Raw genomic sequence first — 57671 nt, 5'->3', positions numbered from 1 at the left:
AAGAATAAGGTGGCTAGAATCGCAGAGCAGATTGCGGTATTAACAAAGGGAGAGATTCAACAAGTATCTCCTCAGACTTCGGCCGATTTGTTAGCGTCGGTTCCTGGAATAAAGGTGCAGAAATCTCAATTTGGAGGAGGAAGCCCTGTCTTAAGAGGAATGGAGTCGAACCGAGTACTACTTGTGGTAGATGGTGTTAGAATGAACAATGCGATCTATAGAAAGGGACATTTGCAAAACTCCATAACGATTTCGCCAAACCAGTTAGACAGAACAGAAATTGTATTTGGACCGTCTTCCGTGATTTACGGTTCTGATGCATTAGGTGGAGTGATTCACTATTATACAAAAACACCTAGTCTTTCTGAGGAAGAAGAGGTGAAAAGCAGTTTTTTCTCGAGGTTTTCATCTGTGAACAATGAAATAACAACGAATGTTTCTGCAGAATTGAGCTTCGAAAAATGGGCTTCTTTTACCAGTATTACGTATAGCGATTTTGGAGACCTAAAAATGGGAAAGAATAGATCACATGGTTTTGCAAACTGGGGTAAAGTATTTGAGTACTCTGAAAATACCAGCAGCTTTTATAGTGCAAATCCAGCAGTAAATTCTGATTTTGATCTGCAAAGGAATACGGGGTATAATCAAACAGATGTATTGCAAAAATTCTATGTTCCTTTAAGCAAAAAAACAGATCTGAAATTGAATTTTCAGTATTCAACGTCTTCAGATGTTCCGAGGTTTGATCGATTAACAGAACTTTCTTCTGGTACTTTGAAGTTCGCTGAGTGGTATTATGGTCCTCAGCAACGTTTGTTACTTTCTTCACAATTAGATGTGAACACGAATAAAAGCTGGATGAAAAAAGCCACTTTTACAGCAGCGTATCAAAATATAAAAGAATCGAGAATACAAAGAAGGTTTAATAGTTTAGATAGGAGCTATAGAGAAGAAGAAGTAGATGTGTTTAGCTTGAACGGAGATTTTCTGGTTCCATTAACTGAAGATAATAGACGTCATTTAACCTACGGTTTTGAGTTCGCATATAACGATGTGCACTCAAATGCTTTTGGAAGAACATTAGCTGTTTCTGGAAATAGTGTTGTAGGGTCTTTAAATGATTTTACGGTGCAATCGCGTTATCCCGATGGTGGAAGTAGTTATACAAGTACTGCACTATATGCGGGATACAGACAAGATATAAGTGATTTCTCTACGCTGAATTTTGGTGCAAGATTTACGCATACACATTTAGAGGCCAAATGGATCGATCAAACATTTATCACTTTACCACAAACAGACATTACACTGGATAACTCAGCTGCGACTGCAACCGTTGGATATGTATATAAGCCAAATAAGAACTGGCAAATAAATAGTGTAATTTCATCCGGTTTTAGGTCACCAAATATTGATGATGTAGGAAGAGTAAGAGAGAAAAGCGGAAATGTGACCGTGCCAAACATGAATGTAAAGCCAGAATTTGCATATAACGCGGAGGTAGGTGTTCAGAAATACTTTAATGACAGAAAATTTAAAGTGAGCGGAGTGGTATACTATACTTTGTTGGATAATTATATTATCCGAGATCATTTTACTGTTAACGGTAGTTCAACCATATTATATGATGGAGAACTTGGGAATGTAGTAGCAAACCAAAATCGGAACACAGCTTATATAACAGGGTTTACAGCAAGCTATCAAGGAAAAATTTCAAATAGATTCAGTACTTCGGGGTCTATCACTTTTACTGAAGGAAAAGCATACGATACTGGCGAGCCTTTATCATCTATTCCTCCATTATTTGGACAGTTTGATGTACGCTACAAATATGATAGTAAAATAGAGATTGGTGCAAACTTGAGATTTAATGCTAAAAAAGATATTACAGACTTTAATATTACAGAAGGAATAGACAATCATGATCTTACGCCGATTGTAGATGAAAATGCGACCAATGAGCTAGATAAGTATTTTGGATCCCCTTCATGGGTTACTCTTGGTGTAAATGGAAGATATATTGCTAATAATAATTGGACTTTTCAAGGTAGTATTGATAATATTTTTGATCAGCATTATAGAGAGTTTGCTTCAGGAATCTCTGCTCCCGGTAGAAACTTTTCGTTCTCGGTAATTGCTAATTTTTAAAAGTTACTTTCGTTTCCCTTCATCATCAAAATGCTGTTTGATTTCTTGTTCTGTTTTGTAGATACATACAATTACAGTAAAGAATAGCAATGCCATAGGAACCCAACTCGTCATCATCTCAGGATTCAAATATGCAAGTAGCAAGGCTACTATAAAACTAGCCAGGGCATAAGAAATAAGCGTTTTATTGAAAACACGATTAGCAGAATCCCAAATATCCTGATTCAACATTGATTTATGGGTTCTGTAACCATAAAAACGATTGATCTTCTTTGGTGGAAAGTAGTTAAAAATAATACTGATTAATAACAGCAATCCGTTTACGGATAGTACATATAAATAGTGTTCTGGCATCTTATAATTTTTTGGGTCTCATGAGTCCTTCTTGCGCAACGGAGGCTACCAATTTTCCGTCACGGGTAAATATATTTCCTGTGGCTAATCCTCTTGCTCCGGAAGTACTGGGAGAAGCGGCAGAAAACAGCATCCAGTCATCAAAATTGAAATCTCTCGAAAACCACATAGAATGATCCAGGCTAGCCATTTGCGTATTTCCATAATTGGCTTTACTGGCATTTGGTTTTAAAGCGGCATTTAAAATGTTATAATCAGAAATATAGGTTAATATTTGTTGCTTTAGGGGCAGATCTAAAGTACCTGCGTTCCCTTTTAATTTAAACCAAACATCTTCTGTTGCGGGAAGATCTTTCTGATTTAAAGGATCTACCATTTCTACTGGTTTAAAATAAACGGGTCGTTCAATACTTAAGAAATCTTTCATTTGCCTTGGCAATAAATGATGAAACTTTTCTAGCATATCATTCCAGCTTAATAACTCTTCAGGCTGCTTAATATTCCTTTTAATGGCTACTTGATGTTCATGTCCATTTTCAATTTTATGAAAAGACGCGGCCATAATAAATATGGTAATATTATCCTGTACAGCTGTTACTCGACGTGTAGAAAAACTGCCTCCGTTTCGCATTTCTCTCACTTGATATGAAATAGGTTTAGATAAGTTGCCCGGTTCTAAAAAATAAGAATGCAAAGAATGTACGATACGATCGTTAGAAATGCTTTTGTAAGCTGCATGAAGCGCTTGAGCAAGCACTTGACCTCCAAAAACATTAGGGCTACCGATGGTTTTACTTACTCCACTAAAAACATTATCTCCTTTATCTTCTAGTGTAAGGATATCTATAAGATCATGAATTGTTTTCATTGGCAATGACTACTTTTTTGAATGGATATTTTTGATTAAACCTCGTAGGTTGAATATTCATCAAAAATAACTTTAAAAGTTTATTCGTAATAGATTTTTTGTGACGAATATAAACTGTTAAGTCTTGAGGTGTTGCACCCACAGAGCTTTTTATTTCACTTGCTGTTCTTGCAAAGTTCAAAACACTTAATTTTTTGTCAATGGCAATAGTTATATAATCATAGAGCATCCTTTGATATACAGCATATTTTCTATTATACTGATAATCTATTCCTACAAAATGAGCATCTAAGGAGTCATTATTTATAATTCCAGACATGAACCCCACCATTTTATCATCCAAGCAGTACGCTTTTAAAATATAGCTACCATTAAACCTTGTAATAAAATCTCGATAGGTGTTTAGATTAAAGTCACCCAGAGTAAAATCTGCTCTAGACACCACTTTTTTATACAGCGCAGTCATTTTAGGTAGTAGTTCTTCAATATTTTCTTGGGTAATATCCTCAATACGAATACTACTACTTTGTTTAAATGCCTTTCGAGCTTTTACACGAAACTTTGTTTTAAGAGCAGCCAAATAATCATCGAAAGTTTGCCAATCTTCTTTTAACGAAAGCATCATGTTGGGTTCGACTTGAATAGGATAATAGTTAAAATCTAAGAGTTCATCAGTAATAAAAAGAGATTCTTTGATGAAATCTTTTAAAATAAAAACCGCAATTTCTTTATCTGAATTATCATTGGCGAAATGCTGAATGGCCTTTCCGAGTTGCTTAATTGTTTTGTTTTTGTCAATTCCTTTTCTGATAAATATGCCATGCTCTCCACTCACAAAAACGTTTCCACTCATGAGAAATTTCAAAGGCTTTTCCTTAGGGAGAATTCGTATTTTACGAGCAACAGCGGTCACTTTCCGCAATAATTTTTCAAGGTCGTTCTTTATAGAATCGACGTCAAAATCTATAATCTGAAGCATGGAGAAAGCAATGGCTTCCTCGGTTTCATTCAATAAAACAATATAGGAGAACTCTATTTGAGGATTGTTTGTCTCTAAAGATAGAAGGTAATCTCTATGAAAATAGATATTGTCTTCACATCCTAATTGCTGCCATATCTCGTCAGTAATTTCAGTGATGCTTGAGAAGGTCAGCGTATTATGATGGCTTTTGCAGATCAAAAAATAAGTTTGGTTTAAAGATAAGGAAATGTATAGATAGAAGTATGTTAAAAATAAATTAAGCTTATTTTTATTTATTCTAAATAAATGATTATTTTTGCATCGAAAATCTAGTTAAGTGATTGTTTTCTATCAACAAAAGAGTAAGGTTAAGACACTACCAGTAACAATTAAAAATTGTTGTGATACACCTTGTATAGTGCCTAAATCCAAATGTTGTCAGAAGTACAAAAAGAAAGGTGTCAATTGCAAGAGGTGTCCTAAACTAGTAGAAGAACTCTCCTTTCAAAAAGTATCCTAATTATTTTAAAGAGGTTGATAATTATCATATTTCAATCCAACGCATATTTATAATTTTACGTTGAATAATTTAAAGAGCAATAATTATGCATGTACCCTTAGTTTCATGGATCAACGGAACCATTATGATAGGTGTTTTTGCACTAGTTGTTATAGGACTAGTGGTTGCAGTATTCCTTCTAATGAATAGCGATAAAAAAGCTTAAAAGTAAACTACTATTTAAAAGCGTTTAAACCAGTAACGTCTAATCCCGTAATGAGTAGATGAATGTCATGCGTACCTTCGTAGGTGATCACACTTTCAAGGTTCATAGAATGACGCATGATTGAATATTCACCGGTAATACCCATACCTCCTAGCATTTGTCTTGCTTCACGAGCGATATTGATAGCCATATCAACATTATTTCTCTTGGCCATAGAAATCTGTGCAGAGGTAGCTCTACCTTCATTTCGTAAAACACCTAAACGCCAAGTTAGCAATTGTGCCTTGGTAATTTCCGTGATCATTTCGGCTAACTTCTTTTGTTGTAATTGGAATTGACCAATAGGTTTTCCAAACTGTAAGCGCTCTTTACTATAGCGTAATGCTGTATCATAACAATCCATGGCAGCACCAATAGCTCCCCAGGCAATACCATATCTTGCAGAATCTAAACAACCTAATGGAGCGCCTAACCCTGATTTATTAGGTAATAAATTCTCTTTAGGAACCTTTACATTATCAAAAATTAACTCACCCGTAGCAGAAGCTCTTAAGGACCACTTATTATGTGTTTCAGGTGTAGAGAATCCTTCCATACCTCTTTCTACGATCAAGCCATGAATTCTACCTTCTTCATTTTTTGCCCATACCACGGCCACTTGTGCAAAAGGAGCATTAGAGATCCACATCTTAGCACCATTCAAAAGGTAATGGTCGCCCATATCTTTAAAATTAGTTACCATTCCGCTTGGGTTAGATCCGTGATCTGGTTCTGTCAATCCGAAACAACCCATCCACTCGCCACTAGCTAATTTTGGCAAGTATTTATTGCGTTGTTCTTCATTCCCATATTTCCAAATAGGATACATTACCAAAGAAGATTGTACGGACGCAGTAGAACGGACTCCAGAGTCGCCACGTTCTATTTCTTGCATGATCAAACCATATGAAATTTGATCTAATCCAGCACCACCATATTCTTCAGGGATGTAAGGGCCAAAAGCACCAATTTCTGCAAGACCTCCAATAATTTGTGTTGGAAATTCTGCTTTTTGCGCATAATCTTCAATAATTGGAGAAACTTCTCTTTTTACCCACTCTCTTGAAGCATCTCTTACGAGTTTGTGTTCTTCGGTAAGTAATTCATCTATTTGGTAATAATCAGGAGCTTGAAATAAATCTGGTTTCATTAATTTATGGTATAAATTTTCGTCAAAAATAATAATTAATATGATTAATAAGCACTACTTTTCAGTAAGTTTGTAAGTATGAAGTTTACGCTGGGTAAAGCAGAGCGATTAAAAAGCAAAAAATTAATAGAGCGATTATTTGAAGAAGGGTCTTCTTTAAAAGTATACCCTTTTAAACTAGTCTACTTAAAAACCCCTCACACATCAGACTTTCCTGTCCAAGCTGCATTTTCTGTTCCTAAAAGAAGGTTTAAGAAAGCAGTAGATAGAAATAGAATTAAAAGATTATTAAGAGAAGCGTATAGGCTGGAAAAACAAATTGTTTATGAAGGGGTTAACGATTCTTTTGTTTTTATGATTACCTTTATTGGTAAGGAAGAACCTACGTTTGTGAATGTTAAAAAAGACATACACAAGCTATTAAATGTATTTGTTGAAGAGTTAAAAAGCGAGACATGAAAAAAAGCATAAAAAAATATTCGATATTAGTTGTTCTACTAGTATCCATCGGAATCTCATTTTCTTTTAGATCTGATTTTTTCGAAGTTGCAAAACAAATAGAGATTTATAATACACTTTTCAAAGAATTGAATATGTATTATGTAGACGAGATTAATCCAGCTGAATTTACCAATAAAGCCATTAAAAATACGCTTAAAGATTTGGACCCATATACAAATTACTATAACGAACAAGATGTAGAAGAGGCAAAAATCAAAAGAGAAGGAGAGTATGCAGGTGTCGGAGTTGCTGTGTATTATGATAAAACCGGGATTACACTAGCAGAAATCTACAAAGGGTATTCGGCGGACAAAGCGGGATTGAAAGCTGGAGATATTATTACAAAAGTAGATGGAGAGCCTTTGCAGAATATGGAAAGAGAACAGCTCTCAGAGTTTTTAAAAGGAACACCAAATAGTTCTGTTAGTGTTGAAATATCACGGGAGGGGAAGACTTTTACGACAACATTGACCAGAGAAAAAGTGTCGGTGAATCCAGTTGCTTTTTACGATTTGATAGATGAGGAGACGGGTTATATCGTATTAACAAGATTTAGTAATAAAGCATCTGCGGAAGTAAAGAAGGCATTTAAAGCTCTTAAGAAAAAAGGAATGAAAAAGCTGGTTTTTGATCTTAGAGGTAACCCAGGGGGGTCGCTTTTAGAGGCGATCAATATTTCTAATTTCTTTTTACCTAAAGGAAGTACTATTGTCTCAACAAAAGCCAAAGTTAAAAAGTGGAGTAACACGTATAGAGCAACAAATAATCCTTTAGATCTAGATATGCCAATTACTGTATTAGTAGATGGAAGTTCCGCTTCGGCATCTGAAATAGTAAGCGGTGCACTCCAAGATTATGATAGAGCAGTGATCTTAGGGGAGCGTTCTTTTGGAAAAGGATTGGTGCAACGCTATAGAAATTTGAATTATGGGACCCAATTAAAAGTGACTATTTCTAAATACTATACACCTAGTGGTAGATGTATCCAAGAACTAGACTATGCGAATAGAGATACGAATGGAAAGGTTCCGAAATTTTCAGATGGAGGGGTAAATAAATTTACTACTCAAAACGGAAGAACTGTATATGATGGAGGAGGCGTTATGCCAGATGTTTCATTAAAGATATCTAAGAAGACAGACGAAACAAAAAAATTACTGAGATCTCGAGCGGTTTTCAATTTTACAACAGACTATTTTTATCAAAACAAAGAAATTTCTGATGTGACGAAATTCCGTTTTTCAGATGCAGATTTCAAGAGTTTCGAGCAGTATTTATTGAAAGATACCACATTCGTAACCAAGCAGGAAAAATCGTTTAAAGAAGCCATGAAAACCGTTAAAGATGTAAAAATGGTAAGTCAAGAGTATAAAAAAATACAGCAAAAATTAAAGAAGGATAAGATCAACAAGATTTCTATAAATGAAGATATCCTAAAGGTGCTGCTACAAGAAGAAGTAGTCTCTAGATATTATTATGAAGAAGGAGTTTATCAAAACAAATTGAAAAATGATATTGCTATTATAGAGGCAACGCGGCTTTTAAAGGATATTGATAAGTACAATAATATCCTAGTTAAAAAATAACTCAAGACGAAATTAGTATCTTAGCGCCGAAAAATACTATATGGCACAAAACAAATATAAAGAAAGAACAAGAGCTCAGGAATCTACTAATGCAATAGAAAGATTATATATTTCTATGCGTCACTTATTTAGCCGAGGTTTCTATAAACCAATGGGAGTCTCAGGAGAAGCATTACGCAAGTCCTTGTTACTCTTAAGACCGGAAATATATGGTTCCATAGCGGAAGATAAAGTTGAATTGAACGGATTGATTTATGTTATTGAGAGATTGCCGGAAGGAATAGAAGAATGTCAGTTTATTAATTTGACAGCTGATGAAGGGTATGCCACTTCTCATTTTAAACCGATCATTCCGCCTAAAAGAAGACGTAATTGTTACCGAATAGATAAAGATCAAATGAATATTGAGATCACAAGAGGAAGGTCTGAGATCTACGATATACTAACACATATCACCTTTTTATTTATTGAATCTCATAAAATAAAAGACAAAGTTCTTATAAATGATCGAGGAGATTGTATTCGAGAGTGGCAAAATTTAGAAGAAATTGTTTTATATAACAAAGAACTAACTCAGAAAGAAAGAGAAATTGCTACTGTTCATTTGGGGAGCATATTAGGAAGAACATACAATGAGGTATGCGATATTCATCAAACTTTTTCAAGTAAAGATAATCCAGATCGATTCTTTCAATTAATATATTGGTTAGGGAAACTGGCTATCAATGAGGTTTGTCATATTAAAAAGAGGGTGGTAACTTTCAGTTCTGTATTGAACGAGCAAATTGGCCATCATATTTATGGAGAAATTTGGGCCAATAATATAAAGAAGACACTTTTAGAGCATAATCTGCTGGATAAGCCTGTTCATATCATCAGTGCTAATATGCACAGTGTATTGAATTCTATTTACGCGAAAGGAGCACTTCCAAATGAAGCTAAGGAACATCAAGGCTTTTCATTGTTCGAGTTACTAAGTAATGAACAAAGTCAACCCTTGCAAAAAGCGGTAAAAAATTACGCTTCAGAAAATGGATTGATCTATTTAAAAGACACTTCAGGAACGAATATTAATGTTCAGATAATAGATACAAGTAAAATCAATTTTGATACTTCAGAATACAATAAAGTGCATTCCATCGAGCAAGATGCTGTAATTATTGTTATGGATTATGCATTCGGTGAGCAAGCTTATGAAACCATGGATGAACTGTTAAAACCGTATAAGACAGAAGCAGAGACCGTACATTTAGATGTTGAATCTGTTTCTATTATGGGTAAAGCAGGAATTTTAGAAGGAGGCAAAGGAGATATTATGATTCCTTCTTCGCATATCTTTGAAGGAACAGCAGATAACTATCCGTTTAAAAATGAATTATCCAAGGAAGATTTAGAAGGTTTTGGAGTTCAGTCTTTTGATGGAGCGATGGTAACTGTTTTAGGAACTTCTTTACAAAATAAAGATATCTTAAAGTTTTTCCACGATTCTACTTGGAATGTTATCGGTTTAGAGATGGAAGGAGCACATTATCAAAAAGCAATTCAGTCTGCCTCTAAAATTAGAGGGAATATATCAGAAAATGTAAAAGTAAGATACGCGTATTACGCATCGGATAACCCTTTAGAAACAGGCGCAACATTAGCCTCTGGAGGTTTAGGGATGTCTGGAGTTACACCAACATATGCGATTACGCACAAGATACTAGAACAGATTTTTTAGAGTTATATAGTAAAATTAACCAATCAGTATGTCAACAAAACAACATAATAGCGAAGAGGAAGTAGATTTAGGATCTTTGTTCCAGGTAATAGGAAAAGGATTTTCAAGGTTTTTAAATTTTGTCGTAAGCATATTCAAAGGAATATTTCATTTCCTTATTATAGTATTACTTTTCTTTAGAAAACACGCAATTATAATAATAATTTCGGGAGTCGTCTTAGGAGCTGTCGGGTATTTTCTAGATAGTAGTAAAACAATTATTTATGAGTCAAAGATGTTGGTAAAACCGAACTTTAACAGCACGAAACAACTATATAGTAATATAAAATTTTACAATGACCTAGTGGGTCAAGAGGAGTACGAATTGCTTACAGGAACATTTAACATAAGCGACGAAGAAGCAAGATCATTGCGAGGGTTTTCGATAAAACCTATTAAAAATGAAAATGACATTGTTAGCGGTTATAATGAGTTGCTCGCTTCAGTAGATACTATTTCACTTAGGAACTATAAGATAACTGAATTTAAAGAAGCTTTTACTAATCATGATTATAAAGTCCATGAAATAAAGGTAAGATCTACTCAAAATAAAATCTTTACCAAGTTTGATGCTGCCATTTTATCTTCAATTATAAACAATGAATACTTCAAAAAGTTAAAGGAGTCAGAGAACACTAATCTTGATAGAAGTTATAATCTTTATCAGAAAAACTTAAAAGACGCTGATACTTTGAGAAAGGTGTATATGAAAGCACTTCTAGATGAGGCCAAAAAACCTACTCAGGGGACTTCTATAGATATGGGAAGTAGAGGAAATCAAAATAATGAAATTCAACTCTTCTCAATAAGTAGAAATTTAAACTCTAACTTATCTAAAATTAATGAAGATAAAGCGCATAAAACCGAAATAGTAAATGTTATTTCTAGTTTTCAAAAAATCGGCTCGAAAGAGCAAGGACTTTTGAAGAACAAGATGCTGGTACTTGGCGCTATTGGAATTTTAGGAACAATTCTGGTTCTATTGTTGAAAGAATTAAATGGCTTTTTAAATAATTATAAAAAGTAGCTTGATGCGCACAATCTTAGTTACAGGTGGAGCCGGATTTATTGGCGCTAATTTTATTCCTTATTATTTAGAGAATAATACAGATGTAGAAATTGTAAATATTGATGCACTCACCTACGCTGGAGATCTTCAAAACTTAAAAGAGATAGAAAACCACGATAGATATAAGTTTGTTAAAGGGGATATTTGCGATAGGGGTTTGTTGGAAGAGCTATTTTTAACTTACAATTTTAAGGGGGTTATTCATTTTGCAGCAGAATCTCACGTTGATAATTCGATTAAAAACCCTGATGCATTTGTAAGAACGAATGTTTTTGGAACATTTAATTTATTAGATGTGGCTAAAAAGCATTGGATGGATGGTCCTAGCTTGTATAAGAAAGAGTTTATAGAAGCAAGATTTCATCATATATCCACAGACGAAGTATATGGTACGTTAGGAGAAGAAGGTTTGTTTACGGAAAACACACCATATGCCCCGAATAGTCCATATAGCGCATCGAAAGCTTCTTCAGATTTTTTTGTAAGAAGTTATTTCCATACATACGGAATGCAAGTAGTTACAACTAATTGTTCAAACAATTACGGCCCAAAGCAGCATGATGAAAAATTGATTCCAACCATTATTAGAAAAGCGATTGCTGGAGAAGCTATACCCATCTATGGTGATGGTCAGAACATTAGAGACTGGCTATATGTATTAGACCATTGCAAAGGAATTGAACTAGTCTATGAAAAGGGTATAAGTGGAGAAACGTATAATATCGGAGGAAGAAATGAAAGAAAGAATTTATATATTGCTCATACAATTTGTGAATTGTTAGATGAAATGAAGCCAAAATCGACCTCGTACAAAGAGCAAATTGATTTTGTAAAAGATCGCCCAGGCCATGATTTTAGATATGCTATAGACGCTACGAAAATTGAAAAAGATTTAGGGTGGGAGGCCGAAGAAAATTTTGAATCAGGAATACAGAAAACCATTACGTGGTATCTTAATAAATATGAGTAATTGATGAAAGGAATAGTTTTAGCAGGAGGGTCAGGGACGAGGTTGCATCCACTTACACTATCAGTAAGTAAGCAATTAATGCCTGTATACGATAAACCTATGATCTATTACCCGATTTCTACACTCATTTCGGCTGGTATTAATGAAATATTAATTATTTCTACACCTCAAGATCTTCCATTGTTTAAAAAATTACTAGGAAATGGCACTCAAATAGGATGCACGTTTGAATATGCTGTACAAGAGCACCCGAATGGGTTAGCTGAAGCTTTTGTTATAGGAGAAAAATTTATAGGAAGTGATAAAGTCGCCTTGATCTTAGGAGACAATATTTTTTATGGTACAGGGCTAGCAGATCTTTTGAAAGCGAATAATGATCCTGAAGGAGGAATTATTTATGCATATCATGTACAAGATCCAGAAAGATATGGAGTAGTTGATTTTGACGAAGAAGGAAAGGCGATTTCCATAGAGGAAAAGCCAGAAAGCCCTAAGTCAAACTTCGCTGTTCCTGGAATTTACTTTTATGATAATTCCGTAGTGGAAATAGCAAAAAATATTGCACCAAGTAATAGAGGTGAGTTGGAGATTACAGATATTAACAAAGAATATCTGAAAAGAGGTGACTTAAAGGTTAGTATTCTTGACAGAGGTACCGCCTGGTTAGACACAGGAACGTTTCATTCTTTAATGCAAGCATCTAATTTTGTGCAAGTGATCGAGGAAAGGCAAGGATTAAAGGTGGGATCTATAGAAGTGGCTGCATTTCGAAGTGGATTTATTAGTAAAGATGAATTAATTGCATTAGCACAACCTTTGCTTAAAAGCGGTTATGGTAAAAATCTATTAGATTTATAATGAAATTGACAGAAACACATTTAGAAGGATGTTTCATTATTGAACCAACTGTATTTGGCGACGACAGAGGTAATTTTTTCGAAAGCTTTAATGCGCAAAAATTTCAAGAGCTTACTGGCTTAAACTTGGTCTTTGTTCAGGATAACCAATCTTTTTCACAACGAGGTGTATTAAGAGGATTACACTTTCAGCAAGGGAATTATGCACAAGCAAAATTGGTTCGAGTAATCAAAGGAAAAGTATTAGATGTTGCCGTGGATATAAGACCCGAATCAAATACATTTGGACAGGCTTTCTCTATTGAATTATCAGGAGAGAACAATAAGCAACTATTTGTTCCGAGAGGATTTGCTCATGGTTTTTCCGTTCTTGAAAACGATACTATCTTTGCATACAAGTGCGACAATTATTATAACAAAGAGTCTGAAAGCGGGATAATATTCAACGACCCTAGTTTAAATATTGATTGGAGGTTAAATGAAAATGAAGTGCTACTTTCGGATAAAGATAAAGAATTAAAAAGTTTGAAAGAACTTATATAAAAATTGAACTATGTTAGATTTAAACGGGAAATCAATATTAATTACTGGAGGTACAGGTTCATTTGGAAAAATGTTTACCAAGCTTATTTTTGAGAGATATCCAAATGTAAAGCGTTTAGTTATTTTCTCTAGAGATGAGCAAAAACACTACCAAATGTCTATGGACTTCCCAGAAGACACCTATAAGAATATTCGCTATTTTATTGGAGATGTTAGAGACAGGAAAAGACTAATACGTGCTTTGGAAGGCATAGATATTGTAATTCATGCGGCAGCAATGAAACATGTTCACATTGCAGAGTATAACCCAATGGAATGCGTAAAAACAAATATACTCGGAGCTGAGAATGTTATTGAAGCGGCGTTCAGCACGGGAGTAAGGAGTGTGGTGGCTCTTTCGACAGATAAAGCCGCTGCTCCGATCAATCTTTACGGAGCAACAAAATTAGCCTCCGATAAGTTATTCGTTGCAGCAAATAATATCAAAGGAAAAAGAGATATTAAGTTTTCGGTTGTACGTTATGGAAATGTAATGGGCTCCAATGGCTCGGTAATGCCTTTTTTCTTGAAAAAGAAAGAAGAGGGAATATTGCCTATTACACACAAAGACATGACACGTTTTAATATTAGCCTGGAAGACGGCTGTGAAATGGTTTTTAACGCTATTGAAAATGCCTTTGGAGGGGAGATATTTGTCCCAAAGATACCGTCTTACAAGATTACTGATGTGGCCACCGCTATTGCTCCGGAGTGTGAACAGAAAATTGTAGGGATTAGGCCGGGAGAAAAATTACACGAAGAAATGATTACCTCGTCTGATTCATTAAACACCTATGATCTTGGAAAGTACTATGCTATCATTCCGACCAAACCAGTATTTGATGTTAATGAGTTTATGTCTACATTCAATGCTAAAAAGGTTGACGAAGGGTTTAGCTATAATTCCAGCGAAAATGAAGAGTGGGAAACTATAGAAAGTTTAAGAGCGCTCATTAAAAAACATGTTGATGCTAATTTTTCTTTATGATGAAACCAATTCCATATGGCAGACAACATATAGATCAAAAAGATATTGATGCAGTAACACAAACGCTTACTGCAGACTTTCTTACTCAGGGCCCTAAGGTAAAGGAGTTTGAAACAAAATTTGCTGATTACGTAGGAGCAAAATATGCAGTGGCTGTAAGTAATGCCACAGCAGGTTTGCATATAGCCGTTTTAGCACTGGATTTAAAAGAAGGAGAACGGGTAATTACTACGCCCATTACATTTGCAGCGTCTGCAAATTGTGTAAGATATGCGCAAGGAGAAGTGTGGTTCGCAGATATTGATAAGAATACGTATGTATTGTCTGTTGAAAGTGTTAGAGAATTAATTGAAAGTAAGCCCAAAGGTTTTTTTAAGGGGATTATACCAGTTGATTTTGCTGGATTGCCAGTTAACCTTGAGGAGTTTCGAAAATTAGCAGATGAACATGATCTGTGGATTGTCGAGGATGCTTGTCATGCTCCCGGAGGCTATTTTACAGACGGTAAAGGGGTAATTCAAAAATGTGGAAATGGCAATTTTGCAGAGATAAGTGTATTTTCATTTCACCCAGTAAAACATATTGCTTGCGGAGAAGGAGGGATGCTAACCACGAACTCGGAAGAATTGTACAACAAGCTAACGCTACTAAGAACACATGGAATCACTAAGGAGAATATGTCAAAAAATGATGGTGGCTGGTTTTATGAAATGCAACAACTTGGATTTAATTATAGATTAACTGACTTCCAAAGTGCTTTAGGAATTACACAACTCGCAAAAAATGATCAAGGATTAGAAAGAAGAAACCAGATAGCCAATAGGTATAAGGAAGCATTTAAAGATCTAATAGCGTATCAAAGTTTACCCAAAGGAAGCTTTAATGCTCATCATTTATTTGTAATTGAGGTTGAAAATAGAAAAAGATTATATGATTTCTTAAGAGAAAATAAAATCTTTGCACAGATACACTACATTCCAATACATACATTGCCATATTATAAAAAAATAGGGTATTTTGAAGCTGACTTATCTGCTTCGGAGAAGTATTATTCTAGGTGTATTAGTTTACCAATGTATCCAAGTCTTACTGATCAAGAACAGGAATTTGTTATAGAAAAAGTAGTATCTTTCATTCGTGACTAAATTAGCAATTATACCAGCAAGAGGAGGAAGTAAGAGAATACTAAGAAAAAACATTCGATCTTTTCTAAACAAGCCAATAATAGTGTATTCAATCGAAGCAGCACTAAAGAGTAATTTGTTCGATGAAGTAATGGTGTCTACCGATGATGATGAAATTGCTAGTATCGCAAGGGCTCATGGAGCGAAAGTGCCCTTTCAAAGAAGCGCAAAAAATGCTGATGATGTTGCGGTACTTGCAGATGTTGTTGAAGAGGTATTACTAACATATGAAAAAGAAGGACTTTCTTTCGAAAGTGTCTGTTGTATTTTACCAACGGCACCTTTTGTATCTGCTACTTTACTCGAAAGATCCTATGAAAAATTACACACGGATAATTTTGATAGTATTTTCCCGATAATGGAATTTTCATTTCCCATCCAGCGCTCATTGAAAAAAGTTGACGACAAAATTCACATGGTATGGGAAGAACATATGAACTCCCGTTCTCAAGATCTTGATACTAGATATCATGACGCTGGACAGTTTTATTGGTTAAAAGTATCGACATTTTTAAATGAGAAAAAACTGTTTATGAAAAATTCAGGAGGCATTGTGATTTCTGAGTTGGAAGCTCAGGATATAGACTCTGAAACTGATTGGAAATTAGCAGAGCTCAAGTACAAACTAATGATCAATGAAAAAAACAATACTATTTAGAGCTGATGGAAATGCTAGCTCAGGACTTGGTCATTTATACAGACTTTTTAGTTTGGTAGAAATTGTCCGAGGAAAGTACGATTTCGTTTTTATTACAAAAGAAAATAGCGCACTGTCTGTTTTCCCGAAAACAATTTCAACCTTTTTAGTTCCAAATTCGATTTCAATTGAAGAAGAAATTCAATGGCTAAAGGAAAATTTTTCCTCAAAAAATTGTATAATCATTGCAGATGGTTACCAATTTACTTCAGCATATCAGCAAACGGGAAAGGAGGAAGGATTTTCAGTAATGTATATAGATGATTTGGCGCAAATTCGCATGTTTGCAGACGTTGTGGTGAACCACTCTCCAGGGCTTACTCCTGAAAACTATAAAAAACAAAGTACAACTAAACTTGCATTAGGGCCCGATTATGCCTTGTTACGTCCAACATTTCTCCAACTAGCAGAAACCACAAGAATTATTTCTAAGATAGATACTGTTTTCATTTGTTTTGGAGGAGCAGATCCATATAATTTAACGGCAAAAGCCCTCGAAGCGAGTCTTAATGTTGAAAATATTAAGACGATTCATGTCGTATTAGGAGGAGCATATGAACATAGTAATATGTACGCTTCTAAAAAAGGATATAAGAAAGAAGTGTGTATTCATAGAAATCTATCAGAAGCCGAGATGGCCAAGGTTATGCTAAATTCGAATGTCGCCATAGTCCCATCGAGTACGATTTTGTATGAGCTGTGTTGTGCAAAGATGCCTATTTTATCAGGGTATTTTGTAGACAACCAAGAACGGATTTATAATGGATTTTTAAAAGAGAAGGCAATTTTCGGGCTAGGAAATATTAAAGATTTTTCGACTGAAGATTTTAAGATTGCTTTGACCTCGATCATTGGTAAGTCTAATTTTGAAGATCTAATGGTAGCGCAAAACAAATTATTTGATAGTAAAATAAAGGAAAGGTATTTAGAATTAATTGAAGGGTTATGTTGAAGATAGGAGTTTTATGTAGCGGAAATCTAGGGCTAGAAATTGTAGAAAAAATTGAACGGAACTATGATGTTCTATGTGTGCTAACTGACAAGAATTCTGAGGGAATTATAGCCTATTCTAAAAAGAGAAAAATCCCACATTTTATCGGAAATCCTAGAAAAAATAAAGGATATGCGTTTATCAAAGAATTTGCCATTGACGTGTTGATCTCTGTAAACTATTTGTTTTTAATAGAACAGGACATTATAAATCACCCTACAAGATTAGCTTTTAACATTCATGGATCTTTATTGCCAAAATATAGAGGAAGAACTCCACATGTTTGGGCAATTATCAACGGAGAAAGTAAAGCTGGAATTACAGCTCATATAATAGATTCAGGTTGCGATACCGGAAATATTATAGAACAGATTGAAATACCTATAGAAAAAGAGGATACAGGAGGAAGAATGCTAGAAAAGTACACTCAGGCCTATTTCCCCATTATTACCAAAGTGTTAGAAAGTATCCAACATCATCAACTTAATACAAGAAAACAAGATGAAAAAAAGGCGACCTATTTTGGTAAAAGAACTCCTAATGATGGCCAAATAAACTGGAACTGGAAATCGGAGAGAATTCGTAATTGGGTGCGAGCACAAGCGTATCCTTACCCAGGAGCATTTACTTTTTATAAAGACCAGAAAATAATTATTGATAAAGTCCTTTTGGATCGTAGAACATTTTCTGACGATCTAGAAAATGGTCAGATTGTTGAAACCTTTCCAAAATTGATTGTAAAAACAATGGATGGCGGAGTATTAATAGAAAGTATGCGAACAAAAAGTATTACTTTCGATATTGGAAATAAGTTTGACAATGAAAATTGAAAATAGAAATATTGGTGAAGGATATCCTTGTTTTATAATAGCAGAATTATCAGCAAATCACGGAGGTGATATTGATATTGCCATAGAAACTATCAAGGCTGCGAAAAGAGCTGGGGCAGATGCAATAAAACTTCAAACATATACAGCTGATACGCTGACAATTGATAGCGATAAGGACCATTTTAAGATAGATAAAGGAACGTTATGGGACGGTAAGACACTTTACGAATTATATGAAGAGGCTTATACTCCTTGGGAATGGCATCAAAAACTTTTTGATGTAGCCAAAGACGAAGGATTAATTTGCTTCTCTTCTCCATTTGATTTTTCGGCGGTAGATTTTTTAGAATCGCTAAATGTTCCTGCCTATAAAATAGCTTCTTTTGAGATTCAAGATATTCCTTTAATAGAATATACAGCGTCTAAAGGAAAACCCATTATAATTTCCACTGGGATTGCCAAAGAAGAAGACATAGCACTGGCAGTTCAGACGTGCAGAAATACAGGAAACAATGATATTACACTTTTAAAATGTACATCTTCTTACCCTGCACCATTAGAACTTGCAAACCTCAAGACGATTGAAGACCTTAAAGAGCGGTTTCAAACAGAAGTAGGTTTTAGTGATCATACATATGGGTGGTTAGCCCCGTCAATTGCTGTGAGTTTGGGGGCTAAAATTATTGAAAAACATTTTATCCTTAATAAATCAATAGAAAGCGCCGACGCAGACTTCTCTTTAGATGAAGGCGAGTTTAAAGAAATGGTATCCAAAGTAAGAGATGCGGAAAAGTTATTAGGAAAAGTGTCTTATGAATTATCAGAAAAGGTTCAAAAGAATAAAAAATTTGCTCGATCCTTGTTTGTTGTTAAAGATGGAAAAAAGGGGGAAACTATTACTGAAGACCATATTAGATCTATAAGACCTGGATATGGATTGCATCCCAAACATTATAAAGAGGTATTGGGTAAAAAGTTTACAAAAGATGTAGAAAGGGGAGACCCTTTATCTCTTAACATGATTGATCAATCTTAGATGATTTCTAAAAGTATATTGAATATAATATTCAGAGGGCTCACTTTAATCTCAAAGTTCGCTTTTGTTTTCTTTTTAGGAAAGTACTCTATAGACGAATATGACTTGGGAGAATTCGGTATAATTACAACTTCAATCTCTCTTATAATATATTTGATAGGGTTCGATTATTATGTTTATAATACCAGAGAGATTATAAAATCTAAAAATGTTATTTCTAACGTTAGGAACCAATTCTATTTTCATCTATTGCTTTATGTTTTATTGCTTCCTATTGCTTTAGCTGTAATTTTTGGCTTTGATTTTGTAGGATTCAAGTATTTTTGGATTTTTCTGTTGTTGATTTTTTCAGAGCATTTAGGACAAGAGTTGTTTAGATTATTTACAACATTAGAAAAATCGGCTATAGCAAACATGCTCTTTTTTATTAAATCAGGACTGTGGGTTTGGGTTGCCTTATTTGATTATTTTATTCTTAAAAACGAAATAGACCTAACTAGGTATATAATAATGTGGGCAATTTTTTCGTGGGGATCGATGCTACTATCCGTTATATATCTTAAAAGAACAATAGCAATTAAAGCATTTAAGTTTTATAAACCGAATTACAGCTTGATTATAATGGGGGCTAAAAACTCAGGGATTTTTTTTATAAGCTCTATGTCTTTTTTAATAATTCAGTTTTCAGATCGATATATGATTGATTTTTATCATGGGAAAAAAATGGTAGGTGTGTATTCCATGTATTCTCAATTTATAAATGCTATAGATGTATTTGTGTTTAGCGCTATTATAATGGTTATGTACCCAAGATTGATTAAACTGTTTTCCGTTAAAGAGGAATACAAAAAACTGTACAAAAAGTTCATCACGTATGTACTGTGCGCCGCGGCACTACTTATTTTGATGAGCTGGCTGATAGCACCATTTATATTTGAATTTTTAGAAAAACCGTCTTTTTTGGAATATTTAGAAACCTATAACCTTCTTTTGTTAGGTGTGTTTTTTCTTTTATGGTCATATGTGTATCATTACGATCTATATATAAAAAAGAAAGACGTATTATTGTTAAAAATATCACTGATTGCTATGGTGACAAATGTGACTCTAAATCTATTTCTGATACCGGATAAAGGTATTTTTGGAGCATCTATCGCAACAATGATATCGTTTTTTGTAATGTTTATACTTAAATTAGCTTATAGCAAACGAAAGATTTATGATAGTATTTGATTTAATTAATGATGAAGCGCCTTTGTTTGTTGCAGCAATAAAAGAGTTGCCGAGATTTAAAAATAAGCCGAATGACTTTGTTTTCATTACTGAAGGGAATAGATGGAAAAAAGAGGTAGAAGGACTGTCATGTAGAAATAGACTTCATTTTTTTGATAAACTAGAAAAGGAAGATGTTAATTTAGATGAAGAATTAAAACGAATATCTAATGAGTATGATAATTTTAATATGTACGCATCAGATAGATATTTAATTCAAAAGGATAGGTTTTTTCAAAAGAAGATGCTAGTCTACACATATTTGTTTTTTGAAGATCTTTTTAGTAAAAATGTAACCCATTATTTTACTACCGGAATAGCATATACCTATAATTTGATCTCATTTCAAGTTAGCAAGAAGTTCAATGTAAGACATGTTTCCTTTTATGGAATACGATTTAGGAACAGAACTGCTATTTCTTTAGACCAAAAGAACACGTTTAACGAAGTTCGCGATTGGTATAAAGGATTTACGCTGGGAAAAATTAAAGATGAGATGTACGAGCCTATAAATCATTTTTTAACAAGACCTACTCAGCCTGGTTATATGAAAAATGCGATCAACTCGTCTAAACTTGAGTTTGTTTTTATAAAAGAGTTTTTCATTAGGTTTAAGAGGTATTACTTTTCTAATAAACATCGATTTGACCTATTTTCAAGGAATCCATTTGAATTGAGTAGTTTTAAGATAAAGAAGATTTTTAATGCTAAAAGAATAGATTTTTCACACAAAAGAGTTTTCGATCAAGTAAAAAAAGAAGACAAATATTTTTTATTTCCCTTGCATATGCAGCCAGAGGCCAGTACGTTAATATTAGCTCCTTTTTATGTAAATCAAAAAGACTGTATAGTAAATATCAGCAAGTTAATTCCACCAGATACGTATTTATATGTAAAAGAACACAAAAGTGCATTGGGGCAACATTCATTAAAGTTTTATAAAGAATTAAAAAGACACCCAAATATAAAGGTGATATCTTATCGTGAAAATATGTTCGAACTAATACATAATTCTTTAGGTACAATTAACCTATCCAGTACAGTAGGGTTAGAATCGTTAATGATTAAAAAACCTACAGTGTTATTGGGAGATGTTTTTTACAATGATTCAGGTTTGACGTTTAAAGTAGATTCATTTAAAGAGCTGGAAAAAGTATTGAATGAAGTAAATAATGAAGGCTTTTCTTTGGATACTACCTTCGAAAATTATAATGAGAAATTGGCTTTTTATATAGATGCGTTGTTAAAAAAATCATACCCTTTTGAATTTAATGTCGCAAAAATGGATACGAAGGCAAAAGTGCTTACTCCTACCAACATAAAAGAATTTTCTAAATGTTTAGAATCATTGATTTCTTAATATGATAGTTGCTTTTTTAGCATATATTACTTTTAATTATCTACTAGGTGCGAAGAAGATAATTAACCTTTGTTCAATTACTTTGTTCTATATTATGATGGGCATCTATATAGGAGAGAGTTCAATATTGTATAGTGCTAAATGGGTAAGGTTTGAAGATGTAAAATATGTCAATAGAAGTATTTTGTATCTAAAAATAGGATTTTATATATGTATCTTAATATTTTCGATTTTACCATTCTATTTTAAAGAATATAACCTCAAGAAATCACTAAACAATAAGGTGAAGAATTTGTTTGTAGCGGATGTTTCGTGGGTCTTGATTATTTTGCTATCTGTTCCTTTATACTTGGTTTTTATAAATATCTATATCCCAGTATTCGAGGATAGAACATTTATTTCAAAATATTTTCAAGATCGATTAGCAGACTTTATACCGTATAGACCATTTTATACACTGTCAATTAATGCATTGTCTACTATTTTATTTTTGCAGATAAACTATTTTCTTTTTTCATTCAAAAGAGTGTCATTTACAAAACTTTTGATAAATAAGAAGTTTTTAAAAATGTTTTTTTTAACAGGGACCCTGTTTTTTACTGCTAAAAGAGGACAGTTGTATTACCCTCTTTTTATATCTATTGTGGCATACTTGATATATAAAAGACATCTTGTAAAGCTCGTATTCACAAGCTCTTTTTTAGTAATACTTGTAGGGTTGTCCAGAAATTTTTCTGAAATTGTTAAGGGCGAACTTTCATTAGAGCATACTTTAATGACCTTATCTACATCTTTCTTTGTTTCTGTGAGGGAGCTCACAAGAGTGCTGTTTTTCTTTAACGAAGGTGAACACGCTTATCTATTTGGGAAGACATATGTAGCTGGCGTGTTTAGTTTTATTCCTACCAAAATAAATTCTCTAAAGGCAAATTATAACTATATGAGATATACTTCCATTATTTCAGATCAGAATCCGGATGAATTTGGAGGGATGAGATCCACTTATATTGGTGAGGCGTTTGTCAATTTTGGGTTTGTTGGAATTATTTTAGTACCCATATTATTTGCAATTTTTGTATATATAATTCATATTCTAATTAAGAAATATGCACTCAATAATTTCATTTATTATGTGATGGTGTTTTGGATTTTTAAAATGTTAGTGATGCCGTTTTACGAAAATGGAAGTTCTATGATTTTATTCTTTTTAATTACTGTTGCCTTTATGATTATTTGTGGATTAAGAATTGTGATTAGGAATAAAAGGAGTATTTTGAAAATCTCTTTTTTACATAAGCAAGATGAGAAGGATTAGCGCATTAAATATAGATGAGTTTTTAATAGGAATGGTGCTGTTCTCATTGCCAATTTCTATCAGAATAAACTCGGTTATAACAATTATAGCTGCTACATATTTTCTTATAAAGATGGTTAAAAATAGAGCTTTTAAGTATCTCCTAGTCTTTTATGTTTCTATTTCTTTTTTCTTAGCGCAGTTCATCTCCTATGTGATAAGTAATGACCATCAAAAGGCAGAAGTCAAACTTGTCTTATATAGCACTTTTTTACTTTTTCCAATAATGTTTTCATACTTGTCTTTCAAGAAAATAAAGCTCAATGAAGGAAGAGTTTTTAAGTATTTATTCTATGGCGTTGTTGTCATTTTGATATATGGAATAATGCGTTTTTTGTATGATATTATTTTTCTGAGCGAAAGATATGATTATGGAAGAGCAGTGGCTTTATTGTTAAAGTATATTCCCCACCATGCATATATGTCTATGCTCATTCTTATAAGTATTTATGCTACTATTATGGATAGATTAGAGCGTAATCGTAATGGGAGGGAAATATTTATAGTGCCGATTTTGTATCTCTTTTTAATACTATTGAGTTCTAGAATGGCAATTTTGACTGGAGTGGTTATTTTGCCCATGTTTCTTTTTTTCAAGATCAGAAAAAAAGGCTATAAGAAGAAATTTATTTGGACAGGATTATTTGCGTTGGTTATACTCATTGCTATTGGGTTTACAAATGATTTTGTAAGAGATAAAATTCTATATAGCTATTATGAAATTATGGATATAGCTACAAAAGACAAGCCGTTTTTTGGCGTTTCATTCAGGCAAAAAGTATGGGGTACGGCTTATACGCTGATTACAGAATCTCCCTTATGGGGTTATGGAATTGGCGATATTCAAGAAATATTAAATACTAATTATTCTGATAAAGAAGTAGTAGGGTTAAATGCGCATAACCAATACCTACAATTAGCACTCCATCATGGGGTCTTTATTTTTTTAATTTTAATAATATTACTTGCCAAAGTAATAAAGAAATGTTTGGACAATAAAAGAAACCTTATATTGTTTTCTTGGACTGTAATATTGTTCTTCTGTCTCACTGAAAGTATATTGAATAGACAATGGGGAGTAGTGTTATTTGCATTTGTGTTGAACTATTCTATTTATCTTAATAAGATTGCATTAAAGAACCAGAAAATATAATCTAGTATGATGATTTTTCGACATTTTTTTACCAATAAAGGGACTGGAGATATTTTATTCTTTAAATCTCTTGTTTTTGGAATTCTTATTTGGATCTTTTTTCACCTGGTTACCCCTTTAGATGTAGTAAACCCTTTGTCTTGGAGTACAATAATGTACATCATCTGTAATTATCTGGCGATTATGGGGGGATATGTAGTCGCAAAAGTATGTTTTCGTAATAAACAAGTAAAAGAAGAAAAGGTAGTTGTGGGAGGTGCTTTTTTTAAAGTGATGCTTATATTGATACTAACGTCCTCTTTAATTAGATACGTTGATTTGTTTTTTGTTAGGGATGTTTCTTTCACAAATGCTATTTCTTCAAACAAGTATAATCTTGCGCAGGCTGAAAATTTTTCTATTGTTTTAGGCCTTTTGGGTAGCTTGCGAATACTTTACTTTGTGCCTTATCTATTTTATACCATTCAGAAAAAAACGAATTTAAAGCTACTGGTAATTTGCCTATTGTTGTTTTTGGTTCCTATGGTTGAGGGGTATTTAAGAGGATCAAGAAGATTGATATTTGAACCAATTGCAATTTTGATCACTATTATAATGGTGTTTAATTATACAAAGTTATTTTCTAAAAGCGCAATTTTGGTAACTCTTTTAGGGTTGTTATTGGTGATGCCAATATCGAATTTTATTCTAAAAGAAAGAGTCGATCAATGGTCGTCAGAAGCGTTTTTAGAAAGAATGCAGAAAGCCCCTTACAATAAATTTGTTCCGATTCAAGCTAGCACTAAAGACTTTATATTGGAACATCGAAACAATTGGAAAGGAAGTGTCGCATTCAATGCTGTTCATCTAGGTCAATACATTACTCACGGGGTATACGAGTTTGATTATCTTCAGAGTCAAAAACCGACAAAAAAGAAAGGCTTGTATAATTCTTTTGTTCTGGTAAAATTGTCAAATAAATTAGGATTGACTAAAATACCTTTAGACTCGTTAATGAATCCCACGGGAAGAGTTACATATATCACTTTTTTCGGGGGGCAATTTTTGGATTTTGGTTGGTTCTCTCTGGTTGTTATGTTCTTCTACGGTGGTATACAAAATAGAGCCTTTATCTTTGGTGAGAAGAATGACTATTTAAAACCAATAACCGTCGTTTTTATTTTTACTAACGTATTTTTGCTTGTGTTTAATTTTATGAGAGCACAAATGTTAGTAGTTTTGATCTTATACTTGCTCATGTATGTTTTGTTAAGAACATTTGAGTCTAGAAAATTGCGAATGAAATTATGAAAGTCGCTATAGTTCATTACTGGTTTATAACCAGAAGAGGCGGAGAGAAAGTTGTTGAATCAATGTTGAAATTATTTCCTAATGCCGATATATATACTCTTTTTTATGATCCGAAAGCATACGGAGATTATTTAAAGAATAATAATGTGCACACGTCAAGCCTGAACAATTCTTTTTTAAGAAAGCATTATCAAAAGATATTTCCGTTGTATCCAATGGGAATAAGCTCATTGAAATTAAAAGAGAAATATGATTTGATTATCTCTTCGGAATCAGGTCCCGCAAAAGGAATTAAGAATATTCATGGAGTACCTCACATATGTTATATACACTCACCTATGCGCTACTGTTGGAGTCATAAGAACATGTATGTAGAGGCTGTGAACCCTTTGCTAAGACCATTCATGAGTTTTTTTTTAGAAAGACTGCGTAAATGGGATAAAAAAACGGTAAACAACGTGGATTTGTATATCAGTAACTCCAAAAATGTAGCAGATAGAGTTGCTAAATATTATCATAGAACGGCCGAAATAGTATATCCGCCAATCGCTGAAGAACTGTTTGAAGATATAAAACATGTTACTTCAGTGAAAACAACTTATTTAAGTTTTGGGGCAATTACTCCATATAAGAAAATAGATTTACTGATTGATACATTTAATAAAAACGGTAAAAGCTTAATTGTCGTTGGTGAAGGGTCAGAACGAGAGAAGTTGGAGAAAAAGGCAAAAGAAAACATTACCTTTATGGGCGAAGTTGATTGGAAAAGATTGCGGGAGATTATTTATAATTCAAAGGCGTTGCTTTTTCCTGGAGAAGAAGATTTTGGAATGATTCCTTTGGAAGTAATGGCTCATGGTATACCGGTTATAGCATTTAAAAAAGGAGGAGCTTTAGAAACAGTAGTGGAAGACAAAGATCAAATATCTAAATCTTCAGGAATCTTTTTTGAAAAGCAAACTGAAGAGTCCTTAGAAAGAGCAATCATGTATTTTGAAGATGTCGAAGACCAATTTGACTCATTATGGATAAGAGATCATGCGGGAAAATTTGCCGAAGATCAGTTTTTGTTGCATTTTAGATCAAAAGTAGATGACCTTTTAAATAGTAAATAGTTGAAGAAGAGATATTCATACCTTATTAGACCCTTACAAATATTGATGGACATTTTTGCCATTAATTTTGTAACATATTATATAGGAGATGTAAATTTTTTTAATCTGCATTTCCTCAGCTACATCATGTTGTTGTGGTTTGTAACTTCTTATTTTTCAGGATTCTATAAAGTATATAGGTTTACGAACGTATTAAGGATTATTACATTATCTGTTAGGCAATTCTTAATTTTTACGCTGGGCTATTTTGCATATTTTGGAATTTTTAGAGAAGGGATAGTAATAAATAACCAATTGTTAATTTTGATCTCAATTCTCTTGGGAGTTACATTTTTTAAATTTCTAGGATTTTTTCTGTTGAAACAGTATAGATCTTTGGGTAAAAACTACAGGACTACGGTCGTTCTTGGTTTCGACGATTCTTCGAAAAAAGTAATAAAGATCTTTAAAAGTAAGGCAAATCTTGGATACAAATTTCTAGGATTTTTTTCGAGCAGAACGTATAAAAACCCTGATTTTCTCGGAACTACTAAAGAATGTTTTGAATTTATTAAAAATAATGAAGTAGATGAAGTGTATTGCTCATTGACTGAGATTAATGAATCCCAAATTAAAGAACTTAAGAAATTCACCAATGAAAGAAATATAATACTAAAATTAATTCCTAACTCCAACGAACTATATAGTAAGAATCAAGATATAGAATTTTACGATAACACTCTCGTTGTTCTTAATGTAAAGAAGCTTCCATTTGAATTTGCAGAGAATTTTTACATTAAGAGGATTTTTGATGTAGTTTTTTCATTATGCGTGTGTGTGCTTATTCTATCATGGTTGATTCCCATATTATGGATTTTGGTAAAATTAGAATCTAAAGGGCCACTGATTTTTAAACAACCTAGAGAAGGATTAAATGGAGAGCATTTTGTTTGTTACAAATTTAGGTCTATGAAAATAAACTTGCTTTCAGATAAAGTCCATGCAACAAAAAATGATACAAGAGTTACGAAAGTAGGTGCGTTTTTAAGAAAGACCAGTATAGATGAACTACCACAATTTGTAAACGTCTTGTTAGGGGATATGAGTGTTGTGGGACCTAGGCCTCATTTAGAAAGTCTGTCTATTGAATACCAAAAAGAAGTAGAAGATTACCTAAAGAGACATATTGTAAAGCCTGGAATTACTGGGTTGGCTCAAGTAAGTGGCTATAGAGGAGAAATAAAGAAAAAGTCCGATATCAAAAATAGAATCCGATTGGATATTTTCTATATAGAAAATTGGTCCTTCTTTTTAGATATAAAAATCATTATTAAAACGTTGTTTAACGTATTTGAAGGAGAGGAGAAGGCCTATTAAATGGATGGTAAAGTCCAAATAACAGCTAGTATTGTACTCTATAAAGAGAATGGGGATACGCTTCAAAAAACAATAGATAGCTTTTTGAACACTCAACTTACTAAAAAGTTATATCTCATTGATAATTCTCCTAATGACTTCTTAAAAAAATATGCAGATCACCCCGATGTAAATTACTCTTTTAGCACTGCAAATATCGGATTTGGAAAAGCACATAATACAGTTTTGGAAAATAGTAGTAATAGTTCAGAATATCATCTTTTTTTAAACCCAGATGTAGCATTCAAACCCAATGTGATTCCAAACTTAATGGAACAATTAAGCAAAGATCAAAATGTATCCATGATCTCTCCGAAAGTGTTATATCCGGATGGAGAGCTTCAATATACATGTAGGAAGTATCCAAGATTTCTTGATTTAATCATTCGAAGGTTAGGGATTTTCAAGAAAAGAGTTTATAACAAAGAATATAGAGATCAAGATTTGACAAAGACCCTGTACCCAGATTTTATTCATGGTTGTTTTTTGTTGTTTAAGACACAAGACCTTATTGACATTAAAGGATTTGATGAGCGTTATTTTCTATATATGGAAGATGCCGATATTTGTAGAAAAATAGATGCCGCTGGAAAAAAGAAGATGTATTATCCTCAGGAAGAAATTGTTCATATCCACAGAAAGGGCTCAAACAAGAGTATTCGCTTATTTTTTAGACATTTAATTTCTGCGATAAAGTACTTTAATAAATGGGGATATTAGGTTGGAAAAATAATCAATCAACTTATATTTGTAGACCAAACACAACACACTAATGAATATTCTTATTTTAGGCTCGGGAGGAAGAGAACATGCGTTTACTTTAAAACTATCTCAAAGTAATAAGGTTGATAAATTATTTATAGCACCAGGAAATGCAGGAACGCAAAAACTAGGAACCAATGTTAATATCAATCCAACAGATTTTGAAGCCGTAAAAAAAGTAGTATTAGATCATGAGATTGGAATGGTAGTGGTTGGCCCTGAAGCTCCTTTAGTAGATGGAGTTCATGATTTTTTTCTTCAAGATAAGGATATAAAAAATGTCCCTGTTATTGGGCCAAAGAAAGATGGAGCCTTGTTAGAAGGGAGTAAGGATTTTTCTAAACAATTTATGGAAAAGCACCAGATTCCAACGGCCAGATATCAATCTTTCAACTCCGAAACTTTAGAAGAAGGGAAACAGTTTTTAGAAACATTTAATCCTCCGTACGTGTTAAAAGCAGATGGACTAGCTGCGGGAAAAGGAGTCTTAATTCTGAACTCACTTGAAGAAGCTAAAAGAGAGTTAGAAGAAATGCTTTCGAATAAAAAGTTTGGCGATGCATCGTCTACTGTGGTAATTGAAGAATTTTTAGATGGGATAGAGCTTTCAGTATTCGTACTAACAGATGGTAAAGGATATAAAGTATTACCGTCTGCTAAAGATTATAAAAGAATAGGAGAAGGAGATACGGGCTTAAACACAGGTGGAATGGGAGCCATTTCTCCAGTTCCTTTTGCCAACCAGGAATTTCTAGATAAAGTAGAAGAACGTGTTATAAAACCAACGATAGATGGATTGCAGCAAGATGGAATAGATTATAGAGGTTTTATTTTTATAGGGTTGATGAATGTAGGAGGGGACCCATATGTGATTGAATATAACGTCCGAATGGGAGATCCAGAAACGGAAGTGGTATTACCAAGAATTACATCAGACCTATATGATCTCTTTGAAGGTGTAGCTAATCAAACATTACATGAGAAGACCTATGAAGTAACTGCTAAGGTAGCTACAACCGTAATGTTAGTTTCAGGCGGATATCCAGAGACTTACGAAAAAGGAAAAAAGATTTCTGGAGCCGATGCTGTTACCGAGTCTATTGTATATCATGCAGGAACTACTGAAAAAGAAGATAGCATAATTACGAATGGAGGAAGAGTGATTGCTGTAACCTCTTTTGGAGATACAATTCAGGAAGCATTGGATGTATCCTATAAAAGTATTGAGGCTATTTCATTTGAAAAAATGAATTATCGAAAAGATATTGGATTTGATTTAATCTAAGATGAAAAAAATAATTGTTGCACCGTTAAATTGGGGATTGGGCCATGCCTCCCGTTGTGTGCCAATTATTAGATTATTAATAAAATATAAATATTCCCCGGTTATTGCAACGGATGGCGTTGCATTACTTTTTCTAAAGAAGGAGTTCCCTGAATTAGAAACCATTCAACTTCCCTCTTACAATATCAAATATGGTAAAAACCTAACAAAGCTTTTGTTATTTCAAACACCAAAAATATTGAAAGCCATTACTGCCGAGCGAAAGGTGATAGAGGAATATATACAAGATCACGATGATGTTATTGGTGTGATTTCTGACAACAGGTTTGGGGTTCGTAGTGACAAGGTACCATCGGTGTACATAACACATCAGGTAAACGTACTTTCTGGAATGTGGACCTGGTTAACAAGCTTTGTGCATCAAAAGATTATTCGGCGTTTTGACGAATGTTGGATTCCCGACGAAGAGTTATCTTTACTATCAGGAAAACTGTCAAGGTCAAAACGAAGTTTACATCAAAAATATATTGGATCATTAAGTAGGTTTTCAAAAGAAAATAAAAAACACCTTCATGATGTCGTTGTTGTTCTTTCGGGACTGGAACCAAATAGGACGCAGCTAGAAGAAAAACTTCATGAAGCTTTAGAAGAGTATAAAGGGAAAATTGTTTTTATTCGGGGCGTTCTGGAGTCAGAACAAAAAAAGGATCACAAGAATAATATTACTATATATAATTATGTCCTGTCTCAAGAACTTCAGGAGATACTAAATACAGCAAAGGTCGTTGTGTCTAGATCAGGATATTCATCTATCATGGATTATGCTGTTACAGGGAAAAAAGCTGTGCTAATTCCGACAAAAGGACAGACAGAGCAGGAGTATTTAGCTAAGTATTTAGCTCAGAAAGGAAATATAGTTTCCGTTAGCGAAAACATGTTTTGTGCTAAGGATATTGAACGAGCTCAAGATTTGTCTGGGTTAACCGTTGAAGATAAGATATTAAATAAAGAGTTACTTAGCCTTTTCAAGGGTAAATGAAAATTCAGAACCTTCTCCATAGATACTCTTTAATAGGATTGTTTCATTGTGCGCTTCTATAATATGCTTTACAATAGATAACCCCAGTCCAGACCCACCTTGATCTCTAGATCTACTTTGATCTACTCTATAGAAACGCTCAAACAGACGTGAAAGGTGTTCTTGTTTGATACCTTCTCCATTATCCATTACTTTGATAATGTACTTTTGCTCATTATAAGATTCTATTCCAATAGTGGTTACACCATTTGGTTTTCCATATTTAATAGAATTAACCACTAAATTGATGAGTACTTGCTCTATACGTTCTATATCACCTGTAACAAAAACGGGAAATTCATAAATTCTATCAAACTGCAAGGTGATATTTTTCTTTTTCGCTCGCATCTCAAACAGGTCGAATACATTTTGAACAAGTTCTAGGATGTTAAAAACTTCAAAGTTCATTTTCATTCCCTCTGTTTCCAATTTAGCGATCATATCTAAATCTTTTACAATAGAAACCAAACGTTCGACTCCTTTACTGGTCCTGTCTAAATATTTTGTTCGTATCATTTCATCCTCTGCTGCTCCTTCTAACAATGTCAAAATGTACCCTTGTACAGTAAAGAGTGGTGTTTTAAGCTCGTGGGCGACATTTCCTAAAAAATCTCTTCTAAATGAATCTCTTTCGGTAAGATTTTGAATCTCTATTCTTTTTCCCTCTACAAATTCTTGAACTGTTTTGGAAAGTGTTTCAATATCGGTAGTGATTGATTTCTTTTTAAGATCATCTACATCCAAAATAGAGATCTCATCATAGATCTTCTTAATTCTTTTGTAAATAAAACGTTCTGCTCTGTATTGAATGATGAAAAACGACAATACAAAAACAATTACTTCAAAAATGAAGATAGATAGGAGGTCTATTTCTTTTGAAAAAAAGAAATACGAAAAGAGTGCAAAAACAATGGAGATAAGTGTAAGATACACAGAGGACCAAAGTGCAAAAGAGTACGTTTTTTTAAACCTCATAGTTAGAACAAAGTTATTTATCTCCGTTCTCTAATACAAATTTATAACCAACACCTTTAACAGTTTTAAAATGGTGGTCGCCAATTTTCTCTCTTAGCTTTCTAATATGAACATCAATAGTTCTTCCACCTACTACGACTTCATTTCCCCAAACAGCATCTAAGATAGCTTCACGTTTAAATACTTTTCCAGGGCGCGAAGTCAATAAAGACAATAGCTCAAACTCTTTTCTTGGAAGTGTAATTTTTCGTTCACCTTTGAAGACCACATACTCATCGCGATTGATAATGATATCGCCAATTTTAGTAGATGTTTCTACTAATTTTTCTGTTTTCAGCCTTCTCAATAAAGATTTTACTTTACTAATAAGGACTTTGGGCTTAATAGGTTTCGTAATATAATCATCTGCACCAGCTTCAAAACCAGCAACCTGAGAGTAATCCTCTCCTCGTGCAGTCAAAAATGCAACAATTACCTCTTCCAAGCTTTTAGTGTTTCTAATCTTCTCACAAGCTTCGATACCATCCATTTCAGGCATCATAATATCAAGTAATATTAAATGTGGTACCAGTTTTTTAGCCGTCTTAACTGCCTCTTGACCATTCTTTGCTGTAAATACCTGATATCCTTCGTTTTTCAGGTTGTAGCCCACTATTTCTAGGATATCTGGCTCATCATCTACCAGCAAAATTTTTATGTCATTATTACTCATAATTTTTGTTTAAGCTTCTCAAAAGTAGCGAATATTGAATAAAAAACAATCGCTTAACAATCATTTAATGTGTTTACGTTCAATTAACATTCAGATAACGGAAGCATAATTCCCAAATAACATTCTCTTTACAAAATGACTGGACTTTTGCAGTTATAAATTAAACTAAAACATGAGAAAAATCTTAGTAATTCTTGTAGTCATTTTTAGCCAATACATAAATGCGCAGGACAAAGGTACCATTAAAGGGAAACTTACTGATAAAGAGATGAACAATGAAGCGTTGCCTTTTGCCAATGTTCTAATAAAAGGGACGACTATTGGGACACAAACAGATATGGATGGAAATTATACCATATCTATTAAAGCAGGAAGTTATACCATCGTTTTCAGTTTTTTGGGGTATAAAACCTTAGAAATTCCTGTAATAGTGAAAGCAGGTGAAACCGTTACTGTAAATAGATTGATGAGCGCGGAAGAAGGAGTTGCATTAGATGAGATTAAGATTAAAGCTAGTGTGGGTAAAGAAAAAGAAGCAGCGTTGTTAATAGATCAAAAAAAGGCGGTAACAATAGATCAAAAAATCGGAGTACAAGAATTAGCGAGAAAAGGAGTAAGTAATGTCGCATCAGCATTGACAAAAACTACTGGAATCTCAAAGCAAGAAGGATCAGGGAGTGTTTTTGTACGTGGTTTAGGGGATCGCTATAATGTGACTACCTTAAACGGATTACCATTACCATCAAATAATCCATCTAAGAAGAATATTAGTCTGGATATTTTCTCTACAGATATTATAGAGTTCATTTCTATTGATAAAACCTACAATTTAAAGAACTATGGTGATTTCAGTGGAGCAAATGTTGATATAGTTTCTAAAAATTATAGGGGAAAAGGAATGGTTGAACTTTCTTTTGGATCATCGGTAAACTCAGAAGCAATAGCTCAAAACGATTTTTATCTATTTGACGGACCTAATCGTTCAGGATTTTATACCAAAAACTATCCAGCTTTTCCTTTAAACAACTACAACTTTACTACAAGTTGGGATAGAACTTCTGCGAATTCACCTATTAACATGAATATTTCTTTAAAAGCGGGTGATTCTTTTGAGTTAGGAGAAGATACCAAATTGAATGTATTTGGTGTAGTTTCTTATGATAATGGATATAAATTTAGAGAAGGGGTTGCAAGAGGAAGTGTAAATGTATCTGGAGTAGCAAGACGAGATTATGACTTTATGAGTTATGGTTATGAAACGAATACTACTGCTATGGGTAACATGCGATTAAAGCACAAAGATCAGGTATTACGATATAATGCATTAATGATTAATACGTCTAGTCAAAGACAACAAGAGTATACTGGAATTGTAGATATTTTCGATTACGCTCCAGAAGGTGGTGCTTTTGTGCAAAGAGCTACTTTTGATAGAACAGAATTATTTGTACATCAGTTATTAGGAGATCATAGAATAAATGATGCAATTGACATCAATTGGGGAGCAGCATATAACTATGTGAAGAGTGATACCCCTAATAGAAAGCAAAATATTGTAACTCCTGATGATTGGAATGTGCCAAACGGTCCAAAGTCATTTAGATTAACATTAAACGATTCTGATAACCACAGATTTTATCAAGATCTAGAAGACGAAGAGTTGACAGCGAAGTTATCAGCTACATACAAATTTAATAAAGACGAAGAAGAAGTATATAAAGGTAAAATTGTCGTGGGTTATAGCGGTAGATTTAAAACTGTAGACTTTGAATCTACCCAATTTAACTTTACAATCAATAACAGTGGAGGTAATGCCGTTCCGCAGCCCCTTATTACTGATGTGTATAATTTAGACAGCTATTTTAATCAAGCCAACTTTAATGCAGGATTATTTAATATAAGAACATTTCGAGGAGGTTTAGGTACTGGAGCTGATGTATTAGCACCGCAAACATATGGAGGAAGACAAGATATAAATGCAGGATATGTTTCAGTAGAATACAAATTTTCTCCAAAATTCACAGGAGTCTTTGGTATAAGAGGAGAACAGATTACGCAAACAATCTCTTATAACACTTCCATTAGTGTTGGAGATGCGAACCTTGATCAATTTGAAATATTACCATCTGTCTCGTTGAAGTATGAATTGAATGAAAAGCAAAATTTAAAGTTTGCGGCCAGTAAAACATATACATTACCACAGTTTAAGGAAAGAGCGCCTTTTCAGTTTGATGAATCAACAACATTGACAACATTAGGAAACCCTGCTTTATACTCTTCAACAAACTATAATTTCGATTTTAAATGGGATTTCTTCCCGAAATCTGAAGAGATTATTTCGATAGGAACTTTTGGAAGGTTTATAAATGACCCTATTAACCAGGCTACGATCAACTCAGCGTCAAATGATGTGAGTTGGGTGAATTCAGGAGACTTGGCAACTGCTTTTGGAGTAGAATTTGAAATGAGAAAGAATTTCTTCGAAAACGAGGTAGAGGATGGAGATGACACTTTAACGTCAAAGTTAACAGGAGGAATGAACCTGTCTTACTTAAACACAAGTCAGGATTTAGATGGGAATAAAGTTTTTACAGAAACTACGGCTGCAGGATCACCATTAAGTGTTGACTTTTCAGAAACCAAAAGTGGTTTAACCGGAGCTTCTGATCTGTTGGCAAATTTAGATGTAACCTATCTAAAAGAATATACTGGAGATAGAAGTATCCAAGGAACAGTAGCGTTTAATTATTTCTCTGATAGAATTTTTGCGCTAAGCACTGAGGGTAAAGGAAACATTATAGATTCAGGAGTAGCAACGTTAGATTTTATTTTCAAGGCAAAGCTAAACAAGAAATTAGGCCTTGGATTAAGTGCAAAGAACTTATTGAATCCTACAATTAAAAGAACACAGGAAAATCAAAATGTAATTGTAGAGTCATATAAGCTTGGAGCTAATATTAAACTATCATTATCATATAACTTTTAATTAACACTTGTATAACTTAACATTAATTTTTAAGCAATGTTAAGTTAAAGAATACGAGTTTATTTTGCATCAGAAATTTAAATCAATTAAACTTAAAAAAATGAAAAAATATCTATTTACACTTATGATCGCAGTAGCTTCAATGGCTGTTGTTGTTTCATGTAGTGACAGTGAAACTACGTCTACTGCATCTTGTTCCGATGGAATTCAAAATGGAGATGAAACAGGCGTTGATTGTGGAGGTTCTTCATGTCAGCCTTGTGTGGTAACACAATTGTCTGGAGATGTAACTACAGACGTAATTTTAGATGCTACAATCGAGTATGAATTAACTGGAGCATATGTTATTAGAGATGGAGCAAGTTTAACAATTCCGGCTGGAACTACGATTAAAGCTACAGGAGGAACAAGTGCTTATATCGCAGTAGCTCAAGGAGGAGAGATCTTTGTAAATGGTACTTCAAGTAATCCAGTAGTAATGACTTCTGGTTCTACTACTCCAGCGGCTAAAGACTGGGGAGGATTAGTAGTATGTGGTAAAGCACCGACCAATGTTGGAGCAACTGCTACTTCTGAAGTTGCTGACCTTACTTATGGAGGAACATTATCAGGTGATAGTTCAGGATCTATTAGATATTTAAGATTAGAATATACAGGAGCAACATTCAATAGCTCAAAAGAGTTTAATGGATTATCATTATTCGGTGTTGGTTCTGGAACTACTGTAGAGTATGTTCAGTCTTTTGAAGGAGGAGATGATGGTATCGAATTCTTCGGAGGAACAGTAAATGGAAAATACCTTGTATCAACAAATAGTGGGGACGATTCAATCGACTTTGCTGATGGTTGGGCAGGAACTGGAGAGTATTGGTACATCTCTGGAGGTGCTAAAGCTGGTATCGAAGGATCTAACAACGGAGATAACGGGAACGCAACTCCTGTAACAAACGCTACATTAAATAATATTACAGTAGTAGGCCCTGTAACTGAAGGAGCATTATTCTTCAAAGAAGGAGGAGGAAGCTTTAATATAAATAACTTCTATATTGCTGAAACCGACCTAGGTGTAAAAGTAAAAGATACAGATGCGGAAGCTGCTACTAGAATCGAAAATGGAGATCTAGTAATGACAAACGTTCAATTTGCATCAAACGCTTCAGGTTTTGCATTCACAGATTATACCGGAGCTAACCAAAGTTTTATTACTGAAGGAGTTACTTCAGGAGCAGGTAATGGTGCTGCAGCACCAACTTGGGCTGCTGGTTGGACAAGAGGCTTAAGTAATAGTGGAGTAACTACAGAAAACTTAGCAGGAGAGGTAACAGGTGATGTTACATTAAATGCAAGTGTAGAGTATCAATTAACAAGTTCATTTGTTGTAAAAGATGGAGGGAAATTGACAATCCCAGCTGGAACTACGATTAAAGCTACAGGAGGAACAAGTGCTTATATTGCAGTAGCTCAAGGAGGTCAGATTTTTGTAAATGGTACTTCAAGTAATCCAGTAGTAATGACTTCTGGTTCTGCTACACCAGCAGCTAAAGACTGGGGAGGATTAGTAGTATGTGGTAAAGCACCAACAAATGTTGGTACTGTTGCAACATCTGAGGTTGCAGACCTAACGTATGGAGGTACTGTAAACAACGACAACTCGGGGTCTATTAGATACTTAAGGATAGAGTATACAGGAGCAACATTCAATAGCTCAAAAGAGTTTAACGGATTATCATTATTCGGTGTTGGTTCTGGAACTACTGTAGAGTATGTTCAGTCTTTTGAAGGAGGAGATGATGGTATCGAATTCTTCGGAGGAACAGTAAATGGAAAATACTTGGTATCAACAAATAGTGGGGACGATTCAATCGACTTTGCTGATGGTTGGGCTGGAACTGGAGAGTACTGGTACATCTCTGGAGGAGCTAAAGCTGGTATCGAAGGATCTAATAATGGAGATAACGGGAACGCAACTCCTGTGACAAATGCAACATTGAAAAATATTACGGTAGTAGGCCCTGTAACTGAAGGAGCATTGTTCTTCAAAGAAGGTGGAGGAAGCTTTAACATAGATAACTTCTACATTGAGGGTGTTGACTTAGGCGTGAAGGTAAAATCTTCAGATGCTGAAGCCGGAGTAAGAATTGAAAATGGAGACTTAGTAATGACAAACGTTCAGTTTGTAAACAACGTAGCTGGGTTCCAAATGACAGATTACACTGGGGCAAATCAAGGTTTCATTTCTACAGGTACTGCAACTGGTGCTGGAAATGGCGCAACTGCTCCTGCCTGGACAAACGGATGGACGCGATTCTAAGAAAATAGAGTTAATTATTTGAATTAAGTAAAAGCAGGTTTTAAAACCTGCTTTTATTTTTGTTAAAACCTTTTGATAACAATAAATTAATTGAACATAACGATAGAAAAGTGGATATATTTCATATCTTTATCTCCTATTATTTTACAAAAACTCCAAAAATGAAAAAAAATTACTTTTTAACCCTATTACTAACCTTTTGCTTTAGTGCCATTTCATTTGGTCAAGTGATTATCACTGAATTAGCAGATCCTACGAATAACTCTGGAGCCCGCTATGTTGAATTGTATGTGGTTGGACCGAATTCAGTTGATTTTACAGGCTGGGAATTAATACGATATACAAATACGAATACAACCATAAGTAGTAATACTGTTGATTTAACTTCCCTTGGGACGCTAACTGCAGGGAGCTATGCAATTATTGCGGCTAATGAGACAACGTTTAATTCAGTATATACTGGAGTAACCGCTGACATCAATGCTGGTACCGGAGGTCCAGCGGATAGCAATGGTGATGATAAAATAGGAATACGAGATAATAATAGTACCATAATCGATATTTTCGGTGTACCTGGAGAAAACTCTAATAATGCTAATGATGCTCAGAATTTTGAGGATGGAAGAGCGGAAAGAGTAGCATCTGTTGCAGCTCCAGCGGCTTCATGGAATGCAGCTGAATGGGACACCGATAATGATCAAGGGTTTGGTTCTGGAGCGCAAAGTGCGCCAGGTGATTACGATCCTGGAACTTGGATCGGAGCTTCTACAAGCCCTACAATTTCTGCATCAGGATCTGTTGGTAGTTTAGATTACTTTGAAAATAATGGACCATCCGCTGAGGGTAGTTTTAATGTTTCAGGTGCAAATTTGACTGTTGATATTACTGTAACCGCACCTACAAATTTTGAAGTTTCAACTACTTCTGGAAGCGGTTTTGGAAGCTCAGTGATGTTAGCGCAAACAGGTGGTACTGTCAATGCAACGACAATCTATGTTAGAATGGTATCTGGTTTGGGTGTGAATACATATAACGGTGATGTAACCATGTCATCTACAGGAGCAACCAATCAGACAATGGCAGTTTCTGGAACGGTAAGTCCTGCAGTACCGCAATTCTCTTATACGGCTTTCTTAAATGATATGAACTATGTAATTAGTGTAGGAGGACCTTCGGCTGAACAAGATTTCACTGTAGAAGGATTGTTCTTAACTGCTGATCTAGTTGTGACTGCGCCAGCAAACTTTGAAGTATCATTAACTTCAGGATCTGGCTTTGCTGGATCAGTAAATATAACACCAAGTTCAGGGACGGTAGCTACAACTACTGTTTATATTAGGTTGGCTAACGGATTAGCTGCTGGAAATTATAACGGAGATATTACATTATCTTCTACAGGTGTAACAAACCAAACTATTGCGGTAAATGGTAATGCTTATGGAGCACCAACAAACAGTATGGTGATTACAGGAGTGTACGATGGACCGTTATCTGGAGGAACACCTAAAGGAGTAGAACTATTTGTTTTAACTGAAATACCTGCTGGAGATTTAAGTCTTTATGGAGTAAGTTCAGTATCCAATGGAGGTGGATCTACTGCTGGAAATGTAGAATTTGGATTCCCTACGAATGGATCCCCTATTGCAGCTGGAACATTTATTTATGTTTCTACAGAATCAACAAATTTTAATACATTCTTCGGGATGATGCCAGATTATACAACTGGTGTAGTAGCAATCAATGGAGACGACTCTATCGAGTTATACGAAAGTGGTCAGATCATAGATGTATACGGAGATGTAAACAACGATTTCTCTGGAGAAGCTTATGATTACTTAGATGGTTGGGCATATAGAAACTCAAATACAGGGCCTGAAGGAACTACGTTTACGTCTGGTAACTGGTCGTATAGTGGAGTGAATGCTTTAGACGGTGAGTCTGATAATGGATCAGCAACAACACCATTCCCTATTGGAACATATCAGAATACTACTGCTTCTTTAAGAGATACTACTATCGAAGGTTTTGCAGCATACCCGAACCCAGTAAATAATAAGAGATTTACGATCACAACTAACTCTATTTCTGAGAAAACGGTAAAGATCTTTAATGTTTTAGGAAGACAAGTATATGCAACAAAGTTTTCTTCGAATAATAAATTAATGGATGTTTCTTCTTTAAGTATGGGAGTGTATATCTTAAAAGTGCAAGAAGGAAGCAAGATTGCAACTAAAAAATTAGTAGTTAGATAGTAGTTTACTAGTATTTAAACTTACATACATATTATATAAAAGCCTCGGAATATTCGAGGCTTTTATATTTTTAAAAATAAAAACTGCGTATGAATCTTAATGTATCCCTTTCTAATGTGTTATTTCTTGATATTGAAACAGTACCAGAATATGAGAACTGGTCATTGCTTTCAGATACATCTAAAGAACTATTTGAACAAAAAACGGCGTATCAGCGTAAAGACGAAACAAGCCCAGAAGACTTTTATGAACGGGCTGGAATTTGGGCAGAGTTTGGGAAAGTAATATGTATTTCTGTTGGCTATTTTGTAGGGAAGAAGGATCAAAAAAAGTTAAGAGTAAAATCATTTTATGGGGATGACGAGAAGGTCGTATTAACTGAATTTAAAGAACTCTTAGACGCTCATTTTAGTTATGCTAACAAGCTTTTATGTGCTCATAATGGAAAGGAGTTCGATTTCCCTTTTTTAGCGAGAAGAATGATTGTTCATCATATTACATTGCCAAAGAAACTAAACCTTTTTGGAAAGAAGCCATGGGAAGTGGCGCATTTAGACACGATGGATTTATGGAAGTTCGGAGATTATAAACACTATAGTTCTCTCAAGCTTCTAACACATACATTAGGAATACCATCTCCTAAAGATGATATTGATGGTAGTGATGTGGCTCGAATATATTATCAAGAAAAAGATATAGATAGGATTGTAAAGTATTGCGAGAAAGATACAATAGCCGTAGCACAATTGCTACAACGTTTTAACAACGAGGACATAGTAAAGGAAAATGAAATTGAGTATATAGATTAAAGGCCTTCTAATTTCATAGAAAGAGTTAGCCAACGTTCCTCCTTTTCACCAATAGCGTCAATAATACTCTTTAACTCTTGAGATACCCCTGCAATTTGATCACTGGGTATTTCATTGTTATTGAATTGATCTTCAATGATAGTTCGTTGTTTTTCCAGCAGAGCAATGTCTCTTTCCAAATCACTAAACTCTCTACTTTCATTATAAGAAAGCTTTGCTTTTTGCTTAGATTTTTCTTTTTGAGGATGCTTAGTTTCTACTTCTCTAATTTTTGGTTTGGATACATCATAGGCTCGAAAATCAGAATAGTTGCCTGGAAAATTTTCCACAACTCCGTTTCCTCGGAAGACAAAAAGACTGTCTACGATTTTGTCCATAAAATACCGATCGTGAGATACAACAATAAGATTTCCTGGAAAATCTAATAGGAAGTTCTCGAGAACATTTAGGGTAATAACATCCAAATCATTTGTAGGCTCATCTAAAATCAAGAAATTAGGGTTTTGAATCAGTACCGCACATAAGTATAGACGTTTTTGCTCTCCTCCACTCAGCTTTTCAACAAAATCATATTGTTTTTTACGGTTAAATAAAAAGCGTTCAAGTAGCTGTCCCGCAGATATTTTCCTACCCTTGGTCAACGGAATATATTCTCCAAACTCTTTAATAACTTCAATGACCTTTTGACCCTCTTTTATTTGAATTCCTTTTTGAGTATAATATCCGAATTTCACTGTTTCTCCCACTACTACTTTACCGCCATCAACAGGTTCTTGTTGTGTCAGAATATTAAGAAATGAAGATTTTCCAGTACCGTTTTTACCAATGACCCCAATGCGTTCTCCTTTTTTGAATACATATTCGAAACCATCAAGTATTTTAATAGAGTCAAAAGATTTTTGGAGTTTGTGAAGCTCAACGATCTTGCTCCCCAGGCGTTCCATGTTAATTTCTAGCTGAACTTTGTGATCTTGTCTTCGTTTATGGGCCTTTTCTTTAATAACATAAAAGTCATCGATTCTAGACTTCGACTTTGTAGTTCTAGCTTTAGGTTGCTTACGCATCCAATCTAACTCCTTTTTAAACAGGTTTTTTGCTTTTTCAACCGAAGATTGTTCTTGAGCAATACGTTCTTCCTTTTTTTCTAAATAGTAAGAGTAGTTCCCTCTGTATTTATATAGTTTTCCATGATCCAACTCAATGATCTCGTTGCATACTCTTTCTAAGAAATAACGATCATGCGTTACCATAAATAGCGTGATCTTTTCTTTGGCAAAAAAAGCTTCCAGCCATTCGATCATTTCCAGATCTAAGTGATTCGTAGGTTCATCAAGGATTAATAGATCAGGTTTGTTGATCAAAATAATAGCTAATGACAATCTTTTTTGTTGACCACCCGAGAGTGTAGCGACTTTTTGAGAAATATCTTCTAACTTAAGTTTAGAAAGAATTTGCTTATAGTGTGTTTCAAAATCCCAGGCATTATGTTGCTCCATTAGTTCAAAGGCTTGTTGATATAATTCGGCCTCTTCTGGGTGCTTCAAAGCGTTTTCATATTGATGTATTACATCAAGTATTTTATTCCCTTGAGAAAAGATGGTTTCTTCTATGGTTAAATGTTGATCTAATAAGTTTTCTTGAGAAAGATAAGATATTTGAATTCCTTTTCTTTGAATTACCTGTCCTGTGTCTGATGTGTCTTTTCCGGCAATAATGTTTAGAATGGATGTTTTTCCACTTCCATTTTTAGCCACAAAAGCAATCTTTTGATCTTTATTAATGCCAAAAGAGATGTCTTCGAATAAAACACGCTCTCCGTATGACTTCGAAATGTTCTCTACAGATAGGTAATTCACAATACTAATTTAGAGTGCAAATAAACAAAAAACCCAAGCAATAGCTTGGGTTTTTACATGTATTAATTAAGAAAGGGGGAGGTATTTCTTAATTAATTATAATTATAACAAGAATATAATGAACAATTATGGTGTAAAGATATGCCATCTTTCAAGTCGTGTCAATCCCCTTAAACAATGAAATTTCGGACTCACTGTTTTCAGGGATAAAAAAAGAGCCTGGAAGTCCAGGCTCTCTTTTTCTAAAATATGTGTAAGTCATTTATTGCTTGATAAACTTCTGTACGAATTTTTCTTCTTCGTCAGACAGCTCTAAAAGATATACGCCGGTTTTTAATTTACTCACATTGATTGTGTTATTCAACATGGATCCGCTTAACACTGTTTTACCTGTTAAATCTATAATTCTAAAGTTAGAATTTACATTGTAGCTTGGATTTATGTTCACTACATTTTTAACTGGGTTCGGATAGATAATCAAATCATCATTGAAATTACTAGCTCCACTAGCTTGGCTTATGTTTCTACCCAATGCAACTAAAGAATTAGCTGCAGGTGCTCCGCTTGTAATACCCGTAATCGTTACCTGATCAATATAGATTTGATCGTTGTTTCCTGAAGCGTCATTTTGGAATCTAAAACCAGAATTTACTGCAAAATTGTACTGAGCAGCAGTTAAGGTAATAGTTGCCTCATAGAAATTGTTGTTTTCTATTCCAGAGCCTCTTACCCATGTACCAACTGTTGTCCAGCTTGAACCATCATAAAAACGTAACCAGAAATCCTCTCCGTTTTCCATACTATATACATAAAAGAAGAAGTTAATTTCTACCGATGAGTATGGACTAGTATCGATGTTAGATAAGGTCATTGCAGAACCAGTACCAGAGTTATCTCTAATACGAATCGAGTAACTTCCTTGGTAAGAACGTGAACCAGAATATCTGAAACAGTCAGTTCCTCCATCGGCCCATCCGTCCCATCCAGACTCAAAGTAGCTTTGGTTTAAGATAGTATTACTTGACGCACATGGTGCACACGATGAACCACCACAATCAACACCTGTTTCATCTCCATTTTGAATTCCATCAGAACATGTTGGAGCAGCTAATGTAGTAACGTTTGCAGTATTACTATTTCCAGAAATATTCCCTGCAGCATCTTTAGCTCTTACAGTAAACGAATATGAAGTGTTTTCTGATAAACCAGTAACTTGATAAGTAGTTCCGGATACACTTGCAATATTTGTAGCTCCCTGATATACATCATAACCTGTAACAGCTACATTATCCGTAGACGCGTTCCATGAAAGATCGGTAGTCGTCTCAGTAGTATTTGATGCAGATAAACCACTAGGGTTGCTAGGAGCTTCTGTATCTGGCCCTGCTGCTGCAATTACTACAGTATAATCCTCTACCTCTCCATATGTAAATGATTGACAAGAAGTAGGTGTCGCATTATAACTCATTGAAACACGCATTCTAGTAGATGTTTCTGTAGCACCAGCTGGTACCGTAAAACTCCCACTAACAGGTGTTGTCTGTGTTGCACTTTGAGAAAATACTTGCTCGCCCGCATCTGTGAAATCACCATCTTTATTATAGTCGATCCATACGCTATAACCTTCGCTATACGTAGTCCCTGTCCATGTTGGTGTTACGGTAACTGTGTATTGACTTCCCTTAGTTAAAGTAGTTGAGATACTAGTAAAATCTGTATAAAACTGCCCTCCAGAGGCATTATCTATAGTGTTTAATTGAACTCTACCGATATACTCGTCATTGATATTAGAACTTTGCGAAGAACAATAAGTAATTTGCACAGCATCCGTTGTAACGTTTACGGTATTACTTGCGCTAGAAACATTTCCAGCCACATCTTTCGCTCTTACACTAAATGTATAACTCGTGCTAGCGGCTAATCCAGTAACCTGATAAGAGGTATTGGATGTACTTCCGATCACACTAGCACCTTGATATACATCATAAGAATCAACTCCAACATTATCTGTAGAAGCAGTCCATGATAAACTAGCTGCCGATTCAGTAACATTTGAAGAACTTAAGTTCGTTGGAGCAGTTGGTGCTTGCGTATCTGGTGCATCCGTCGTAATATTTACCGTATTACTTTGCGGAGAACTATTACCTGCAGCATCTTTAGCGATTACATAGAAATTGTATGCAGTATTAGCAGTTAATCCAGTTACCTGATAGTTGGTAGTTCCAACATTTCCTATAACAGCACCATTTTGATACACATCGTATGATGCAACACCTACGTTATCCGTAGAAGCATTCCAAGAAAGATCCGTTGTAGTTTCAGTAGTATTAGCCGCTGCTAAACTAGAAGGTGCAGTTGGTGCTTCCGTATCCGGAGTTGAAGTTGCCGTGAACTGACCCGTAAATACTCCACGACCATAGGTCGAAGCAATCACCTTGTTGTTAGTATCATCTCCATTAACAGCCCAGTAGTCAAATGCAGTGACACTAACATCGCTCATTCCGTTATAAGCCTGTGTCCAACTTGGGTTGGCATCATTAAAGTTCTCCGTTTCCCAAACTCCTAGCTGAGTTGCCAAAATAGCTTCATTTGTGCTTAAAGGGTTCAGTAAGAAATCTCTAACAGGAATGTCTGGAAGATTTCCTTCTTTACTTACCCAACTAGATCCAGCATTTGAAGAATACCAAATACTCGTTACTCCATAGTTGTGGATAGTAACAATCAGATCATTTGCAGTTTCTCCAAATCTAACAGAAGAAACAGATCCAACAAATGGTGTTGTAATCGTAGACCATGAAGCAGAAGAATTAGTTACATTCGTTAACCTAAGTAATCCACCATTTGCCATTCCAACATACCATGTGTTATTTGCAAAAGGAGATGCTCTAAAAGCAGTAGGTTTTGCTGTTAATGCTGAATTTGTTAATGTCCCATTACTGTTTGAAGCTACATTAATGCTTAAAATAGCATTACTTGAAGCATTGGATTTGTTAGATAGTAATCTATTTGCATTACTATCATAATCCATTTGGTTTACGAAATCTCCCGTATTTTGACTATCATTAAATAGGGTAGTTGCTCCACCTTGTATTCTAGATTGTCCATTCCATGGTAAATTAAACCTATAAATAACATTACGCACATAAGTGGCAATCATGTATTGCCCATCCTTATCGATAAACGTATAAAAACCGTCTCCATCTGTAGACTCTACTGAGCTGTTAATACCAGCTACTGGATTTCTAAATGCTTGTGTTCCGTTGTCTTGAGCTCCTGCAGAGAAGATTCCCGTGGTATCTCCAGATCCGTCAGGACCAATTCCTGCTTTCACAAACTGAGTCACGTTATAACCGTTATTTCTAGAGGTAATTGAGGATCCTGCATTTCCAGAATAGTAGATTCCACCATCGTTTCCATAAACCATTCTTGTAGATGAGTTATTTCCAAAGGCAATCGCATGTTGATCCGCGTGTACGTTTTGGAAACCAAAACCACCGTACCAATGTGATAATTGAGACCATGAAGATCCTCCGTTGGTTGATTTGAAAAGATCGATTCCACCAACATAAAGGATATCATCATTTGCTGGGTCCGCTTCAATTACTAAATCGTAAAATGCTTGACCTCTACAAAAGTCATTTGCAGCAATTCCAGTGTCAGCATCATTTGGTAATGCTTTTGTGGTAATACTGCTAAAACCATTGGTCGTCCCATATATATGAACAGGAGAACTTGAACCTTGTGTTAAGGCATATAGTTTGTTAGCATTCGAAGCAGAAACTTCGATTTCTACTCTGTTAGAATCGGTTAATGGAGAAGCTCCAGCCTCAGTCCAAGTAGAACCATTTGTAGAGCTATATACTCTACCACCGCCTTGATTAAACGCATTTGCGATAGTTCCCATCCAAAGTTTATTGTCTGCGCCTATTTCAAAGTCATTGGGGATGTAATAGTAAGTTTTACCATTTTGTACATGGCTCATGTTAGATGATTCTACTCTAGACCAAGTGCTCCCTCCATTAGTCGATCTATAAATTCCTGCAGTTTGAAGTCCTAACCAGTTTGAAGGAGAAGAAGCATCTCCATAAACGAAAGCTCCAACACCAACATATAATTCTGTATTTCCGCCATTATTCCAAGCAATTACATCGTTCACATAGAATATGCCTGATAAGAATAAGTTAGTAGCACTATATTCAAATGTGGCATCTCCTGCAGCCGGGATGTTAACAGCAGTCCACGTGGTACCTCCATCAGTGGTCTTATACACTCCTGAACCTACAACATCTCCGGCGGTATACTGTTCTCCCGTTCCAACATACCAGATGTTAGAATTGTTTGGATCTACCGTTATGGAAGATACGGATAGGTTTCCTGGTACATTTTGTACTCTAGACCATTGAGAACTACTACTCGAAATGTTTGTGTTCTTCCAAAGACCACCACTTACACCTCCCGCATATACAGTGTTGTTACTGGAGTCATTTGGATCGAACAAGATTGCTCTGGTTCTACCTCCTACATTATTTGGGCCTCTCTCTGTCCAAGCATTAGCTGCATTACCAGGGTTTCTTTGACTTTGTCTTTCTTGTTGTAATTGCTCTCTTAGTAAGGTAAGATTACCATCATCCAATTTACCTGTTGATGGATTAATAGTTAATTCCCACATCTGTTCAAAATACTTGTTAGGAGGCAAGCCATTTTTCTTTCGTACTTTCTTATTCCAGGTTAAGGATTCTTTGAAAGGACTGTTTTTTAAAAACTCATGGTGCTTTTGTCTCTTTTCAGAGATTTTTGCCTTCGAGTTTTCTTCAGCAAACTTTTTGTAAATACCAACGGATAATGCCGTAACACAGACACCTCCAATTAGTAGCCTAAATAGTTTTTTTTTCATAATGAAATTTGGTTTAGGGTTAATTGATTAATTTTCCATACGATGACATGGTTAACCCATTCTTAATTTAAGTTAACGATGATCGCATATGCATTAAGCTGTAAGAAGTTTTTCAATATTTAGGGGTCAAGTCTTTTTGGAGAGTGTAGATAAAACAGACTTTGATTGAATAAATAATGTTAAAAAATCTTAAAAATTTATTAAATGCGGAGCAAACCTATAATTTTTTTACGAATAAATCAATCCCTGAAAACAGTGAATTTTTTGTATCCCTGAAAAAGTGTTTTTTCTTTTTGATACATAATAAAGCAAAAAACCCAAGCTCGAAACTTGGGTTTTTAAAAATATTAATTAGAAATAGGGGGGAGGCATTCTTGATTAATATTGTAACTAAAACAAAGAATAATTTAAGAAAAATTATAAGATAAAAGTACTATATCTTTACATGCCTGTCAATAACAGAAAATGGTGAAATTTTTAGTTCACCTAAAATGGGGATGCTTTTTTTAATATTGGTATCTTTAAAAAAATATTTGTAGAATGCTTCAAGTACGTCACCTCTCTGTATCATTTAAACTTAAGAATGCAAAGAACAATAGGGTTGTAAAAAATATTTCTTTCGAGTTGGGAGATAATGAGATTTTAGGTATCGTTGGAGAATCGGGAAGCGGAAAATCTGTTACATCATTGGCCATTTTGGGCTTACTACCTGAAAAAAAAGCAATAATAGAGGGCGATATTATTTTTGATGAAGAACATATTTCAGCGTATACATCAAGAGATTTCTTGCAGATTCGAGGGCAGAAGATTGGAATGATCTTTCAAGAACCAATGAGCTCCTTAAACCCAACCATGACTTGTGGGTTTCAAGTGGCAGAAGTTTTAAAGCGACACACAAAACTTTCTGATAAAGAAATCAAAGAAGAGGTAATTGCATTATTTGTAAAGGTAAAATTACCAAGACCAAAAGAAATGTACAATTCGTATCCGCACCAATTAAGTGGCGGTCAGAAGCAACGGGTAATGATTGCTATAGCGATAGCATGTAAACCAAAATTGTTAATTGCAGATGAACCCACAACTGCATTAGATGTCACAGTGCAAAAAGAAATAATTGCATTGTTGAAAGAACTTCAGTTACAAAATGAAATGAGCATTTTATTTATTTCGCATGATCTTGCTTTGGTATCAGAAATTGCAGATAATGTTATAGTGATGCATCAAGGTGTTTTAGTTGAAAAAGGAGAGACATCACGTATTTTTAAAGACCCCCAAAAAGAGTATACGAAGGCACTTATTAACTCGAAACCCAAAATGGATAAAAGGTATAAAGTGTTACCAATAGTGAAAGATTTCATGGAGAAAACTGTCGTTAATACGATGTATACCGATGAAGAAAGAGCAGAATTTCACAAAGAGTTATATGGGAAAGCACCACTTTTAGAAGTTAAAAACTTGCAAAAGTATTTCTTATCCAATGCTTTTTGGCGTAAAAAAGAAGTTGCTGTAAAAGCTGTAGATGGGGTGAGTTTCAAAATCTATGAAGGAGAGACCTTAGGATTGGTAGGAGAGTCTGGTTGTGGTAAAACCACGTTGGGAAGAACAATTTTACAACTAGAAAAAGCAACATCTGGGAAGGTTATATATAAAGGGAGAGATATTACGAGAACGAGTAAGTCTGAATTGAAAAAGTTGCGTAAAGAGATTCAAATCATTTTTCAAGACCCGTTCTCTTCCTTAAACCCAAGAATGACGATTGGGAAAGCTATACTGGAACCTATGAAAGTACACGGAATTCTTTCTAGCAACAAGGAAAGACGAGCATTCGTAATGGAATTATTGAAGAAGGTTGGGTTGGAAGCTAATTATTATGATCGATATCCTCATGAATTTTCTGGAGGGCAACGACAGCGAATAGGGATTGCCAGGACCATTGCATTACAACCTAAAGTTATTATTTGTGATGAGTCTGTTTCTGCATTAGATGTCTCCGTACAAGCTCAAGTTTTGAACCTACTGAATAAGCTTAAAGAAGAGTATAAATTCACATATATTTTTATATCACATGACCTATCTGTGGTTAAGTATATGTCCGATCAATTGATTGTAATGAACAATGGGCAGATTGAAGAGATTGATGATGCTGAAGTTATTTATAAAAACCCTAAAACGACGTATACAAAATCCTTGATCAATGCGATTCCTAAGGGAATTTAAATGATTTTGATTCTTTCCTAATCAGTTATAAATAGTATATTGCAACACTTAAATTATTGAAAAGAAAATAGATGAAGATTATAGTTCCAATGGCCGGTATTGGGTCAAGATTAAGACCACATACCTTGACAATTCCTAAGCCGTTAACTGTTATTGCTGGTAAGCCAATTGTACAAAGATTAGTAGAGGATATTGCTGGAGTAGTAAAGCAAGAAATTGATGAAATTGCGTTTATCATAGGGCCAGCGTCTAAAGGATTTCCTGCAAATACAAAAGAGACATTGTTAAACATAGCAAGTGAATTAGGAGCAAAAGGTTCTGTGTATGTTCAGGAAGAAGCCTTAGGAACAGCACATGCCATTTATTGCGCAAAAGAATCTCTGAGCGGGCCATGCGTAGTTGCGTTTGCAGATACACTTTTTAAAGCTGATTTTACTTTAGATGCTGAAGCAGATGGTGCAATTTGGGTAAAGCAAGTTGAAGACCCAAGTGCTTTTGGCGTGGTAAAATTACAGGATGGATATATTACCGACTTTATTGAAAAACCAAAAGAATTTGTTTCAGATTTGGCTATTATTGGGATATATTATTTTAAGAATGGAGATAAAGTAAAAGAAGAAATTCAATATCTTTTAGATAATAACCTAAAAGAAAATGGAGAATATCAACTTACAAATGTCTTAGAATCTTTAAAACAACAAGGGGCTAAATTTATTCCAGGTAAAGTAGATGTTTGGATGGATTGTGGGAAGAAAGACCCTACGGTAGATACCAATAAAACCATTTTAAATATAGAACAAGAGAAAGGGAATGACCTGGTTTCTAGTTCAGTAGTATTAGAAAATTCAGAGATTATTCAGCCATGCTTTATTGGTGATAATGTAGTTTTGAAAAATGTAACGATAGGGCCTAATGTTTCTATAGGAGAAAATAGCTTAGTAGAGAATTCTACCGTTAAAAATTCGTTAATTCAATCTAATGTTACCATAACAAATGCTACCTTAGAGAATGCGATGATTGGAAATCATGCAAAATACAACGGAAATTATACATCGGTAAGTATAGGAGATTATACCGAATTATTATAAAACCATGAACAGAAGGATTGTAATATTAGTGGTGTTAGGACTTCTAAGCAATCCTTTTATATCTTTTTCTCAAGATAGTATTCCTGCTGCAAAAGACCTATCAGAAGAGAAGGAATTGAGGTTTCAACAGTTTTTCTTTAAAGCACTTTCAGAAAAGTCGATCACAAACTACGATAAGGCTATAAAAAACCTTGAACATTGTAATGAGATCCTGCCAAATAATTTATCGGTACTTTTTGAATTCTCTAAAAATTATTTACTTCTGAATAAAACTTTCGAAGCCAAAGAATATATTCGGAAGGCATTGATTCAAAAACCAAATAATATATGGATGTTATCTCATTTAGTGGAGGTCCATAAAAAGGAACGTGATTTTAAAAGCGCCATAGAAATTCAGCAAAAAATTGTTAAGATGGATTCCTCTAAAAGAGACGACTTAGTGTATTTGTTTTTACAAGATAGAGATTATCCTCGAGCCGTTGCCTTAATGAATATACTGGAATCTGAAAACGGATTATCAAGAAACTTGAGAAATTTGAAATCTAGTTTAGAAAAGAGACGACCAAATTTGGTGGAGGAAAAAAACCCGACAGATCTAAAAGGACTAGTAGAGCGTTTTAAAAATGACACATCTTCATTCAGTATATTAAAGGCCATTTTAGAAAAAGCAGACAAGGAAGATAAAGAAACTTTGAGTAAGTATAGCGAGGAAGCTATTTCATTATTTCCTGCACAGCCTTTTGTGTACTTGATGAGAGGTAAATCTTTAAATTATCAGAAAGCGTATAAAAAAGCGTTAACTATATTGCAAAATGGTATTGATTTTGTGATTGATAATACCAATTTGGAAGCAACATTTTATGAAGAAATGGCAAATGCCTATTTGGGTATGAAGAATGCAACCAAGGCAACAGAATTTAAGAATAGAGCAAAAAAATTAAGGTCCATTAAATGAAAAACATAGTTAGACTTTTGCTATGCGTATTGCTATTAGCTTCATGTAAAACAGTTAAAAATGTTACGGACAAAACGAATGTTGATATCAAGAAATTGTCGGCTCGAAAAATTGTTAGAAAGCACCTCAATCATAAGGTTAACATTAATACCATGGCGGCCAAAATGAAGGTATTGTACTCTAATACAACGAAAGAAGGCAAGAGGACAAGGAATTCTTTCACGGCTAGATTAAGGATGCAAAAAGATTCTGTTATTTGGATCAAAGCCAATAAGGTAATTACCATTTTCAGAGCAAAGATCACCCCTAATTCCTTTAGTTTTTATGTATCAGTACCAAAAAACAAACACTATTTTGAAGGAGATTATGAAATGTTAAAAAGAATGTTGGGGGTTGATATAAATTTCACTCAGTTGCAAAACATGCTATTCGGACAAAGTATTTTTGAAATGAAAGGCAAGAAATATAGCGCAACCATTGAGGAAACTTCGTATAAACTGACACCAAAGATTCAGGAGAAGCTGTTTGATGTTTTTTTTAAGATCAACGCAAATCATTTCAAGTTGGATCAGATGTATTTAACGAATGAAGAGAAAGAACAAAATTTGCGGGTGGATTATAAAGGGTATAAACTATTTGATAAGACATGGCTGCCGATAGGAATTTCTATCAATGCAAAAGAAGGGGTAAAATATACGTATATGAATTTGGATTATAAAAGCGTTACTATAAATAAACCGATAAGTATTCCGTATAGAGTACCAAGTGCATATAAGCGTCTTGAATTAAAATGATAGGTTACAAAAGATACATATCATTCATTTTCGTTCTCTTTTTGAGTGCCTCAGGGGTTGCTCAAAAAACAAGAAAGCAGTTAGAAGCAGAACGAAAAAAACTAAAGACTGAGATTCGAAAGGTTAATAAGTTACTTTTTGATGCACAGAAGAAGGAAAAGAATGCATTGAGCGACCTTAAAGATATTAACCAAAAGATTGAGGTACGAAGTAAGTTAATTAAGACGATAAACTTAGAGGCAAAAGCATTATCAAAAGAAATTGATACAAATGAAGATGAAATCGAAAAACTTACAAAAAAATTAGAAGCTCTTAAGGCAGATTATGCCGAAATGATCTTTAAATCATATAAAAGTAAATCGCAGCAAAGTAGAACAATGTTTTTGCTGTCATCAAAGAATTTTTATCAGGCGTATAAGAGGTTACAGTATATGAAGCAATATACTGTGTATAGAAGAAAACAAGGAATAGCAATTGATTCTCAAACCGCAGTAGTAAAACAGTTAAATGATTCATTACTTTATCAAAAAGTATTGAAAGATACACTGGTCGCTTCTGAAGAAAACGAAAAAGAAAAGATAGAACTAGACAAAAAGAGTCAAGAGAAACTAATTACTCAAATCAAAAGAAAAGAAAGTAAGTATAAAAGGGAATTGCGTAAAAAACAGAGGCAAGAGCGAGTTGTTGCTGCGAATATTGATAAATTAATTAAAGCGGCGATCGCAAAATCGAATGCAAAGAAAGGAGTGAAAAAGTCGAAGGGATTTGCGTTAACTCCAAAAGCAAAAGCGTTGGCCGCACGGTTTGAACAAAATAAAGGGAATTTACCTTGGCCTGTAGAGAGTGGTTTAGTGGTTAGACGTTTTGGTAGACAAGCGCACCCTACATTAAGAGGAATAACCATTAACAGTACAGGTTTACATATTGTTACTGATAGAGGAAAAAGTGCTGAATGTATTTTTAACGGAACGGTGTTAGCCGTGCAAACACTAGCTCAAGGAAAGAAAAATGTATTAGTGCAGCACGGTAATTACATTTCAGCCTATAAAAACTTAGAGAATTCTTATGTAAATACAGGAGATGATGTACAAACGGGACAACAATTGGGAACTATTTTTACGGATAAGGTAACTGGTAAGACCAAATTGGTCTTTGTATTATTCAAAAACAGTCAACGATTAAACCCTTCTTCCTGGATTAAAAGAAGGTAGAACTCACACTTCCCTCCAGACGGCTAATTCATTTCCTGAAGGATCTTTAAACTGAAATCGTTCTCCTCCAGGGAACGAAAAAATATCCTTAGAAATTATGCCTCCAGCTTTTAGTATAGTGTCTTTGACAAGATTCAGGTCTTTATGGTATAATACTATCAAAGCCCCTTGTTGAATTGGATCTTCCGTCTTTTCAAAACCACCTTCTAAACCACTTTCGGCAAAAGCGATATAGCTCGGTCCATAATCTGTAAAAGACCAATCGAAACAGCTGGAGTAAAACTTCTTTATTGCATCTAAGTCATGTGCTTTATACTCAACATAATTGATATGATTGTTTAACGAAGTCATTTTTTATTTATTTATGATTATTGCCTTTCGAGTAGATGTTCTTTTATAACTTTTCCAAATTTAATTTATATTTTTCTAATTCTTTATCGCCATTTTTTTTAGCGATCTCAATAGCTTTTTTGTAATGAACTGCGGCTTTTTGAAACTCTTTTTTGTTTTTGTATAATGTCCCAATAGCGTCATAAATGGCCGCAGATTTAGAAAATTTACTTAAACCGACATTATAAATTTCTAAAGCTTTTTGTTTTTTGTTATTTTGGGCTAAGTAACCACCAAATCGTAAGACCCATATTTCTAAAGAAAGATTTTTAAAGTATTCACTGAATTCATTTGCATATAATTGAAATCTTTCAAAATTATCCTCTTTCATAGCGTTAAATAATAAAAAATGCTGTGTCGTTCTATGTACACGTGAAGAAATGCCGTAACGTTGACCTCTATGGAGGTAATACTGTTTTATGTCGTTTAAATCTCCAAACTTGTCGTATTCTTTTAAACTATAAAAGCGCAAGGTATTATAGTCATTGAAATAATTTCTCAACCCATTATTAATGGTTTTAAGCGAGGTACTATAATGGTCCTCTTCTAATAAATTATCGATTTTATAGTTTTTATTACCATAATGATAAGCTTTTAAAATGCTATCGACCCTATGAAAAGATCGTTTCAAATAAGTTTCCTCAGGAGCTCGAGAAAAATGTAAATAAGGCCTATCTGCCTCATTTATTGATAGGTACTCATTCAGGTTTAAAATTCTGTTTTTGGTAAAGTGAGTTGGGCTGGCAAGGAAGTAGGCACTAAATAGGGAAGGGCTACTAGAGAGAACTTCTAAACCCAAGCCTCCAGCCATTTCCCAACCGAAATAAATCCGTTCACTATTTTTTAAAGTTCGATAGTCTTTGTCAATGGTTGGAATTAACTCTTTTTCTAAAAAAGAAATAAAAGAATCAGCACTTTCGTACAATAATTTCCTTCTTTTCTTTCTGTCAGAATTTACCCCTACTACTATAAATTCAGGCGATTTATCCTTGAACCGAAGCATTCTCTGATACGCAACAGGGTGCAAGAAATATTCTTGTCCATCCAATACGTACATTACAGGATATTTCTTATTATTTGATACTTGATAACTAGGGGGAAGATAAATTTCAACACCCCTGGTTTCGTTTAACTGTGTTGATTTGATTTCAATAGTTTTGATACTGCCTGTTTGCCCATATGCATCTAAGATCGTTAGAATTAGACTTAATAAAACACATATTTTTTTTGAGAAGATCACTTTAATTTGGATTAATTTTTAGGAAAATATATTTAATATGCTTATGACGCATCAAAAACCATGCAAGTTACAATCTGAAGGAGAAATTAGGAAGTTGAATAACCCCGATTGTACATTATAGCGTGCTCGTTGTAAAAGTTTTTAGGCCTTTAATTATGGGAAATTTAAGAAAACGTTTTCGCTTTTTTAAAAGGAAAAAACCCATTAACGTAAAGACTTTATGTTATAAATAAGTATCTTTCGACCTTCTTTAAAGAGAATAATTTTATAATATAACACCATGAAAAAGGTCGTATATTTTTTCTTTTTCCTTCCATTATTTCTTTCAGCTCAAATTAATGAAAGTGACACACTGAACTTTAAAGCACGACTTTCTTTAACGGGGTTTTGGCAAGGAGGAAATGTAAATACCTTGATATTTAGAGCTAGTTCTGACATGGCCTTTAAACCATGGAAAAAATGGGTGTTCAAGACTAAAAACTCGTATGTATATCAGGAATTCGGAAAAGAGAAAGCAGATGAAGATATTCTTAGTTTGAATTTTTTATACATTAATCCAGAACGAAAATTGTATCCATTATTCTTAGGTTTTATAAGTACAAATTTTAGAAGAGAAATCGATTTGCGATACCTCTTTGGAGCAGGAGCAACGTATCAAATTTTGAACAAGAAGAATAATTGGTTAAAAGTGTCCCTTACCAGTGAATTTGAACAGACCAATTTTGCTAGAGCTGATTTTAATCATAGCCAATATAACAGTAGCAAATCTATTAACACACTTAGGGCTACTATTTGGTTACATGGAAAATATCAACTGTTCAAGAAGAAACTGATCCTGACGCACGAAAGTTACTTTCAACCTTCTTTAGAGGAGGGCAATAACTTCCGTTGGCAAGCGGATATTGGAATAGAGCTCCCAGTTTGGAAATATGTAAATTTCAAGTTTAACTACCTGCACACCTATGAAAGCATTGTTATTGCGAATCAACAAGAAGAAGATCAGTTTGTGACATTTGGGCTTACTATAAAGAACTACTAAAAGAAGACATAATTCAAGTTTCTAATCTACGCTAGATAGTATTATGTGTTGCTTGATTTTAATAAGCTAATGGATACGGTTGCAATGTCGGAATCGGGAAACTTCCTAAAAGCGTTCATGTCTGGAGTTAACCCAGCTTCGCGAATAACAGTTAGAAATTCGTCTAACTCAAGTATATATTGATCCGAGTATCCATGAGTTAAATCATATGCTGTTGCTGCTGTTTCGCCTAAATTTTGAGCAACTAATTCTGGTTTTATAGTGTGTAACTCAATTAACAACAAGCCAAACTTGCCAACAAATGGTGTCCATTTTCTTATATGCTCTTTTAAGGATTCAGCAACTAAGTTATTATTAATTCTTTTGCCTTGATAGGCATATGCTCCGGTTGATGAACTTACTCTAACTACATTTTTGTCGAGATCCTCCCAAATTCTATTGTGATCTAAAAAAGTTCTGACATTGAGTAAACTTTCTAATTCGATGTTATAATTATCTTTCAGGTCTTTGGCCAGAAGTTTGGGGTTTCCAATATCTCCCCATATAATTTTAGCCCAAATGTCGGCTTGAATAAGATTAGCCC

General features: G+C 34.3%; 45 protein-coding genes (2 of these 45 cut by a window edge). 34 read left to right on the top strand and 11 right to left on the bottom strand.

What is annotated here, in order from left to right:
* Positions 1 to 2148, top strand: partial view of a TonB-dependent receptor gene (locus RQM59_RS02030; RefSeq protein WP_349240389.1) — the 3' portion only. 324 nt of this gene lie to the left of the window's left edge; the window shows 2148 of its 2472 coding nt (coding positions 325-2472); its start codon lies off the left edge, out of view; its stop codon occupies positions 2146 to 2148.
* Between the two features lie 3 nt (positions 2149 to 2151).
* Here the strand turns inward: RQM59_RS02030 and RQM59_RS02025 are convergent, their stop codons facing one another.
* The 4 genes from RQM59_RS02025 to RQM59_RS02010 form a co-directional block, all read right to left on the bottom strand.
* Positions 2152 to 2502: an SdpI family protein gene (locus tag RQM59_RS02025; protein WP_349240388.1), complete on the bottom strand. Its 351-nt coding sequence runs from the start codon at positions 2500 to 2502 to the stop codon at positions 2152 to 2154.
* Position 2503: 1 nt separating this feature from the next.
* Entirely contained in the window at positions 2504 to 3370 is an 867-nt protein-coding gene (locus RQM59_RS02020; protein ID WP_349240387.1) for an acyl-CoA thioesterase, read from the bottom strand.
* A complete protein-coding gene (locus tag RQM59_RS02015; protein WP_349240386.1) occupies positions 3354 to 4550 on the bottom strand; it encodes a GNAT family N-acetyltransferase in 1197 nt (398 codons plus the stop codon). Before RQM59_RS02015 ends, RQM59_RS02020 begins: the two co-directional genes overlap by 17 nt.
* A 516-nt stretch (positions 4551 to 5066) precedes the next feature.
* A complete protein-coding gene (locus tag RQM59_RS02010; RefSeq protein ID WP_349240385.1) occupies positions 5067 to 6245 on the bottom strand; it encodes an acyl-CoA dehydrogenase family protein in 1179 nt (392 codons plus the stop codon).
* 78 nt (positions 6246 to 6323) lie between these two features.
* Between RQM59_RS02010 and rnpA the strand changes: the two genes are divergently transcribed.
* The 23 genes from rnpA (at position 6324) to RQM59_RS01895 (ending at position 31320) form a co-directional block, all read left to right on the top strand.
* On the top strand, positions 6324 to 6704 hold the full coding sequence (rnpA, locus tag RQM59_RS02005) for a ribonuclease P protein component (RefSeq protein WP_349240384.1): 381 nt from the start codon (positions 6324 to 6326) through the stop codon (positions 6702 to 6704).
* Positions 6701 to 8332 (top strand): S41 family peptidase, encoded by a 1632-nt coding sequence (locus RQM59_RS02000; protein WP_349240383.1) that lies wholly within the window; start codon positions 6701 to 6703, stop codon positions 8330 to 8332. The genes rnpA and RQM59_RS02000 overlap by 4 nt, the downstream gene beginning before the upstream one ends.
* Positions 8333 to 8372: 40 nt before the next feature.
* A complete protein-coding gene (locus RQM59_RS01995) occupies positions 8373 to 10052 on the top strand; it encodes a DUF6909 family protein (protein WP_349240382.1) in 1680 nt (559 codons plus the stop codon).
* 28 nt (positions 10053 to 10080) lie between these two features.
* On the top strand, positions 10081 to 11118 hold the full coding sequence (locus tag RQM59_RS01990; protein ID WP_349240381.1) for a hypothetical protein: 1038 nt from the start codon (positions 10081 to 10083) through the stop codon (positions 11116 to 11118).
* Positions 11119 to 11122: 4 nt separating this feature from the next.
* Positions 11123 to 12130, top strand: a complete 1008-nt coding sequence (gene rfbB, locus RQM59_RS01985; protein ID WP_349240380.1) for a dTDP-glucose 4,6-dehydratase — start codon at positions 11123 to 11125, stop codon at positions 12128 to 12130.
* A gap of 3 nt (positions 12131 to 12133) precedes the next feature.
* Positions 12134 to 12988, top strand: a complete 855-nt coding sequence (gene rfbA, locus RQM59_RS01980) for a glucose-1-phosphate thymidylyltransferase RfbA (RefSeq protein ID WP_349240379.1) — start codon at positions 12134 to 12136, stop codon at positions 12986 to 12988.
* Positions 12988 to 13530: a dTDP-4-dehydrorhamnose 3,5-epimerase gene (gene rfbC, locus RQM59_RS01975; RefSeq protein WP_349240378.1), complete on the top strand. Its 543-nt coding sequence runs from the start codon at positions 12988 to 12990 to the stop codon at positions 13528 to 13530. The genes rfbA and rfbC overlap by 1 nt, the downstream gene beginning before the upstream one ends.
* Positions 13531 to 13540: 10 nt before the next feature.
* Positions 13541 to 14557, top strand: a complete 1017-nt coding sequence (gene pseB, locus RQM59_RS01970; protein ID WP_349240377.1) for a UDP-N-acetylglucosamine 4,6-dehydratase (inverting) — start codon at positions 13541 to 13543, stop codon at positions 14555 to 14557.
* A complete protein-coding gene (gene pseC / locus RQM59_RS01965; protein ID WP_349240376.1) occupies positions 14554 to 15702 on the top strand; it encodes a UDP-4-amino-4,6-dideoxy-N-acetyl-beta-L-altrosamine transaminase in 1149 nt (382 codons plus the stop codon). Before pseB ends, pseC begins: the two co-directional genes overlap by 4 nt.
* The gene (gene pseF / locus RQM59_RS01960) at positions 15695 to 16399 is read left to right on the top strand and encodes a pseudaminic acid cytidylyltransferase (protein ID WP_349240375.1); all 705 of its coding nucleotides are present in this window, start codon (positions 15695 to 15697) and stop codon (positions 16397 to 16399) included. The genes pseC and pseF overlap by 8 nt, the downstream gene beginning before the upstream one ends.
* Positions 16377 to 17390, top strand: coding sequence for a UDP-2,4-diacetamido-2,4,6-trideoxy-beta-L-altropyranose hydrolase (pseG, locus tag RQM59_RS01955; protein WP_349240374.1), 1014 nt, complete (start codon positions 16377 to 16379; stop codon positions 17388 to 17390). The genes pseF and pseG overlap by 23 nt, the downstream gene beginning before the upstream one ends.
* Positions 17384 to 18259 carry a methionyl-tRNA formyltransferase gene (locus RQM59_RS01950; protein WP_349240373.1) on the top strand — a complete coding sequence of 292 codons (876 nt, stop codon included), beginning with the start codon at positions 17384 to 17386 and terminating at the stop codon, positions 18257 to 18259. The genes pseG and RQM59_RS01950 overlap by 7 nt, the downstream gene beginning before the upstream one ends.
* Entirely contained in the window at positions 18249 to 19295 is a 1047-nt protein-coding gene (pseI, locus tag RQM59_RS01945; RefSeq protein ID WP_349240372.1) for a pseudaminic acid synthase, read from the top strand. Before RQM59_RS01950 ends, pseI begins: the two co-directional genes overlap by 11 nt.
* Entirely contained in the window at positions 19296 to 20528 is a 1233-nt protein-coding gene (locus tag RQM59_RS01940) for a lipopolysaccharide biosynthesis protein (RefSeq protein ID WP_349240371.1), read from the top strand.
* Positions 20515 to 21927, top strand: coding sequence for a capsular polysaccharide export protein, LipB/KpsS family (locus RQM59_RS01935; protein ID WP_349240370.1), 1413 nt, complete (start codon positions 20515 to 20517; stop codon positions 21925 to 21927). Before RQM59_RS01940 ends, RQM59_RS01935 begins: the two co-directional genes overlap by 14 nt.
* Before the next feature lie 283 nt (positions 21928 to 22210).
* Entirely contained in the window at positions 22211 to 23242 is a 1032-nt protein-coding gene (locus RQM59_RS01930; RefSeq protein WP_349240369.1) for an O-antigen polymerase, read from the top strand.
* Complete coding sequence (locus tag RQM59_RS01925; protein WP_349240368.1) at positions 23229 to 24434, top strand: O-antigen ligase family protein; 1206 nt, start codon at positions 23229 to 23231, stop codon at positions 24432 to 24434. Before RQM59_RS01930 ends, RQM59_RS01925 begins: the two co-directional genes overlap by 14 nt.
* Positions 24435 to 24440: 6 nt before the next feature.
* The gene (locus RQM59_RS01920; protein ID WP_349240367.1) at positions 24441 to 25724 is read left to right on the top strand and encodes a hypothetical protein; all 1284 of its coding nucleotides are present in this window, start codon (positions 24441 to 24443) and stop codon (positions 25722 to 25724) included.
* Entirely contained in the window at positions 25721 to 26839 is a 1119-nt protein-coding gene (locus RQM59_RS01915) for a glycosyltransferase (RefSeq protein WP_349240366.1), read from the top strand. The genes RQM59_RS01920 and RQM59_RS01915 overlap by 4 nt, the downstream gene beginning before the upstream one ends.
* A gap of 45 nt (positions 26840 to 26884) precedes the next feature.
* A complete protein-coding gene (locus RQM59_RS01910; protein WP_349240784.1) occupies positions 26885 to 28195 on the top strand; it encodes an exopolysaccharide biosynthesis polyprenyl glycosylphosphotransferase in 1311 nt (436 codons plus the stop codon).
* The gene (locus tag RQM59_RS01905; RefSeq protein ID WP_349240365.1) at positions 28196 to 28954 is read left to right on the top strand and encodes a glycosyltransferase family 2 protein; all 759 of its coding nucleotides are present in this window, start codon (positions 28196 to 28198) and stop codon (positions 28952 to 28954) included.
* A gap of 52 nt (positions 28955 to 29006) precedes the next feature.
* A complete protein-coding gene (purD, locus tag RQM59_RS01900; protein ID WP_349240364.1) occupies positions 29007 to 30281 on the top strand; it encodes a phosphoribosylamine--glycine ligase in 1275 nt (424 codons plus the stop codon).
* Position 30282: 1 nt separating this feature from the next.
* On the top strand, positions 30283 to 31320 hold the full coding sequence (locus RQM59_RS01895) for a glycosyltransferase (RefSeq protein ID WP_349240363.1): 1038 nt from the start codon (positions 30283 to 30285) through the stop codon (positions 31318 to 31320).
* On the opposite strand, the gene RQM59_RS01890 is transcribed toward RQM59_RS01895, so the two are convergent.
* Together RQM59_RS01890 and RQM59_RS01885 are read right to left on the bottom strand one after the other, a co-directional pair.
* Positions 31294 to 32334: a sensor histidine kinase gene (locus RQM59_RS01890; RefSeq protein WP_349240362.1), complete on the bottom strand. Its 1041-nt coding sequence runs from the start codon at positions 32332 to 32334 to the stop codon at positions 31294 to 31296. The genes RQM59_RS01895 and RQM59_RS01890 overlap by 27 nt on opposite strands.
* Positions 32335 to 32347: 13 nt before the next feature.
* A complete protein-coding gene (locus RQM59_RS01885) occupies positions 32348 to 33046 on the bottom strand; it encodes a response regulator transcription factor (RefSeq protein ID WP_349240361.1) in 699 nt (232 codons plus the stop codon).
* 172 nt (positions 33047 to 33218) lie between these two features.
* On the opposite strand from RQM59_RS01885, the gene RQM59_RS01880 reads away from it, so the two are divergent.
* From RQM59_RS01880 to RQM59_RS01865, 4 genes are all read left to right on the top strand, one after another.
* On the top strand, positions 33219 to 36032 hold the full coding sequence (locus tag RQM59_RS01880) for a TonB-dependent receptor (protein WP_349240360.1): 2814 nt from the start codon (positions 33219 to 33221) through the stop codon (positions 36030 to 36032).
* 100 nt (positions 36033 to 36132) lie between these two features.
* A complete protein-coding gene (locus RQM59_RS01875; protein WP_349240359.1) occupies positions 36133 to 38343 on the top strand; it encodes a hypothetical protein in 2211 nt (736 codons plus the stop codon).
* A gap of 161 nt (positions 38344 to 38504) precedes the next feature.
* Positions 38505 to 40595 carry a lamin tail domain-containing protein gene (locus RQM59_RS01870; RefSeq protein WP_349240358.1) on the top strand — a complete coding sequence of 697 codons (2091 nt, stop codon included), beginning with the start codon at positions 38505 to 38507 and terminating at the stop codon, positions 40593 to 40595.
* A gap of 89 nt (positions 40596 to 40684) precedes the next feature.
* On the top strand, positions 40685 to 41404 hold the full coding sequence (locus tag RQM59_RS01865; RefSeq protein WP_349240357.1) for a 3'-5' exonuclease: 720 nt from the start codon (positions 40685 to 40687) through the stop codon (positions 41402 to 41404).
* Here the strand turns inward: RQM59_RS01865 and RQM59_RS01860 are convergent.
* Both RQM59_RS01860 and RQM59_RS01855 read right to left on the bottom strand, forming a co-directional pair.
* Positions 41401 to 43260, bottom strand: coding sequence for an ABC-F family ATP-binding cassette domain-containing protein (locus RQM59_RS01860; RefSeq protein WP_349240356.1), 1860 nt, complete (start codon positions 43258 to 43260; stop codon positions 41401 to 41403). The two genes, RQM59_RS01865 and RQM59_RS01860, sit on opposite strands and share 4 nt — an antisense overlap.
* 262 nt (positions 43261 to 43522) lie before the next feature.
* Positions 43523 to 48154, bottom strand: a complete 4632-nt coding sequence (locus tag RQM59_RS01855) for a fibronectin type III domain-containing protein (protein WP_349240355.1) — start codon at positions 48152 to 48154, stop codon at positions 43523 to 43525.
* Positions 48155 to 48694: 540 nt separating this feature from the next.
* On the opposite strand from RQM59_RS01855, the gene RQM59_RS01850 reads away from it, so the two are divergent.
* The 5 genes from RQM59_RS01850 (at position 48695) to RQM59_RS01830 (ending at position 54419) form a co-directional block, all read left to right on the top strand.
* Positions 48695 to 50371 carry an ABC transporter ATP-binding protein gene (locus RQM59_RS01850; protein ID WP_349240354.1) on the top strand — a complete coding sequence of 559 codons (1677 nt, stop codon included), beginning with the start codon at positions 48695 to 48697 and terminating at the stop codon, positions 50369 to 50371.
* A 71-nt stretch (positions 50372 to 50442) separates the two neighbouring features.
* Positions 50443 to 51459: a sugar phosphate nucleotidyltransferase gene (locus RQM59_RS01845; RefSeq protein ID WP_349240353.1), complete on the top strand. Its 1017-nt coding sequence runs from the start codon at positions 50443 to 50445 to the stop codon at positions 51457 to 51459.
* A gap of 4 nt (positions 51460 to 51463) precedes the next feature.
* A complete protein-coding gene (locus tag RQM59_RS01840) occupies positions 51464 to 52414 on the top strand; it encodes a tetratricopeptide repeat protein (protein ID WP_349240352.1) in 951 nt (316 codons plus the stop codon).
* Positions 52411 to 53208, top strand: coding sequence for a lipoprotein insertase outer membrane protein LolB1 (gene lolB1, locus RQM59_RS01835; RefSeq protein ID WP_349240351.1), 798 nt, complete (start codon positions 52411 to 52413; stop codon positions 53206 to 53208). The genes RQM59_RS01840 and lolB1 overlap by 4 nt, the downstream gene beginning before the upstream one ends.
* A gap of 41 nt (positions 53209 to 53249) precedes the next feature.
* Positions 53250 to 54419 (top strand): murein hydrolase activator EnvC family protein, encoded by a 1170-nt coding sequence (locus RQM59_RS01830; RefSeq protein ID WP_349240350.1) that lies wholly within the window; start codon positions 53250 to 53252, stop codon positions 54417 to 54419.
* Between the two features lie 3 nt (positions 54420 to 54422).
* Here RQM59_RS01830 and RQM59_RS01825 read toward each other — a convergent pair whose 3' ends face one another.
* Both RQM59_RS01825 and RQM59_RS01820 read right to left on the bottom strand, forming a co-directional pair.
* Positions 54423 to 54770: a VOC family protein gene (locus tag RQM59_RS01825; RefSeq protein WP_349240349.1), complete on the bottom strand. Its 348-nt coding sequence runs from the start codon at positions 54768 to 54770 to the stop codon at positions 54423 to 54425.
* Positions 54771 to 54813: 43 nt separating this feature from the next.
* Positions 54814 to 56049: an alpha/beta hydrolase-fold protein gene (locus tag RQM59_RS01820; protein WP_349240348.1), complete on the bottom strand. Its 1236-nt coding sequence runs from the start codon at positions 56047 to 56049 to the stop codon at positions 54814 to 54816.
* Between the two features lie 280 nt (positions 56050 to 56329).
* On the opposite strand from RQM59_RS01820, the gene RQM59_RS01815 reads away from it, so the two are divergent.
* Positions 56330 to 57088 carry a DUF481 domain-containing protein gene (locus tag RQM59_RS01815; protein WP_349240347.1) on the top strand — a complete coding sequence of 253 codons (759 nt, stop codon included), beginning with the start codon at positions 56330 to 56332 and terminating at the stop codon, positions 57086 to 57088.
* Positions 57089 to 57129: 41 nt separating this feature from the next.
* Here RQM59_RS01815 and RQM59_RS01810 read toward each other — a convergent pair whose 3' ends face one another.
* Positions 57130 to 57671, bottom strand: the 3' portion of a protein-coding gene (locus RQM59_RS01810) for a class I SAM-dependent methyltransferase (RefSeq protein ID WP_349240346.1). Its footprint extends 1075 nt past the window's final position; 542 of the gene's 1617 nt are visible here — the last part of the coding sequence; the start codon falls outside the window, past its right edge — the gene reads right to left on this strand; it ends in the stop codon at positions 57130 to 57132.

Origin of the sequence: Asprobacillus argus (assembly GCF_032248395.1) — a bacterium.
Taxonomy (GTDB): Bacteria; Bacteroidota; Bacteroidia; order Flavobacteriales; family Flavobacteriaceae; genus Polaribacter; species Polaribacter argus.
This window is presented reverse-complemented; position numbering and strand designations above follow the sequence as displayed.

Excerpts from the sequence above, each read along its gene's own strand:
- RQM59_RS02025 (WP_349240388.1), bottom strand. The coding sequence starts at position 2,502 with ATGCCAGAACACTATTTATATGTACTATCCGTAAACGGATTGCTGTTA.
- RQM59_RS02020 (WP_349240387.1), bottom strand. The coding sequence starts at position 3,370 with ATGAAAACAATTCATGATCTTATAGATATCCTTACACTAGAAGATAAA.
- RQM59_RS02010 (WP_349240385.1), bottom strand. The coding sequence starts at position 6,245 with ATGAAACCAGATTTATTTCAAGCTCCTGATTATTACCAAATAGATGAA.
- rnpA (WP_349240384.1), top strand. The coding sequence starts at position 6,324 with ATGAAGTTTACGCTGGGTAAAGCAGAGCGATTAAAAAGCAAAAAATTA.
- RQM59_RS02000 (WP_349240383.1), top strand. The coding sequence starts at position 6,701 with ATGAAAAAAAGCATAAAAAAATATTCGATATTAGTTGTTCTACTAGTA.
- RQM59_RS01995 (WP_349240382.1), top strand. The coding sequence starts at position 8,373 with ATGGCACAAAACAAATATAAAGAAAGAACAAGAGCTCAGGAATCTACT.
- RQM59_RS01990 (WP_349240381.1), top strand. The coding sequence starts at position 10,081 with ATGTCAACAAAACAACATAATAGCGAAGAGGAAGTAGATTTAGGATCT.
- rfbB (WP_349240380.1), top strand. The coding sequence starts at position 11,123 with ATGCGCACAATCTTAGTTACAGGTGGAGCCGGATTTATTGGCGCTAAT.
- rfbA (WP_349240379.1), top strand. The coding sequence starts at position 12,134 with ATGAAAGGAATAGTTTTAGCAGGAGGGTCAGGGACGAGGTTGCATCCA.
- rfbC (WP_349240378.1), top strand. The coding sequence starts at position 12,988 with ATGAAATTGACAGAAACACATTTAGAAGGATGTTTCATTATTGAACCA.
- pseB (WP_349240377.1), top strand. The coding sequence starts at position 13,541 with ATGTTAGATTTAAACGGGAAATCAATATTAATTACTGGAGGTACAGGT.
- pseC (WP_349240376.1), top strand. The coding sequence starts at position 14,554 with ATGATGAAACCAATTCCATATGGCAGACAACATATAGATCAAAAAGAT.
- pseG (WP_349240374.1), top strand. The coding sequence starts at position 16,377 with ATGAAAAAAACAATACTATTTAGAGCTGATGGAAATGCTAGCTCAGGA.
- RQM59_RS01950 (WP_349240373.1), top strand. The coding sequence starts at position 17,384 with ATGTTGAAGATAGGAGTTTTATGTAGCGGAAATCTAGGGCTAGAAATT.
- pseI (WP_349240372.1), top strand. The coding sequence starts at position 18,249 with ATGAAAATTGAAAATAGAAATATTGGTGAAGGATATCCTTGTTTTATA.
- RQM59_RS01940 (WP_349240371.1), top strand. The coding sequence starts at position 19,296 with ATGATTTCTAAAAGTATATTGAATATAATATTCAGAGGGCTCACTTTA.
- RQM59_RS01935 (WP_349240370.1), top strand. The coding sequence starts at position 20,515 with ATGATAGTATTTGATTTAATTAATGATGAAGCGCCTTTGTTTGTTGCA.
- RQM59_RS01925 (WP_349240368.1), top strand. The coding sequence starts at position 23,229 with ATGAGAAGGATTAGCGCATTAAATATAGATGAGTTTTTAATAGGAATG.
- RQM59_RS01920 (WP_349240367.1), top strand. The coding sequence starts at position 24,441 with ATGATGATTTTTCGACATTTTTTTACCAATAAAGGGACTGGAGATATT.
- RQM59_RS01915 (WP_349240366.1), top strand. The coding sequence starts at position 25,721 with ATGAAAGTCGCTATAGTTCATTACTGGTTTATAACCAGAAGAGGCGGA.
- RQM59_RS01910 (WP_349240784.1), top strand. The coding sequence starts at position 26,885 with ATGGACATTTTTGCCATTAATTTTGTAACATATTATATAGGAGATGTA.
- RQM59_RS01905 (WP_349240365.1), top strand. The coding sequence starts at position 28,196 with ATGGATGGTAAAGTCCAAATAACAGCTAGTATTGTACTCTATAAAGAG.
- purD (WP_349240364.1), top strand. The coding sequence starts at position 29,007 with ATGAATATTCTTATTTTAGGCTCGGGAGGAAGAGAACATGCGTTTACT.
- RQM59_RS01895 (WP_349240363.1), top strand. The coding sequence starts at position 30,283 with ATGAAAAAAATAATTGTTGCACCGTTAAATTGGGGATTGGGCCATGCC.
- RQM59_RS01890 (WP_349240362.1), bottom strand. The coding sequence starts at position 32,334 with ATGAGGTTTAAAAAAACGTACTCTTTTGCACTTTGGTCCTCTGTGTAT.
- RQM59_RS01885 (WP_349240361.1), bottom strand. The coding sequence starts at position 33,046 with ATGAGTAATAATGACATAAAAATTTTGCTGGTAGATGATGAGCCAGAT.
- RQM59_RS01880 (WP_349240360.1), top strand. The coding sequence starts at position 33,219 with ATGAGAAAAATCTTAGTAATTCTTGTAGTCATTTTTAGCCAATACATA.
- RQM59_RS01875 (WP_349240359.1), top strand. The coding sequence starts at position 36,133 with ATGAAAAAATATCTATTTACACTTATGATCGCAGTAGCTTCAATGGCT.
- RQM59_RS01870 (WP_349240358.1), top strand. The coding sequence starts at position 38,505 with ATGAAAAAAAATTACTTTTTAACCCTATTACTAACCTTTTGCTTTAGT.
- RQM59_RS01865 (WP_349240357.1), top strand. The coding sequence starts at position 40,685 with ATGAATCTTAATGTATCCCTTTCTAATGTGTTATTTCTTGATATTGAA.
- RQM59_RS01855 (WP_349240355.1), bottom strand. The coding sequence starts at position 48,154 with ATGAAAAAAAAACTATTTAGGCTACTAATTGGAGGTGTCTGTGTTACG.
- RQM59_RS01850 (WP_349240354.1), top strand. The coding sequence starts at position 48,695 with ATGCTTCAAGTACGTCACCTCTCTGTATCATTTAAACTTAAGAATGCA.
- RQM59_RS01845 (WP_349240353.1), top strand. The coding sequence starts at position 50,443 with ATGAAGATTATAGTTCCAATGGCCGGTATTGGGTCAAGATTAAGACCA.
- RQM59_RS01840 (WP_349240352.1), top strand. The coding sequence starts at position 51,464 with ATGAACAGAAGGATTGTAATATTAGTGGTGTTAGGACTTCTAAGCAAT.
- lolB1 (WP_349240351.1), top strand. The coding sequence starts at position 52,411 with ATGAAAAACATAGTTAGACTTTTGCTATGCGTATTGCTATTAGCTTCA.
- RQM59_RS01825 (WP_349240349.1), bottom strand. The coding sequence starts at position 54,770 with ATGACTTCGTTAAACAATCATATCAATTATGTTGAGTATAAAGCACAT.
- RQM59_RS01815 (WP_349240347.1), top strand. The coding sequence starts at position 56,330 with ATGAAAAAGGTCGTATATTTTTTCTTTTTCCTTCCATTATTTCTTTCA.